Below are 52001 nucleotides of genomic sequence, written 5' to 3'. Positions count from 1 at the left end.
GAATGCCCTTTTTATTGTCTGGTTCGTTGCTTTTGAAAGATTGGTCTAAATAGGTGGCCATTACCACGCCATCATCCGTAGCAATACCAAATAGGGCAATAAAACCTACCCAAACGGCGACACTTAAATTGATGGTTTTCATATTGAACAAGTCCCGCAGATTTTCGCCGAAAAAGCTGAAGTTGAAAAACCAATCTTGCCCATACAACCAAATCATTATGAAACCACCTGCAAAGGCTACGGCAATGGCGGTAAACACCATAAGCGATGTAGAAACCGACCTGAACTGGAAATACAAAATCAAGAATATGACGAGTAAACAAAGTGGCACCACGACTGATAAGGTTTTTTCTGCTCGCAACTGATTTTCATACGTTCCCGTAAAGCGATAGCTCACGCCTTGTGGTACGATTAGTGAACCGTTATCAATATTTTCTTGGATTAAGGCTTGGGCATTTTCTACTACATCCACTTCGGCAAAGCCGTCGAGCTTGTCAAACAGCACGTAGCCAATTAGAAAAGTGTCTTCGCTCTTAATAACTTGTGGACCTTGTTCGTAGCGTATATCTACCAATTCGCCCAGCGGTACAGGACTTCCTTTTTCAACGGGAACATAGATATTACGCAAGTCGTCTGGATTTGCCCGTAATTCTCTTGGATAGCGGACACGCACGGCGTAGCGTTCACGGCCTTCCACGGTTTGCGTTAGTGGCATACCGCCCACGGCCACTTGAAGGATTTCCTGCACGTCCATAATGGATATGCCATATCGAGCCAATTGGTCTCGCTTAATATCGATGAGCAAGTAGGGTTTGCCCACGATACGGTCTGCAAAGACAGCTTGTTCTTTAACGCCTTCGGCTTGTTTCAAGATGTCTTCCAGTTGCAGTCCAAAATTTTCTATGGACTTTAAATCCGGACCTTTTACCTTGATGCCCATAGGCGCACGCATTCCCGTTTGTAGCATTACCAAACGTGTTTCGATGGGTTGCAACTTGGGTGCAGATGTCACGCCTGGTAGTTTGGTTACTCGAACTATCTCGTTCCAAATATCATCTGGACTCTCGATGTCTGGTCGCCAGTTTCGGTAATACTCGCCGTTTTCATCTTCAATCAACTCTTCGCATGTAGCGGTAGTCTTGAGCGATGCTTTGTCATAATTGACATCTTCGTCTATCTCATTATTTGGGTTAATAATAAATTTGTCGTTCTTCAGTACAAACAATCCATCGTCATTGACCTTATAGCGTTGTCTCTCGCCTGAACTATTCCGCATATATTCAGATTTATACTGAATGACATTCTCATACATCGAGAGTGGTGCTGGGTCGAGTGCGCTTTCCGTTCGTCCTGCTTTTCCTACTACGGTTTCAATTTCAGGGATGCTCGCCACCGCCATATCGAGCTGTTGCAACACACGCTTGTTTTCTTCCACACCAGCGTGTGGTAAGGATGTAGGCATCAGCAGGAAAGAGCCTTCATTCAGCGCTGGCATAAACTCTTTGCCCGTATTTCGCATAATAATGATACCCAACGTGAGCACCGTAGCCGGAACGATTAAGAATAGATATCGGTTCTGAAGTGCCCATCGCAAAATACGCTCATAGTATATCCTGAAAATCGAGAACACACCAAGCAGTCCAAAACAGATAATGGAAACAAATAACAAGTTCATCACAATACTTCGGTCAAAGCCTAACGGTCGCCAGTAGGTAGCGAGCAAGAATACGATGGCAACCGATGAAATGATGATATCCAGTAGATTTTTACGCTTTCGCGAAAGCGTACCACGCATCTTTAAAAATGATGTGATAGCAAAGGCGATAAGAATTAGTCCTAACCAATAACCGTAAACAATGGCGATAATTCCCAATAAAACAAGCAAGCCATTAATGGCATACTGTGTACGTTCTCGCACACTCGTCTTGCGGAACAGGAATGCCGCGATGGGTGGAATGAGAAATAACGCAATGATGAGTGATGCCGTGAGTGCCATTGTTTTGGTAAAAGCAAGTGGGCGGAACAGTTTTCCTTCGGCACCTATCATCGTAAATACGGGCAGGAAACTGATAATGGTCGTCAGGACAGCTGTTAGGATAGCACCAGAAACTTCGGCAGTTGCGTTGTAGATGATTTCGTTTGTGGTGTATTCCTTACCGTTTTCATTAAGCCGCAACTTTTCATCTTCCAAGTGCCGAATCATATTCTCGGCGAGTATCACGCCCACGTCCACCATAGTTCCGATGGCAATGGCGATACCAGAAAGTGCGACGATGTTTGCATCTACATTAAAGAGCTTCATCGTGATAAAAACCATCAAAACTGCTACGGGTAATAGTCCTGAAATAAGGATGGATGCACGCAGATTAAAAACCATTATAATAATGACCAAAATGGTAATCAGGATTTCCAAAGTCAGGGCTTCATTGAGCGTGCCTAACGTTTCCTGTATGAGTTCAGTACGGTCATAAAACGGTACGATGGTTACTTGTGAAGTGCGACCATCTTTCAATGTTTTTGTGGGAAGTCCAGCGCTTATTTCAGCAATTTGTGCCTTAACATTGTTAATGACTTCCAGCGGATTTGCACCGTAGCGAGCAACTACGACACCACCTACGACTTCGGCACCTTCCTTGTCGAGAATTCCACGTCTGGTAGCAGGTCCCAAATGAACATTTGCCACGTCCTTGATACGAATAGAAGTAAAGTTTTCTGAATCAACCACGGCATTTTCGATATCTGCGATAGATTTTACATAACCCAATCCGCGCACGAGATATTCAGCTTGATTGATTTCGAGGGTTTGTGCGCCTATGTCCTGATTGCTCTGCTTTACAGCCTTGACCACATCGCCCATACTTACATTGTACTGGCGCATTTTTTCTGGGTCAATATCCACTTGGTATTCCTGAACATACCCACCTATGGAAGCCACTTCAGAAACACCGCTTGCAGATGATAACCCATATTTCACATAGTAATCCTGAATACTACGCAATTCCTGTAAATCCCAACCGCCAGTAACGTTGCCATCTTTATCACGACCTTCCAGCGTGTACCAAAATATCTGTCCAAGACCTGTGGCATCTGGCCCTAATGATGGATTGACACCATCAGGTAATAGGTTTGCAGGAAGTGAGTTCAGTTTTTCAAGTATGCGACTGCGTGACCAGTAGAACTCGATGTCTTCTTCAAAAATGATATAGATGCTTGAAAATCCAAACATAGAAGAACTACGGATGGTTTTCACGCCTGGAATACCGAGAAGCGAAGTGGTAAGAGGATATGTGATTTGGTCTTCAATGTCCTGTGGCGAGCGCCCTTGCCACTTGGTAAAAACAATTTGCTGGTTCTCGCCAATATCAGGTATGGCATCAACGGCAACTGGGTCTGTAGGTAAAAAGCCCGTTTCCCAATTAAAGGGTGCGTTGACCACGCCCCAACCCACGAATAGGGCAAGTAGTAGAACGGCAACAAGTTTGTTTTCTATGAGAAATTTAATGCTCTTATTCAGCATAGCATTTGATTATTAGATAATTGGAATTACGTGTTGCAGAATATGGCAAACACGAGTTTTAGCCCACTACAGCATAGCTATTGGGCTTCATTCAAAAAATCTAACAAATCAAATTAAGAAAGTCTGGTGCAGCACTTGCACATCCCGTTTGACAAAGGGTCGCGGGTAATCTTCAAAAGGAACTTCTTCAGATTCGGTTCCTTCAAATAGGTTTATATAAGAGTATGTAAAAGCAGCGATGAACGTTTGCTGCTCAAAAGAAAGCGTGTCAAAAGATATTTTAAGGTCGTCTTTGCCTTCCTTTACAATTTGCTCGTCAGAACAACAAGATTTCTCAGTCATTTTAGGATTCTCACAACTTTTAACTGGTTGTGCTTTTTCCATTCCACAACCTTCAGCTTTTGAGAATAAACTAAAATCGACCAAATTGTCCCCACAATAATGCATATCCACAGTAAATGACATTGTAGAGAACATCACTACAAAAGCCATCGAAATAGATAATATTTTATGGAAAACCTCTTTCATCGTTGCAAAATTACAAAATTTTGGAATTAACCGCATTACTTTAAGTTAAGTTTAAGGCAATCAATCGATGAAAAGTTTTATAAGGGAATGTTTTATGTCGCAAAAAAACCTTGAAAAACAAAAGCTGTTGTTATATGTGTAACCCTCCCTTTTGTCGGGCTATTTATTGGACGATTTTTTGATCTATTATAGTTCGAATGCAAGAATCTCCTGCTCAAACTCCGACTTTCGTTCCTCCAAGGTATTCTGCAATTGTGTGGTCACCAAATTGATGAGATTGCTGTTGGTTGTCTTGAATTCCAATCCATGGGAATCCCTGATGTAAAATGAACTGGAACCGTCCTGGTTGTAGTTGAACTTGGTGAGTTCTCCAAGGGTCTGGTTCAGGCGTTCCCTGTTGGTCGCCAAGCCTCTCAACTTTTCAAACTTCTGGATCCGGCTGTCGATGCTGATTTTGGGAACCACCACCGGTGCCTTGGCTTCTTTGGTCTTTTCAGTACCATTGGCGTTACCAGTAGCCTCCTTGGTCAGTTGGTCTTTGACATCCTTGTTGGATGCTTTTTGTCTTGTTACCGTTTTCTTGGTTCCGGTCTCTTTTGTTTTTGTTTCCATGTTAAATGAATTTTTAATTAAACAATATTTGAGCATGTAACAAGTGGTAGACAAAATTTTGGAGCGGCAAGGAAACGGAATAAAAAGGGACAAAGGAGCGGCTTTATGCCGTCCCTTGTCCGACAAACTTTTGCGGGCTTAGCTTTCGATGATATTGGTTAAGCTATTAAATTTTATCTTATGATCCGCAGGTTGGCCCCAGGTTTCTGGCCATTCACTACTTCCTTTTCGGGACTTTTTTCGAGAACCGCTTTCAACTGGGCCATATCCTTGCTGATCTTTTTCTCCACCACCCTTGCATATTTTTGGGTGGTCGATAGTTTGGTGTGCCCCAATAGCTTGGATACCGTTTCCAAGGGAACATTGTTCATTAGGGTAATAGTGGTCGCAAAAGTGTGCCTGGCCACATGAAAGGTCAGGTGCTTATCGATTTGTGCCTTGGTGGCAATCACCTTTAGGTATTTGTTTACTTTTTGATTGGAATATACAGGCAATAACGTATGGTCATTATCGACATTGGGATGATTGGAATACTTGTCCAATATGGCCTTGGCATGATACAGCAGGGGAATCCTTACAGGTGTCTTGGTCTTTTTCCGTTTGACATTGATCCACTCTTCTCCATCTATTCCTGTTACAATATCACTTCTCTTTAAGAGCTTGACCTCAATATAGCTTAGGCCTGTATAACAGGCAAAAAGAAATATATCCTTTACAATGGCCTTGCCGCTATCCTTGATTTTAGTGGAAATCAAGCGTTGTATTTCGGCCTCTTCCAAAAAATCACTGTCGTAATCCTCGAACTTCATGTTGTACTGGTTGAAGGGGTTTTGGGGGATGCACCTGAACTTGAAGGCTATGCCCACCAATTTCTTGAACCGCTCCATGTGCTTCATGATGCCATTATTGGTCAATGGCTGGGCCTTGTTAATCGGAGGGCAATTTCTAAGGAAGCTCTCGAATTCGACCAAAAATGCATAATCTATAAAGGACAATCTTATGTCCTGTGAGTTGAACTTTTTCTTTACGAACCGTTTTAGGTAGGTTTCCGTGGCCGAGTAGTTCTTGATCGTGCCCTTTGCCAATTTTGGCATTTCATGGGTGCGATGGAATTCGATGATATCCTTTAATGTCCTGACCACCTTGTCCTTTCCAAGGTAGCGCAATTTGATGATCTTTGCGTTGATCACCGCTCCCTCCCCTATTAACTGCCGATGGCACTCCAAGAGTTTGGCGTGAACATCGTCTAGATATCGGTTGATGCTGTTCGCTTCATTGGCACGATGATCGATTTTGCCCAAAATAGGACACCATCGTTCTTCAAAAGTTGATCTATGGACACTGAGGTCGGAATAGCGGCCCTCAAATCTTATACGGGCATAAATGGGAATCCGGCCATCTTTTTTTTTGGCCGTTTTTTTTAGCCAAAAGCTGATACTGAATGAATTAGAGCTATTCATGTGTTTTCGCCTTAAGTGGAACAATCCGTTGAGCGAAAGTCAAATCACACGAAATATCAAATCGGGAAATACAAGATAAGGAATTTCCCCCGACAAAAATAGGACATCATATAGGACATCCTCACCCTTGATTTCAGACCAAAACAAAAAAAACCAGAAAAAATTAATTTTCTGGTTTTCAATTATTTATGGTTTAGTTTGTTGTTAAAAAAACCATGTCTGTCGGGGTGGCAGGATTCGAACCTGCGACCTCCTGCTCCCAAAGCAGGCGCGATAACCGGGCTACGCTACACCCCGAGGCTATCTTAAATTAAAAGAAATTGCGGAGAGAATGGGACTCGAACCCATGCGACACTTGCGCGTCGACAGATTAGCAATCTGCTCCGTTACCACTCCGGCACCTCTCCAATAATCTATTTTCAGGAACGTTCGCTCAAATTGCGGATGCAAATGTAAATTTTACCGTAGAAGCACGCAACTATTTTACTAGGTTTTTTAAAAAAAAATAAACGGTCTGTCATTCAGGATATTCTACCCTTAAATGGTAAATGTTGGTCAGTTTTTGTTTGAAGATTTTCTTGATGATTTCAATCTCCTTAAAGGTGATGTTCGCATTTATGAACTGATTGGCTTTCATTTGTCCTGCAATTATCTTATCTACAAATTCATCAATAATGGTATAGGTGGGATCCTTTAGGCTTTTTGAGGCTGCTTCTACAGAATCTGCCATCATCAATATGGCCGTTTCTTTTGAAAATGGAAGAGGGCCTGGGTATTTAAAATCCTCTTCATTGATATTTATTTCCAAGTCCCTCTCCTTCTTATAGAAATAGTAAACGTATGTAGTTCCATGATGGGATCTAATAAAATCGATAATACGATCAGGTAATTTATTTTTTCTTGCAATCTCTATGCCCTTTATAACATGTCCAATAATAATCTTGGCACTTTCTCTAGGAGTGATTTCGTCATGGGGGTTCACATTGGTAATCTGGTTTTCGGTGAAATAGGTAGGGTTGTTCATTTTACCTATATCGTGGTAGAGCGCCCCTACCCTTACCAACATGGCATTTGCCCCAATTTCATTGGCCGCGGATTCTGCGAGATTGGCTACTTGAAGGGAATGGTTAAACGTACCAGGGGCTTTGTTGGATAATTCTTTTAATAACTTTGAATTGGTATCCGAAAGTTCCAACAAGGAGACATCGGATACTAGACCAAAGACTTTTTCATAAATATAAATCAAGGGCTGTACGAACAAGGTTATCATACCATTGAGTAAGAAAAGCCCTAGTGTATACCATGAGATATTACTGAGGTTGCCTTCGTGTATTATGTGAAATGCCAAATACCCCACTACATAAATAGAAATAATCTGTCCTATAGAAATAAATAGATTGGCCCGTTTATACAATTCAGAAACTGTTAAAATGGTAACAATACCCGTAATAATCTGAAGGAAGATATATTCAAAACTATTGGGTACTACAAACCCTAAAATCAGTACGGTCAGTACATGGGCGAATAGCCCCAATCTCGCATCAAAGAAGGTTTTTAGAATTAAGGGTAGTATACATAACGGCACTACGAACACCAAGGAATCATCATACTTTACAACCATGGTTGTGATAAAAACCATCAGGAGGATATTGAAAAAAATGAAGGTTACTTTTGTATTGTTGCCATAGATGGCTGGTCTGTATTTCTTCAGAAAAAGCAAGAGCATTAAAAGTACCAAGGCCACCAATACGGTATACCCAATAAGTATGATATAATAATTGTGAGCTGTCCATAACTCCGATTCATATTCCGACTTCAAAGACTCTAATACTTTCAGATTTTCGCCTTCTACAACCTCGCCCTTGGCAATAATTAGTTTACCTTCATCTACGGTACCTCGAGTGTAACTAATCTTAGATAAAGCGTCCTCCCGGCTCTTTTGCGTGAGGCTAACATCGTAACTGACATTTGGCTCAATAAGCTCAAAAAACAGGTCTTGAAATTCTTGGTTCAAATGGGGAATATTCTCTTCCTTCAGTTTCTTTTGAATCAAATTCCCAACATCAGAAAGCCTGTAAAACGAGGAAAATTGTTTTTTCGCGGCCGCGTTGTTCTTAACCAAAAAAACAGAACCGCCCCTAATCTGTTTAGCACTACTATCCAGTACACCATTTTGGTAGATGGAATCTAAAAGGGTTTCACCTATTTTTTTTAAAAAATCCTTTTGGGCATTTGTGTAAGCCGAATTACCAAAAATGCTCTGGAAAGAATTATCATATCGCTCGTAAACCCTGCTAACCTGCTGATGGTCGTACCTAAAATATTGTCCGCTTGTCTCTTCTATTTGCTGCTTTTCCTGAGCAATCTCGGAATCGGATTTTTTTATCGAAAAATCAAAAGGTGCATATAAGGTTTCAAATTGCCATGGTTTCCCTTTTTGAAATTCATACTTGAACTTTCCGCCTTTAGGAAAAAAGAAAACAATAAATCCTATGGAAACAAAGTATAGGAAGTACTTGTATATAAGGGATTGTTTTTTGTAAAGGTTGTCCAAACGTTCAATTTTTGCGTAGCTATTCCAAAAATAGAAAATATAAATGTACAATAAGGAATTAGGTCAATAACCAAGGTTTTGGTTTAGAATTTAGTAATTTCGTTTATATAAATTTGAAAATACATGAAATGAGCGATAGGGATCCTTGATACTTATCAAGATGTACCGATAGCTATCAAGATGGCGAAATCAAAGTTTCAAAAACTTTTGAAAACAAAGGATAATGATATGAAAAATTACACCCGCCTGAACGTTACATCATGACAGATCCATTTTTAAAAAGCAATAAAAATATAAGATGAAAGAGGTTGTTATAGTTTCTGCGGTACGAACGCCAATAGGAAGTTTTATGGGTGCCTTGTCCACAATTCCTGCTCCTAAACTTGGTGCCGCCGCGATAAAGGGAGCCCTAGAAAAAATCAATTTAAAGCCGGATATGGTGGAAGAAGTTTTAATGGGAAACGTTGTACAGGCGGGCACGGGACAAGCCCCTGCAAGACAAGCGGCTCTTTATGCAGGAATTCCGGATACCGTACCGTGTACCACGGTGAACAAAGTTTGTTCCTCCGGAATGAAGGCCGTGATGCAGGCAGCCCAAGCCATTGCCCTAGGAGATGCCTCCATCATAGTAGCGGGAGGAATGGAGAATATGAGTTTGATTCCGCATTATGCTTACTTGAGATCACCGGTGAAATTTGGTCCGTCATCCATGGTAGACGGAATGCAAAAAGATGGTTTGGTAGATGCCTATGATCAAAATGCTATGGGCGTATGTGCGGATGCCTGTGCCGTTGAATATAAATTTTCAAGGGAAGACCAAGACGCTTTCGCCGTACAGTCCTACAAAAGGTCTGCAGAAGCTTGGAAAAAAGGCTTTTTCAAAAATGAAGTTGTTCCCGTATCGGTACCTCAGCGACGTGGGGAGCCATTGATCGTTTCCGAAGATGAGGAATACAAGAACGTTTTCTTGGATAAAATCCCAAATTTAAGACCGGCATTCTCCAAGGATGGTACGGTAACGGCCGCGAATGCCTCCACCATCAATGATGGCGCCGCTGCCCTGGTATTGATGAGTGCCGAAAAAGCAAAGGAATTGAACCTAAAACCTTTAGCCTCTATTAAGGGCTATGCCGATGCCGCACAAGAACCAAAATGGTTTACGACCGCTCCTGCCAAAGCTTTGCCAAAGGCTTTGAATAGAGCAGGGTTTACACTTCAAGATGTTGACTTTTTTGAGTTTAACGAAGCTTTCTCAGTAGTAGGTTTGGCGAATATGAAAATATTGGGTCTTACCGATGTAAATGTAAATGTTAATGGTGGTGCCGTTTCTTTGGGACACCCATTAGGATGCTCAGGAGCACGGATTCTTGTAACACTAATACATGTTTTAGAACAAAAAAATGGAAAAATTGGTGCAGCAGCTATTTGCAATGGAGGCGGTGGTGCTTCTTCCATGATTTTGGAGCGAGCCTAAACATCCTAGAAAATAGATGCAATACGGTATTTGCCCACTAAGTGTTATTCCTTTGAGAATATCGCCCGAAGAAGCTTCGGAAATGACGAGCCAAGTACTCTTTGGAGAGCATTTTAAGATATTGGAATCCCGCAAATATTGGTCAAAAATCAGAGTTTCGTCGGACAAATGTGAGGGATGGGTACCAAATAATCAAGTACATTTTATCACCAAAGAGGAATTTATATTAATTGAAGAAAAACAGCCAATTTTTGCTACAGATCTCTTAAGCTTTGCAGAACATCCAAACGGCACACCGATTTCAATAATTTTAGGTTCCTCAATCCCTTTGACCAAGATTCTTAAAGTAACGGTTGAAGGAAATAAGACCGAAGGGAAACAAACAAAAGAGCACATAATCAATACAGCATTAAAATACTTAAATGCGCCGGAATTAAAAGGTGGTAAAACTCCATTTGGTATAGACGCCTCTGGATTTGCACAAATGGTCTATAAAATTAACGGCTACAATTTATTACGCACCGCACAGGAACAGGCGAGACAAGGGGAAGCTTTAAGCTTTATAGAAGAATGTGAACCTGGAGATTTGGCCTTTTTCGATGATTCCTACGGACATATCAATCATGTTGGTATCGTAATGAAAAATAATTTTATCATTCATGTAAACGGTATGGTACGAATAGACAGGATAGACCATACCGGAATTTTTAATTACGATCTTAGAAATTATTCGCATCAACTAAGGGTCTTAAAAAGAATCCTATAAAAAAAGGGTCCTAAAATTATTGGACCCTTTTTATAATTTATGTTGTTTAAAGAATTATTCCCCTAGCAACTTTTTTATTCTCATGAAGTTTTCATTATCGCCCATAGCACCATAGATGTTCTTCAACTGCGTTAATATACCTTGATTGTCTGGGTTTGTTTTTAATGCGGTTTCCAAAATATCGGCTCCCTGAGTGAAGAAATTATCCTTTTTTGTTTTAAGCTCGTCATACTTGGCAATGTCGGCTCTGCTATTACCCAAAGAATTCATTTCGTCAATCAAAGCGTTACCCTGATTAACATAGGTAGTGGAAAGGTTCAAATAGGCGTTAGTGTAACTAGGATTGATTTCAATTGCCTTTTTGTATGACTCTCTAGCCTCCTCAAAATTCCCTTGCTCCATGCTGATTACACCAACGTTGTAATGTAAATCTGCATTATCTGGTGCCAATGCTATCGCTTCAGCCATTAATTCCTTGAATTTATCCTTATCTCCCAATTTAAAATATAGGTTAGCCTCGTTCAATATAAGGTTGACATCTTCTGGGTCATTAGCTCTAGCGGCTTTATATGCCTCTAAAGCTTTGTCATCCTGTCCTAATTGGGTGTAGATTAGTGCAGTATTTTTTACGATTTCAGCTTTTTTGGAAGGTGTTTTCTCATCAACTGGATCTTTATAGGTTCCAGATTTTACCATTAGGTCACGTTGCGTTTTGTCCATAATTTCCTGCTCACCGGTTTCAGTATTGGTGGCCTTATATACGATACCGCTACCATCGTAACCTATTTCTTGAAGCTCATTGTAATATTCCAAAGCTTTTTCATAGTGTCCGCCGTTCACGGCACTGCTTGCAGCATAGTACAAATATGTAGTATCCTTTGGGCTGATTTTATAGCTCATATAAAGCTTATCGGCAGCGGATTCAAACTTTTGTTGTTCGTTATCGGATACTGCGGAGTTTACCAAATCTGCAGATATACTTGCCATATACTGGGTTGCCTCGTTGGAGTATTTACTTTTACCGGATTGTTCTTCTATTTCCAATACCTTTTGGAAGGAATTGGCCGCAGGCTCAAATGCGGAATCATCTCCTTTTTTGGCCAAATCGGCATACACTTTTCCCCTTGTATAATAATATTGGGCCTGCATTTTTTCGTCTGCGCCAGAAATACTACCCATGGCGGCTTCAATAGAGGTTTTAGCAGCTGCCACGTCCCCGTCTTTCAATGCCTTTTCGGCATCCTTTATTTCGTTTTTTTGGGCTAAACCGACCATTGCAATGGACATTGCCGCTATTATTGAAATCTTAGTTTTCATTTTTGATTCTATTAATTATTAATTAGTGTTAAATATCTTTCGGAGCAAATTTAATCAATTCCCATGCCAATTTTACTCAGGGTTCACTTCAATGTCATTAATATCGGTCCCGTCTAAGTCATCTTCTTCCTTCATCACCTTAGCTACGGCCGCGATAGAGTCATTACCTTTTATGTTGATTAATCTCACACCTTGCGTGGCCCTTCCCATAACCCGAAGGTCCTCAACGCTCATTCTTATGGCTATTCCGGATTTATTAATAATCATAAGATCATCGGAATCCGTAACATTCTTGATTGCGACCAAATTACCCGTTTTTTCGGTAATGCTGATGGTTTTTACTCCTTTTCCACCACGGTTTGTAATCCTATAATCCTCGATACTGGACCTTTTGCCATATCCATTTTCGGAAACAACAAGGAGCTCATCCTCAAAATTATGAACGGAAACCATTCCAATTACCTCGTCTTCATCGCTGTCTAGGGTAATACCACGTACACCGGATGCACTACGCCCCATAGGTCTTGTTTTACTTTCCTCGAATCTAATTGCCTTACCAGATTTTAGACCCAAGAAAATTTGGCTGGTACCTGTCGTCAATTTTGCCTCCAAAAGTTCATCGCCCTCCCTAATGGTTATGGCATTGATACCGTTCTGTCTTGGACGGGAGTACTGTTCCAACAGGGTTTTTTTGACGACACCCTTTTTGGTAGCCATTATAACATAATGACTGTTCACATACTCCTCATCCTTTAGATCCTGCGTACAGATAAATGCCTTTACGGTATCATCCTGCTCAATGTTGATTAGGTTTTGTATGGCCCTTCCTTTGGAAGTTCTGCTTCCCTCGGGAATTTCAAATACCCGCATCCAGAAACACTTTCCTTTTTGCGTAAAGAACAACATGTATTGATGGTTGGTCCCCACAAAAAGGTATTCCAAAAAGTCCTCGTTTCTTGTAGATGAGGCCTTTTGACCAACACCGCCCCTATTTTGTGTCTTATATTCCGATAGTGGGGTTCGTTTGATATAACCGGCCCTAGAGATAGTAATGACTACCTGTTCATCGGGTATCATATCCTCCATACTCAAGTCCCCACCGGCAAAATTAATTTCCGAACGGCGTTCATCACCATATTTTTCCTTTACCTCAAGAAGCTCTTCCTTGATGATTTGCATTCTCCGCTCTTTTTTGGCGAGAATATCCTTTAAGTCGGCAATGGTCTTAATGATTTCCTCATATTCAGAACGCAACTTGTCCTGTTCCAGACCTGTCAATTGACGCAACCTCATTTCAACGATTGCCTTGGCCTGAATTTCGGTAAGCTTGAATCGCTCCATCAGGTTTTCACGGGCCTCATCTGCATTGGAGGAAGCACGAATAATAGCGATGACCTCATCGATATTGTCCGATGCAATGATTAACCCTTCCAAGATATGCGCCCGGTCTTCGGCCTTTTTCAGCTCAAATTCGGTACGTCTAACAACAACCTCATGACGATGCTCCACAAAATAGTGAATCATGTCCTTCACGTTCAGCAATTGTGGCCTTCCATTGACCAAAGCAATGTTGTTTACGCTAAAGGAAGTCTGTAAAGCGGTATACTTAAAGAGCGTATTTAGCACAATATTGGGTATCGCGTCCCTTTTCAACATGTAAACGACGCGCATACCTTTTCGGTCAGATTCGTCCCTAATGTTGGAAATCCCCTCTATTTTCTTCTCATTAATAAGGTCGGCCGTCTTTTTGATCATATCCGCCTTGTTCACCTGATACGGAATCTCTGTAACAATGATACATTCACGCCCTTGAACTTCCTCAAAATGAGCCTTCGCCCGCATGACTATTCTACCTCTACCCGTATGAAATGCCTCTTTTACGCCGTCATACCCATAAATTATCCCCCCAGTTGGAAAATCCGGAGCCTTTATATGGGTGATCAACTCATCAACTTCTATATCGTTGTTGTCAATGAAGGCCACCGTTCCGTCCACTACCTCGGCAAGATTGTGCGGGGGCATATTTGTGGCCATACCTACGGCAATACCCGAAGCCCCGTTCACCAATAAATTCGGGATACGCGTAGGCAATACCGTGGGTTCCTGTAAGGAATCATCAAAATTCAATTGATGGTCTACGGTATCCTTATCGATATCCGCCAACATTTCATCAGCAATCTTACGCATACGCGCTTCCGTATATCGCATCGCAGCCGGACTATCTCCATCCACAGACCCAAAGTTACCCTGACCATCGATCAACATATAGCGCAAACTCCAATCCTGGGCCATTCTTACCATGGTGTCGTAAACGGAAGTATCGCCGTGCGGGTGGTATTTACCCAATACCTCACCCACAATACGTGCGGATTTCTTGTGGGCACTTGTACTCCTTACCCCAAGTTCGTGCATTCCAAAAAGTACCCTTCTATGTACTGGTTTTAGACCGTCTCGCACATCTGGCAGTGCCCGTGACACTATGACCGACATTGAGTAATCAATGTAGGCAGATTTCATTTCTTCTTCTATGTTGATAGGAATCAATTTTTCTCCTTCAGCCATGGTAAATTTTTAAATGTTTTTTATTCGTAAAAAAGCATGCCAATATACGGAAAATAGAGGGGTTGAAAGAACTGAACCAAGTATTTATTCAATATTTTATTAACATAAAACCTGGGTGCATTGGTTGATAATTATACCGACATGTAGTTTGATTTGGTTAACTTTTTTCGTCATTTAGAACAACTTTAACGAATATAGGTACGGTATTTGCCCATGATTCATTGATATTTAGTAATTTTATAGTTGATAATTCAATATATGGACGACAATTTTTCACCTAGAGTAAAAGATGTAATTGCCTACAGTAAAGAGGAAGCTTTACGGCTTGGTCATGATTTTATTGGGACAGAGCATTTGATGTTGGGCCTTTTGAGGGATGGCAGTGGAAAAGCAATAAGTATTTTGGATGCCCTGGACGTAGACTTAGATCATTTACGTAGAAAGGTCGAAATACTTAGTCCTTCCAACCCAAATGCAGGGAACGTTCAAAAAGACAAGAAAAATCTTCATTTGACGAGACAGGCGGAAAGAGCATTGAAAACGACCTTTTTGGAGGCAAAACTTTTCCAAAGTTCTTCGATCAATACGGCGCATTTACTGCTTTGCATCCTACGCAATGAAAATGACCCTACGACCAAACTTCTGCACAAGTTGAAAGTGGATTACGATGGAGTCAAGGAACAATTCAAGTTTATGATCACCAGCGATGACGAAATCGTGGATTCACCAACTTCTGAATCCTTCCCAAGTGATTCCGATGAAACCAATGAAGGTAAGGAAAGTACTTTTGGGACCAATTCTGGGAACAAAGGCTCCAAAAAATCCAAAACCCCGGTTTTGGATAATTTTGGAAGGGACCTTACCCTAATGGCCGAAGAAAACAAATTGGACCCCGTTGTTGGTAGGGAAAAGGAAATAGAGCGGGTTTCCCAAATTTTAAGTAGAAGAAAAAAGAACAACCCACTGCTGATCGGTGAACCCGGTGTGGGTAAAAGTGCCATTGCGGAAGGTTTGGCCTTACGCATTATAAACAAAAAAGTATCCCGTATCCTTTACAATAAAAGGGTAGTAACCTTGGATTTGGCTTCCCTCGTGGCTGGTACAAAATATCGTGGTCAATTTGAGGAACGTATGAAGGCAGTAATGAACGAATTGGAGAAGAACGATGACGTTATTTTGTTCATAGACGAAATCCATACTATTGTGGGCGCTGGAGGTGCTACTGGTAGTTTGGACGCCTCCAATATGTTCAAACCTGCCTTGGCAAGGGGCGAGATTCAATGTATAGGGGCCACTACCTTGGATGAATACAGACAGTACATTGAAAAGGATGGTGCCTTAGAGCGTAGGTTCCAGAAGGTTATCGTTGAACCTACCAGCGTTGAGGAAACCATCGAGATATTGCACAATATTAAAGGTAAATACGAAGACCACCATAATGTCAGCTACACGGATGAAGCCATTGAAGCTTGTGTAAAACTGACAAGCAGATATATGACCGATAGATTCCTTCCGGACAAGGCGATTGATGCTTTGGACGAGGCAGGATCTAGGGTACATATCGTAAATATGGACGTACCAAAACAGATTCTTGAACTTGAGAAGAAACTGGAAGATGTGCGGGAACTAAAGAATTCCGTGGTCAAAAAGCAGAAATACGAGGAGGCCGCCAAATTGAGGGACGACGAAAAAAGGCTCGAAAAAGATTTGGCCATAGCCCAGGAAAAATGGGAAGACGAAAGCAAGCTTCACAAAGAGACCGTTACCGAGGACAATGTAGCCGATGTGGTTTCTATGATGAGCGGCATCCCCGTTAATAGAATTGCGCAGACAGAGAGCAACAAATTGGCAGGATTGCCCAAGCTCATAAAAGCTAACGTAATTGGACAGGACGAAGCAGTTGCCAAGGTATCGAAGGCCATTCAAAGAAATAGGGCCGGTCTAAAAGATCCTAACAAACCTATTGGTTCCTTCATATTCTTAGGACAGACAGGTGTTGGAAAAACACAGTTGGCCAAGGTTATGGCGAAAGAACTTTTTGATTCCGAGGATGCCCTTATACGCATCGATATGAGCGAATACATGGAGAAGTTCGCCATATCAAGATTGGTAGGTGCACCTCCGGGATATGTTGGCTACGAAGAAGGTGGCCAATTGACCGAAAAGGTGCGCAGGAAACCCTATTCCGTTATTTTGTTGGACGAGGTCGAAAAAGCCCATCCAGACGTATTCAATATGTTGTTACAAGTGTTGGATGATGGTTACCTTACCGATAGTCTTGGTAGAAAAATCGACTTTAGGAATACCATTATTATCATGACCTCCAACATTGGGGCACGTCAATTAAAGGATTTTGGTCAAGGTGTCGGGTTTGGAACTGCGGCCAAAAAGGAACAAGCGGATTCCCATCAGAAAGGTGTCATTGAAAATGCGCTTAAGAAGGCCTTTGCTCCGGAATTCTTGAACAGAATCGATGACGTTATAGTATTCAATCCTTTGGAAAGGGAGCATATACATCAAATTATCGATATCGAACTTTCCAAATTGTACAAACGTATCAAAGGCATTGGTTACGAATTAGTATTGTCAGAAACCGCGAAGGACTACATAGCCGAAAAAGGCTTTGACAAGCAATACGGGGCAAGACCTTTAAAAAGGGCCATCCAGAAGTATATAGAGGATGCCTTGGCCGAAGAAATTGTCAATTCCAAATTGGAGGAAGGGGATACCATTACTATGGATTTGGATGCGAAAAAGGAGGAGCTTACCATTAAAATCGATAAGCCCCAGGAATCTCCAAAATCCGAATAAGTAAAATACAAATTCCAAAAATATGAAAGGGCATCCTAGTAGGTTGCCCTTTGTTTTTTTAATGCAATACCACAGCCTTCGTAAGAATTAAAACACAACCCTTTACGCCGCTTCGTATTACGTGCGATATTTACGCTTTTAATCTAATAATTTATTCCGTGGAGGATAATCGGTATATTTTCGTTCCAGACACTATAATGAATATAAAATGAAGGTAGGATCTGTGAACAAAAAGATCATCGTGCGCGAGTACAACCTGGAGGTTGGAAAAATTCAGGTTTTTGACGATTATATGGTATCCATTTTTGATGAAGGAGCCACGTTAACTTTAGAGAGGGCATATCAAATCATTGGGATTTCTGAAATCCATTTTAGGGATAAAAACTTCGGCTTTATCAGTCTAAGAAAAAATTCCTATGCCATAGACCCCACGATATACAGCTATTTAAAAGAATTGGAAAACTTGAAGGCATTTGCTATCGTATCCGTAAAGGAAATCGATATGCACAATTTCAAAATCGAAAAACTCTTTTATAAAAAGCCGATGAAGTTTTTCATTGAATACGAAAATGCGCTTAAATGGGTTAAAAGAAGGATCAGTGCCAAGTAAAGGTTTAACTTTCCTTTTCAGGGGTATCCGGACGCTCCTGCTCCGGTACCCTGAACAAATCCAAAAAAGCACTCCCAATGCCTTCTATAATATCCGAAGCAATCAATGCCTGATATCCCGTGTTTTCTACGGATATATCTCCTGATTTTCCATGGATGTAAACCCCAAAAATAGCCGCTTGCAAACTGGAATAGCCTTGTGCGATTAGTCCGGTAATGATACCGGTAAGGGCATCACCACTGCCCGCGGTGGCCATCCCTGGATTTCCAGTAGTATTGATGTACCCCCTACCCTCAAAAAAAGTGATGCTGTGAGCTCCTTTGACTACAAGGACAACTTTTCGCTTATCCGTAAACTGTCTTACCTTTTCCAACTTTTCAAAATCGTCCTTCCACTTCCCCACTAACCGCTCCAATTCCATTGGATGTGGTGTTAAAATGGAATTCTCAGGTATAAAATCCATCAGGTCCTGATTCTTGGAAAGGATGTTCAACGCGTCCGCATCCAAGATAAGTGGTAGTTTATTTGCCTTTAAGAAATGCTCCAATGCCTTTACGGTTTTGTCATGTATTCCCATTCCTATTCCCAAACCAACGACCGTAGGCTTCATGTCGAATTCAATAGCTTCGATCGCCTCTTTGCCATTTGTCAGGACCATCACCTCTGGAATCGCTGTCTGTAAAATTCCGTATCCGCATTCCGGAACGTACGCCGTCACCAAACCGCTGCCCGCTTTCAATGCGGCCCTGCTTGTCAAAATGACCGCGCCCATCTTTCCATAACTACCTCCCACAATGAGGGCATGTCCGTAAGTACCCTTGTGCGAGTATTTTGTCCGAGGCCGATAAAACTGAAGAACCTCGTTCTTAGAAATCAGTTCGAAATCCGTTTTCTCGTTCATCAAGAATTCCGCATCCAGACCAATATCCAAAACCTCCCATTGTTCCACATATATTCCGGTTTCGGGAAGAAAGAAAACCAATTTTGGTACTTGAAAACTTAGCACATAATTGGCCCTTATTACAGCTTCTTTGTCCTCTGGAACACTGTCCGTAAACAACCCGGATGGAATATCCACCGAAAGGATAAACGCCTTGGAAGTATTCAAATGCTGGATTATTTTTGCTACCCAAGCATCGGGCGTTCTGTTCAACCCAATCCCAAAAATGGCATCCACGATAATATCGTTAGGATGAATTTCTGGCATATTACTATCGGCATCCATATAAATGGGCCAAATTTTCCGGTCTTTCAATCGGTCCAAATTTGTCAGGAAATCCTTGGATCGTTTATCGCTATACTTAACAACGTACACAGCAATATCATATCCATGCTCGAACAAGTGCCTGGCAAGCGCAATACCATCGCCCCCGTTATTTCCAATGCCACAAAACAGATGGATCTTTACCGGTGCCCCCTGCATCCTAACGTGCATCCAATTAAAGATTTGGGTAGCGGCCCGCTCCATAAGGGCATCACTTGTTATCTGTTGTTTTTCAATAGTAAATGTATCGGCTTTATAAATTTGGGCGGCGGTAAAAACCTTCATAATAGCTTTGGATTGAATTAAAAAGTAACGATCCCATAAAAAATTGTGGAAACGTTTGAATAGCTAGCCAAATGTACTACTTTTGAGCCTCATCAAAGTAAATATCCCAAAAGGACATAATGCTTGTATCCAATACAATAAAAAACCAATTTCTTACACGTACCGTGTACACCACCCCTATGGGGTAATAATTATACACCTCCGTTATAGTGTTTTTCAACACGATTCCCATAAAGTCAATTTATACATTATTCTAGCATGAAAGTCTTGAAATTTGGCGGCTCTTCCGTAGCCAGCCCAGAAAATATCATAAAAATCAAAAACATCCTTTTGGCCTATAATGATCCAATCATTGTAGTAGTATCCGCCTTTGGAGGAGTGACGGACCAACTACTTCAAGCAGGTGAGTTGGCGGCCAAGGAACAAACCGGATATAAGGATATCCTCAGTGAAATCGAGACCAGACATTTGGGTACCGTTAAGGAACTGATTCCCATAACCGCGCAAAGCAAGGTGCTTAGCAAGGTAAAGTCTGAATTGAACATCCTGGAAACCCTATTGGAAGGTGCTTATTTTATTGGTGAGATTACACCTAAGCTTTCCGATAAAATCGTAAGTTTTGGGGAACTGTTATCGTCGTATATCATCAGCGAGTATTTGGCTTCGGAAGGTCTGGACGCCGTTTACAAGGACAGTCGGGAACTGATCAAAACCTTTAAGCTCGCCGGTAAAAATGTGGTGGACTTTACGTTGACCGATACCAATTGCAAGGAATATTTCAAAAACAACGGGGCTTTCATAACCGTTTGCCCGGGATTCATTGCCACTTCCAAAAATAATGACATAACCACATTGGGCAGGGGCGGTTCCGATTATACCGCAGCCATCTATGCCGCCGCTTTGGAAGCTAATGTTTTGGAGATTTGGACGGATGTGAGCGGCATGTACACGGCCAATCCAAAAATGGTAAAGCAGGCCAAGGCAATCACCCATATTTCCTATGAGGAAGCCATGGAACTTTCGCATTTTGGTGCCAAAGTCCTGTATCCTCCAACGATACAGCCTGTTCTGTCCAAAGGCATTTCGATACATATAAAAAATACCTTCAAGCCCGAAGAAGAAGGCACCCTAATAACCAAATCTAGGAACGAAGGCGGAAAGACCGTACGCGGTATCAGCCACATTGGCAATATGGCGCTACTTTCCTTGGAAGGTCCAGGAATGGTGGGTATACCCGGAATTTCAAAACGATTTTTCGAGGTTTTGTCACAGGCCGATATCAGTGTCGTGCTCATTACCCAAGCCTCTTCAGAGCACTCCATCTGCGTAGGGGTTTCGGCGGATGATGTTGAAAAATCCGTTGAAGTTGTAAACGAGGCGTTTGCCTACGAAATAGAAAGGGGAAAGATCAAGGAAGTGATACCGGAAAAGGGACTGGCCATTGTGGCCCTCGTAGGCGACAACATGAAGAGCCACCAAGGACTCAGTGGAAAAATGTTCAGTACGCTGGGTAAGAACAATGTGAATATTAGGGTGATTGCCCAAGGTGCATCGGAACGTAATATATCCTGTGTCATCAACGAGAAGGATGTAAAAAAAGCACTTAATGCCCTTCACGAGGAGTTTTTCGAGGAAAACGTAAAGCAGCTCAATCTTTTCGTCATGGGTGTTGGAAACGTTGGAGCCAAGTTCCTGAACCAAATAAAATCGCAGGAAAAATATCTAAAAAAGAATTTAAAGCTGAATGTTCGGGTGGTTGGCATATCAAACTCCAAAACCATGCATTTCGATGAAAAAGGAATTCCGTTGGATACGTGGCAAGATACTTTGTCGACCGGACAAAAGGCAGATAAGCAGCTTTTTATCGATAGGGTCAACGACCTCAATCTCCGTAACAGTATTTTTGTGGACAACACGGCGAGTGCGGAAATAGCTGGCACCTACCCAGATTTTTTGAGCAACAGCATATCCGTGGTAACGTGCAACAAAATTGCCTGTTCATCGGAATACAACAATTATGCACGCCTAAAATCCCTTGCTAGGGAATACAACGCGCCTTTCCTGTTCGAGACCAATGTAGGTGCGGGACTACCTATTCTGGACACCTTGAAAAACCTCATTGCTTCAGGAGACAAGGTGCTTAAAATTCAGGCGGTTCTATCAGGTAGCTTAAACTTCGTGTTTAATAATTTCAATGATTCCAACACCTTTCACGACATTGTAAAAAGGGCCCAAGAAGAAGGCTATACGGAACCCGACCCAAAGATAGACCTAAGTGGTATCGATGTGATGCGGAAGATCCTCATCTTGGCTCGCGAAAGTGGTTATGTTTTGGAAATTGGAGACATAAAGAACAATTCCTTCTTGCCCAAAGAAAGTTTGGATACCACCAACAACGATGACTTCTTTACATCCTTGGTAAAATATGAGTCGGACTTTCAGAAAATTTATGCCGATGCCAAAGCGAAAAACTGTAAGCTCAAGTATGTGGCCCAGTTTGAAAATGGCAAAGCCAGCGTAGGACTTCAGGAAATTCCAGAAGTTCATGATTTTTATAACCTGGAAGGAAGTGATAATATTGTTTTGTTCTTTACCGAAAGATACAAGAACCTTCCTCTGATAATCAAGGGAGCAGGAGCAGGTTCAGATGTAACGGCGTCGGGTATTTTTGCGGATATTATTAGAATAGGTAACTTTTAATTATGGACAAAGTAAAGGTATTCTGCCCAGCGACAATCGCCAATATTTCCTGCGGGTTCGATGTTCTTGGCGTTGCCTTGGATTCGGTCGGGGATGAAATGGTCGTCCGAAAGACTCTTAAAAAAGGAGTTTTCATCACCAAGATAGAGGGACAGAATTTACCCTTTGAAACAAAAAATAATGTTGCTGGTGTTGCAGGTCTTGCCTTATTGGAAAAAGCCGATTACGCCGGAGGTTTTGAAATCGAAATACATAAAAAAATAAAACCTGGAAGCGGTATTGGAAGTAGTGCTGCAAGCTCAACGGGAGCGGTCTGGGCCATGAACCATTTATTGGGAAACCCATTTTCAAAAACCGATTTGGTCACCTTCGCCATGGAGGGAGAACGCCTGGCCAGTGACGTAGCCCATGCGGACAATGTAGCTCCGGCCTTGTTTGGCGGTTTTACCCTGGTACGAAGTTATTCCCCTTTGGACATTGTACCCATAAAAGCACCCGAAGAATTGGTGGCAACGGTCATACATCCGCAAATCGAGATAAAGACATCGGACTCCAGAAAGATTTTAAAGACTACACTATCCCTTCAAACCGCTATAAAACAATGGGGAAATGTAGGCGGATTGATTGCCGGTCTGTTGCAAAATGACTATGGGTTGATAGGTCGTTCCTTGGAAGATCATATCGTTGAGCCTATACGCGCTATCTTAATTCCTGGTTTTGATAAAGTGAAAAAAGCATCATTGGAAGCCGGAGCATTAGGCGCCGGTATTTCAGGGTCTGGACCCTCCATTTTTGCATTAAGCAGAGGAACGGAAAATGCGAAAAAGGTGGCCGTTGCCATGAAAGAAGTGTATGAGGAAATAGGTGTGGAGCATGATGTCCATGTATCCAAAATTAATCATTTAGGTGTACGGACAATTTAATTCCAAGGCCTAAAGAAATACAAGTCAGCACATTGAAATTTTACAGTCTAAATAAAAAAGCACCCGTAGTATCCTTTAAGAATGCCGTGATCAATGGCATAGCACCGGACAAAGGACTTTACTTTCCGGAAAACATTGAACAGCTACCCAAAAGTTTCTTTGAAACCATCGAGGACCTTTCAAATCAGGAAATAGCGTTCAATGCCATCCATCAATTCGTTAGCGATGAAATCCCGAATGATGTCCTTCGCGACATTCTAAAGGATACGTTGGATTTTGAGTTTCCTGTCGTTGAAATCGAAGATAACATCGCTACCTTGGAACTTTTTCATGGACCTACAATGGCCTTTAAGGACGTAGGTGCGCGCTTCATGGCGCAATGTTTGGGCTTCTTTTCTACAGACGAAAAAAATGAGGTCACCGTTTTGGTGGCCACCTCTGGAGATACGGGAGGTGCCGTAGCCAATGGATTTTTAGGGGTGAATGGTGTAAAGGTGGTAATCCTTTATCCAAGCGGAAAGGTAAGTGATATCCAGGAACGTCAATTGACCACCTTGGGGCAGAACATTATGGCCTTGGAAGTGGACGGTACTTTTGACGATTGTCAGGCGATGGTCAAAACGGCTTTTCTAGATGAGGCGCTTTTAAGTAAAATGAAACTGACCTCGGCCAACTCAATCAATGTAGCCCGTTGGTTACCGCAATTGTTTTACTTTCTTTTTGCTTACAAACAAGCAAAAAGAAAGGGTATGGAGATTGTCTTTTCAGTACCGTCCGGGAATTTTGGAAATATCTGTGCCGGTATGGTCGCCCAAAAACTGGGCATGCCCGTGAAGCACTTTATTGCAGCGACCAATGTAAACGATACCGTTCCACAGTTCATGAAAACTCAATCCTATAAACCTAAACCTTCTACTGCAACTATTTCGAATGCTATGGACGTTGGCGACCCCAGTAATTTTGTGAGGATACGACATTTGTTTGAGGACGATTTTGAAACCTTAAAAGACCACCTCTCCTCCTACTCCTTTACGGACACCGAGACGAAAAAAGCACTTTTGGATATGTACCAGTCCTGTGGGTACTGCGCGGACCCGCATGGGGCAGTGGGCTATTTAGGACTAAAAAAGTATCAGGAAAAACATCCTAATGCCTTTGGCATCTTCTTGGAAACTGCACACCCCGTGAAATTTTTGGACGTGGTGGAAGAGACCATTGGCAAAAAACTTCCCTTGCCCCCACAAATCCAAAAGGTAATGGACAAAGAGAAAAAATCGATAAAAATTAAGGCCTATTCGGATTTAAGCGAATTCCTTTTGAACCGTTAATCCAGCTTTGGCAATTGAAAATCGTCCAAAGGACTGGGCTGTTTCATCATGGCCTCGATAGCTTCCGTCGTTCGCGGAGCCATAGCCGATAGATTCACCGGACCCTCCTCCGTGATGAGAATGTCGTCCTCGATACGTACCGCGATGCCCCACCACTTTTCATCGCAATCGCTGCCTTCCGGAATATAAATACCGGGCTCTACAGTGATGACGGTATTGGCCTGAAATGGACGGTAGGTACCTTGGTCATGCACATCCAAACCTAAATAGTGGGATGTACCATGCGGAAAATAGGTCCTAGCCTCACTGGCTTCCTTGATGATACCCAACTTCATCAATCCATTCTCCACGACCTTCAAGGCGGCCTTTCCGGGAGCCTGAAATTCGGCGCCCACCACACTGGCCTTTATCCCTGCCTCTTGGGCCTCATATACAATATCGTAAATGGCCTTTTGCTCAGGAGTAAATTTCCCATTGGCGGGAATGGTTCGGGTAACATCGGCCGTGTAGCCATGATATTCCGCTCCCAAATCCATCAAAACCAGATCATTGCCCACCTCCATTTTATTATTTTCAATGTAGTGCAAAATACATCCGTTATTGCCGCCCCCCACGATGGAAGGATAGCCTTCATACTCAGCCCCATATTTCTTATAGACGTACTCATGGACGCCTTGGATTTCCGTTTCGGACATGTTGGGGTGCATCGCTTTCATCACTTCTATTTGACCCACTGCGGAGATTTCTATGGCCTTTTTCAATAATTTCAGTTCCTCCGGGGTCTTGGTTTCCCTGAGCGTGGCCATTATTTCTGAAATCATTTTTGAGTCCAAATTGTTGGAAGCCAACTCTAAATTTACATTTTCCTTTACTTCCAGCCTCTTTGATTCATCGGTGGCATTCACGAAGTCCGTCAGGAATTCATCGTCTTTTAGGTTTTCATAAAATGCTAAATACCTACCCACCGCCTTAACTACGTTTTCTGCATTATTGGGTGTTACCGATTGGATCATTGCGTACAGGTTCTGCTTTACCGGGTCATAATCCGATGGATAATTGGCCTTTAGTTTAAAGGTTTTTATAAGGTCGAACAAATCGGCCTTTCCCCTTTTGTCCCTATAATCATTCTCAAAATCAAAAAAGGAAACGGTATCAAAGGATTTGAAATCGATAGGGACATCGGCAAAATCACTGCCATTGAAAACCTTGTCAAACCCAAGTTGCTCCCGTACCCCTTCCACACCCAAACGCTTTCCGGTCCATTGCTCCTCTTTGGCATTTCGCTCCTGAACATAAATCATTTCATTAAATTCCTGTCCATCGATATCCTTCTGCATATCGGAGAAAATAAGCAATACGGCATTGGGTTCCTTATAACCGGTGAGATAATAAAAATTGGGATCTTGATGGTAGATATAATCCACATCATTGGCCCTGTTTCGCTCGGCATTGGCAAAAAAGACCAAGACACTGTTCGGCGCCATCAATTCCCGGACTTTATCCCTTCTTTCTTTATGGAAATCCGATGACAAATAGTCTTGTGGAAGTTTTTGAGAGTTTACCGTTAATATAGAAAGGATAGCAATCCACAGCACAGATAATTTCATAAGTATTCTTTAAAGTTAAAAAAATAGGAACGAACAAGGTACTATAAAATTTGGGGAAAACATACGATGCCCTTGGAATGCTATCCTATTTAATTCCCTTAAATTTGCCATGCATAATTCAATACGATGAAAAATACAGCCTTAACAAAAACCCATGAGCAATTAGGGGCCAAAATGGTACCTTTTGCAGGATATAACATGCCCGTTTCTTACGAGGGCGTCAATGTGGAACATGAAACGGTTAGAAACGGTGTTGGCGTCTTTGATGTTTCGCACATGGGCGAATTTTTGATCAGCGGGCCCAGCGCGCTAGACTTGATACAAAAGGTGACCTCCAACGATGCCTCCAAATTGACCATAGGTAGAGCGCAATACAGTTGTTTGCCCAATGAGACAGGGGGTATTGTGGACGATTTGATCGTTTACAAAATCAAGGAAGAACAGTATCTTTTGATAGTCAATGCTTCCAATATAGATAAGGATTGGGCACATATTTCGAAGTATAATACCGATTTCAAAGCAGAAATGCGAAATCTCTCCGATGATTATTCGCTGCTGGCCATACAAGGTCCCAAAGCAGTGGAAGCCATGCAATCCCTGACTTCCGTGGACTTGTCACAAATTAAGTTCTACCATTTTGAGGTGGCCGATTTTGCAGGTATCGAGTATGTAATCATCTCGGCAACAGGTTATACAGGTTCAGGTGGTTTTGAGATCTATTGTAAGAACAGTGAGGTGCAACAAGTTTGGGACAAGGTTTTTGAGGCCGGTGCGGATTTTGGAATCAAACCGATCGGTTTGGCCGCTAGGGACACCTTACGATTGGAAATGGGTTACTGCTTGTATGGAAACGATATAAACGATGAAACCTCCCCCATTGAAGCAGGCTTGGGATGGATAACCAAGTTCACCAAGAATTTTGTCAATAGCGAAGCCTTGGAAAAGGTAAAAGAAAAAGGGCCCAAAAGAAAGCTTATTGGTTTTGAGTTGGACGAACGGGGAATACCAAGGCACGACTATGACATTGTGGATGCCGATGGAAATAAAATCGGCATCGTAACCTCTGGAACCATGTCCCCTTCTTTAGGAAAGGGTATCGGCTTGGGGTATGTCCCGACCGAGTTTTCAGCAATTGGAAGTAAAATCCATATACAGATTCGAAAAAATTCGGTACCGGCCACAGTTGTAAAACTACCTTTTTACAAGGGTTAAATGCCAGATTTCAAAAAGATACTACATACCATTTACGAGAAGACAAAGCAGTTGTCCGATACGGGAAGGGTTGCCACCTATATTCCTGAACTGGCCTGTGTACCGGAGGATAAATTTGGGATCTGTTTATTGGATATTGAAAAGGAATCGTATCAAATCGGGGATTTTGACGAGCGTTTTTCTGTGCAGAGTATCTCCAAAGTGCTCACATTGGCCATGGCCATGGGTCTTATTGGTGAAAAAATATGGGACCGGGTTGACGTTGAACCTTCCGGGGATCCCTTCAACCATCTTTCCCTTTTGGAGCAAGAAAACGGCATTCCAAGAAATCCCTTGATCAATGCCGGAGCCATTGTCATCGCCGATATTTTGGTAAGCGAGCTCAAAAACCCTAAAAAGGAATTTTTGGAGTTTGTACATAAAGTCAGTGGCGACACTTCAATCTCTTATGATGAAAAAGTGGCCCATTCAGAAAAAGCGACCGGATTTAAAAATTATGCTGCCGCAAACCTGCTGAAATCCTATGGCAACCTAAAAAACGATGTCATTAAGGTGTTGGATTTCTACTTTTACCAGTGTTCCCTATCCATGTCCTGTTCCCAGCTTTGCAATACGTTCTATCTGTTCATAAACCGGGGCAAGTGCCTAAAGAATTATGATTTTTTAACTGTAAGTCAGGTCAAACGGATAAATGCCATCATGCTTACGTGTGGCTTCTATGATGAGGCCGGTGAATTTGCCTTTGAAGTGGGGCTACCCGGCAAGAGTGGTGTCGGCGGTGGAATTGTGGCATTATTACCAAGAAAATTCTGCGTGGCCGTCTGGTCGCCTGGCCTAAACCCCAAAGGAAATTCTACAAGGGGCATGGCGGCCCTGGAGCGACTGACCACATTATCAGATTTATCAATTTTCTAGTTTGGAGAAAAAGAAGGTCTTAATATTAGGAGGTAGCGGGTTCCTTGGCAACGCCATTTACAAGGAACTATGCAATTACTTTGACACCTATGGCACCTACTTCAATGCACGAAGGTCTTTTGAAAACAACCAACAATTTTTCCAGTTCAATCTGGAGGAGGACGATATTTTCGAGATACTGGATACCGTTAAACCACAGATAATCATCTCCGCGGTACGAGGGAATTTTGCGGCACAAATAACCATGCACCAACATCTGGCGGAGTATATTGGCCAACAAAATTGTAAACTCTATTTTCTATCGTCGGCGAACGTTTTTGATGCATACAGTAAATATCCTTCATATGAAAATGACAAAACACTTTCTGAAAGTATTTATGGCCGATTAAAGATAAAAATAGAGAATATGCTCATGCGTTTGCCCAGGGACAAAATGGCCATTTTGAGGATTCCTATGGTATTTGGAAATGGTTCGCCAAGGGTGCGGGAAATGAAAAATCTCATCCTTAATAATGAACCTGTAGAGGTTTTTCCTAATTTGATATTAAATGTGACCAACGATGACAGGCTAACGCAACAAATTCATTATCTTATCAATAGAAATAAAACGGGAATTTTCCATCTTGGTAGTACGGATTTGGTACACCATGAGGATTTTATAAAGGAAGTTTTGGAACGCGTGGGTACCTTCAACCCGATTATAAAAAGGGTTTATACGACCAATGAGGACAGGTATTTGGCAGTACTTCCAAAATCGAATTTATTGCCCAAAAATTTAAGATTTACCTATCAGGAAATTATAGACCATCATATTATTAAATAATAACACATGGAAAAATTTACGGACAAACAGATTTATGATTATTTAGGCCAGTTGGACGGCTGGGAATATGTGGACGGAGCCATTGAGACCACTTTTGAATTCAAGGATTTTAAGGAAGCGTTTTCCGTCATGACACGAATAGCCTTTGAATGTGAGGCCCAGGGCCATCACCCAGATTGGAGCAATGTGTATAAAACGGTCAATATTCGGTTAAGTACCCATGAAGCTAATGGCGTTACTGAAAAAGACTTTGTGCTGGCAAGGAGCATCGAGGATATTATTGAGAGTGATTAACCGTATACTATCAAAGACCGGTTTTCGGCTTTAACATTTGGGATTTTTGCTAAATTTGCCAGCATTAAAGAAATAGACTATGGGAAGAGCTTTTGAGTTTCGGAAAGCACGTAAAATGAAGCGATGGGCCGCTATGTCCAAGGCCTTTACACGGATCGGGAAAGACATTGTTATGGCCGTTAAGGAAGGGGGTCCGGACCCTGATGCCAATTCCAGGCTACGGGCGGTAATCCAAAATGCGAAAGCGGTCAACATGCCCAAGGACAACATTGAACGGGCCATTAAACGTGCCACTGACAAAAACCAAGGCGATTATAAGGAAGTACTCTTCGAAGGTTACGGTCCACATGGAATTGCTATATTAATTGAAACCGCAACGGATAATAATACCAGAACAGTTGCCAATATCCGAAGCTATTTTAATAAATGTGACGGAAGTTTGGGAACCTCCGGCTCCGTGGAATTTATGTTCGACCATACCTGTAATTTCCGGATTCTTGCAGAAGGTATCGACCCCGAAGAGCTGGAATTGGAAATGATAGATTTTGGTGCCGAAGAAGTCTTTGTGGACGATGACGGTATTTTAATCTACGCTCCCTTTGAAAGCTTTGGTGCGATACAAAAAGAATTGGAAAATAGGGGAATTGAAATCCTATCCTCCGGTTTTGAGCGCATCCCCCAGGTCACAAAACCTTTAAGCGAGGAAGAAGCCGCCGATGTGGAGAAGCTCCTGGAGAAAATTGAGGAAGATGATGACGTCCAGAACGTTTATCATACCATGGAGGAATAATACTAACGCCAGTTAACCAATCAAGAATTTTTTCGGGTGATGAAAATGATTAGGCAATTCCTGATATTAGTAGCAATAGCTTTAGGAATTACTTTCTTTGTTTTCTCACCAAACAATACTAAAGGAGGGAAATCCAAAAAATTTGCATCCGAAGAAATAGCTCCGGTGGCCCAATATCAGAACCCTGCTCCCACGTTACTTTTTAAATCCGGATTTGAAGGCGTTTCGCTAAGTGCACCACAGGAAGGTTACCAGTATTTGACAGGAAAAGACACCGAAACGGGATTTTCCTGGCCGCTATTTATTTTGGGTTCCGACTTTAGTGGCATTCATCGGGTAAATGACGATAATGGTAAAGCGATTTCAAATCGCTTGGAAAGGGCTCAAGGGCCAAACGGAGCTATTACCACCACGCTATATCAGGAAGTATCCTATGACGTTCAGGTGACACAGACCCCGTATCAAATAAATCATATACAACAGAATCCCAAGGAATTGTACATAAGCTACTGGATGAAAACGGACACCGTATCGCTGTTGGGAAATGATGAATGGCGTGCGCTTTGGGAATATAAGACAAAGAACTATGCGGAAAACAACGGTTTTAGAATGATCGCCTACATGGCAAAGGACATTCAGGGAAAACCCTTATGGTTGTTTCAGGGCGACAGAAATCCGCAAATGCCTGTTTGGCAAGTTGAAAACTATAAAATTCCCTTGATTATGGGCAAATGGTTCAAGCTGGAATTTTTTCTGCGTTGGAGCAATGATTCCAACGGATACGCTTCCATGAAGGTCAACGACCAACTTATTGGGGAACAATATGGTCCAACGACCTATAACGCTGACCCCATGGATTTTATAATGCTCACCCAGGTTTACGGAAATTCGCACCCCATGTACCAATGGGTGGACGACCTGCAAATTTGGGATGGCGTCCCTACCCCCTAATCCCTAATATAAATTGCGAGTCAGGCTAAAAGGTCATTTGACGGATATATAGGCAATCAAAAAGAAACGATTGATTTTAGGTTGATGATATTATTTATATTTGAAAAAAATTGTTACGCTCCGATGTCGTTGATGTTGGAGTATTCCATAGCCCATTATGAAAACATTAGTGCCATATATTTTGGCCTTGCTACTGGTCGCCTCCTGCAATAAGGATGGAGGTACCGATTCACTTCCATCCACACCGCAATTATTGTTCCGTTCCGGTTTTGAGGCGAATACCTATGTGGATGAAGTAAAGGAGGGTTATCAAGTCATAAGGGGCAAGGATGATGAAACAGGATTTACCTGGCCTATCAATATCCTGGGATCGAATTTTGCCGGTATCCATAGAATTGAGGATGATGGTGGTCCTGCCATTCAGAACTTTATGGATACTGTGGTAGGTGTAGACGGTAACCAGACCACTACCCTCTTTCAACGTGTCAATTATGACATTGGTGTAACCCAAACACCGTATCAAATAAATAATGTTCTGGAAAATCCAACAGAACTTTACATGAGCTATTGGATGAAAATCGATGATACCTCATTAAATGGTCCCGATAATTGGCGCGCCATTTGGGAGTATAAGACAAAAAAATACAATACAAGCAGCACAGATGGTTTCCGTATGATCGCGTTTATCACCACGGATGACAACGGAACAGCCCACTGGCTGTTTCAAGGGGATACAAATCCAGCTGAACCAATATGGCAAGAAAGGAACTATCAAGTGCCCATACCTAGGGAAGAATGGTTCAAAGTGGAGTACTATTTAAAATGGAGCGAAGATTCAGATGGTTATGCTTCCATGCGGGTGAACGGAAACTTGGTAGCGGAGCATTACGGTGCTACTACCAACAGAGGCGACAATTTGGATTTTATCATACTTACCCAAGTTTATGGAAATACCCACCCAATGCATCAGTGGATAGACGATGTTGAGATTTGGAGCGGATTGCCCCAATAATCATTGCCTTAGGATTTCATTTTTAAGGAATTACGGTAGGCTGCATCAAAAACAAAGGCTTTTTTGGTTTGATGTAGATGGTGCATGGCCATAAGGCCTTTGTCAAAAGTTGGATGGTAAACTGCCGTCACCGCTTCTTCATATTCCTCTAAGCTCAACTTTTTGATTTGATTGATATTCAGTGCCCTACCATAAATCCCATCCTCATTTCTTTGTGAAGGTCTAAAGGGTACATTGCCCTTTTTGAAAATACCACCCCCGTTGCGCGCTACACGGGCATCAATAATTACCGGGTTTTGGCGATGGGGAACCAACTCCTTCAGATGTAGTGAATCTACCCGATAGATGAATAGTTCACTGTTCATGGGTGACGCCCCGTCCGCCTGTTTATTAATGAAGAGCCACCGTTGATTGTCGGCATCTTTGTAAAAAAGTGGGTCGGCCACAAGTTCCCCTTCAAAAGCGGTGCTGTATAGTTCCCAAGAAATGGGAAAATCGACAGCCCTGTAAAGCTCCAACCTTTTATTCGCCGAGGTTTCCGGCATCAAAAAAATATCCTCTCCTTCCCTGAATATAAAAGGAAAGGAAAGGTGATAATCCATTACCATTACATCTTTGATGTGCTTCAAGGTATTGTCTTCCAAAATTCCACACGAAATTTTTCCTCTTTTTGTATGATAGGAATAGTTTTCAAAAAACACATAATCCCTCCCTTCGTGTTCAAATAGAAAGGGATCGGCCCAGAATTCGTCCTTGGGCATTGGGACCGACTTAAATTTGTCCAACGAAGCGGTTTCAAAATCGCCATAACCTAAAAAAAGTGACCATTTTTCCGGCCGTATTCCAAAAAAAGCATTCCCCAATTTCTCTAATGCCTTGGCCCCTAATCCATAATAAAACCTACCCATATACCTAAAAACATCCGAAAATCCTGGATATTTCATATTTGGAAGTTGGGAATCGGGTTTTAAGGAAATAGTCCGATTGTCATCAGACAGGGCATTTAATTCCTTCAACACCATGGAAACGGCACCCTCTGTTACCGTTCTAGATGTTTCGGACATGGACCATGCCCGGTTAAAATAGCACGTACTTCGTATGTTACAACGATCTTGGTTGTTGTCCGCAATGGTACATAAAGTTGCCCCGATACCCGAATCGCCCTCCAAAACCTCCCAAAACCCGATGGGACCGCGTCTATTTTGTTCGGCATCGGAAAATAGTATATTCCATACGCCGTTTTTGGATGCATCAATATCTTCTTCCGATAGCAAAACATCGGTTAGGTTTACAATAACCTCAAAATCAGGGTTTTTAGGACCATCTTTCCTTAAGGAGGCTACATTGATGGTTGTAATAGAAGGATAGGTACTTTTTAAAAAATCCGATGTAACCGATATTGGTTGCATGGTGTTCAAGAGTTTTTTTTCGAAAACCAAATGAAGATTTAAAAGCGTTCCGGCGAGCGAATTTATAGTGGAATTTGGTGCGGTTTCTCGTTTGAAAGCTTGGTCCAAGTAAAGAAACACCGTTTCAAAGTTTTGGTTTTCCACGACACTCTTGACAAATCGCTGCTGCCAATTGTACATTGGTGCATCTGTAGAATAAACGAATCCAACTTTTTTCACCAAAGTTCCTTATTTAAAAAAGGGTTATATCTGCCTAGGCAAACTCCTTGAATTACACCTATCACTGTTGAAGAAGGCAATTAGCCATTATAGCCATACGCATAGCCATAATTGTACTTCCTATGCTTGAGGTTACCCACGGCGTTCACTACATAGGCCATATTTTTTAGCTTTTTGTTTTTGTGCAATTCCTTTGAAAATTGCAATAGGTTTTTGTCCGTCATACCTGAACGCAACACAAATAAGGTGACATCTGCAAGGTCCGAAATAAGGAAGGTATCCGTAACCAACATTGTAGGTGCGGTATCCATTACAACATAATCGTAACTTCTTTTGGCTTCCTCTAAAAATTCAGCAAAACGCTTATTGGAAAGTAGCGCAGGGGCACTTTCTGGAATAAACCCACTTAGGTAAACGTGGTGATTAAAGTTTTTCTTAAAACCGAATTGGATACCATCCTGAAAATCAAACCAAGCATTTTTTAAATAATCCGAAAGCCCAGGTGAATTCCTATCCAAATCCATATAACTGTGCAACTTTGGATTGCGGAGATCCGCCCCAACCAATAGAACCCTTTTTCCCAAACTGGCATAGGCCAACGATAAGTTAAGGGCGGTCATGGTCTTACCTTCTTCCTTGATCGCGGAAGTCACAAAAACGACTTTTCCACCTTCCTTTTTGGGGACTAGGTAATCTGTATTGGTGCTTAAGATTCGGTACGATTCCGCCAATGCAGAGCCCTCTTGGAATCCGTGCATATTCTTTTTGTACTTAAAAAAGGGAATCTCTATCAATGTGGGTATCTCCGGATTGATTTTTTCGATTTCCTCCCTACCTTGGACTTTGGTATCCATGGAAGATTTGAAAAATATGAAGGTAAAGGGCAAAATGAAACCCAATAGCAGTGAAACTGGATACACCAACACTTTTTTGGGCCAAACGGGTTTAAGTCCACTAACACTGTAGTCGATTACTTTAATCGATGAGGCGGGTGCCGCATAGTCAATGGCCGCTTCCTCCCGCTTTCGCAAGAGCAATAAATAAAGGTTTTCCTTGATATTCTGCTGTCTTTCAATAGATCGAAGAATTCGCTCCTGCTCCGGTATTTGTGAAAATTCAGAACCGGCCCTACTCTTTTCCTCATTGTAGGTGCGCAAGGAAGTTCTCATCTGTGCCTCGTAAACCCCAACTGTCTTAAGGATGTTATCCCTGGCAAAATCCAATCGCTCCGAAAGGTTTTTGAGGTTCGGGTGGTCCTTGCCTACGGAAAGCATTAATTTTTGGCGTTCCCTGGCCAACTCGTTATAATCCTGGACCATAGTGTTCAAAGCCTGGTTCGCTAGACCTATATCCGCCGCCAAAAGGCCGTAGGCCTCATCTGAGTACAACGACTTCTTTAAAATGCCAATCAAAGATAGTTGTGTTTCTAATCGTAATACCTCACTCTCACTAATCGTCCTCTTACTCAAGCTCGCGTTGGCATCGGCCTGTATATAGGAAAGGTCTTCCAATTTCTTAAAGTCCTCCTTGCTCAATTCGATGGAATCCAATTCCGTGGACAAATCCTTGAATCGTTGGTCAATAAGGGATAATGTGTGTTGGGCCACAAGTTGTTTGTCCTCCAAACTGTTGCTATCGAATTTGTAAACGATGGCATCCAAAATTGCTTCTGTACGTTGCGTACTGTTGCCTTTCATGGAAAGTGTTATTACATCGCTTTGTTTTTCAGATGTTCCAATTTTCAATGCCTCTGACAATAACATGGTGGCCTGTCTTTTTGAACGTAGCACTGCTCGGTATACAATATCTTTATGGCTATTTACATGGTCAATATCTCCCAAAATGATCCGAAAGGGCAATTTAAATTCCCGGTCACGTTCTTCCTCATAAGAAACAAGGTAGAAGTTACCATCGGAATCCGTAATATTGAATCCTGCGGATGTCATTTCTATTTCGTAGATCAATGGATTGGAGATTTCCTCATCATCCATAAGCTTTTGCAAAACGAAAGGAGCCGTCCAAATTTGGGAAAACACCAAGTTGTTGGACTGGTAATAATCAATATCCAGTCCCAATTCGTCCACAACCTCACCTAAAAGTCGGTAAGATCTTAAAACCTCTATATGGTTTTCCAGGTTCAACCCAAGGTTTGGGTTGTTTACGACCCTATCATTGGGTATGATTTTGGGTTCCTTGGCATCATCCAAAATTTTGATCTTGGCCTCTGTATAAAAGGTCTTAGGTGCATATTTACTATAGTAGTGCCCCAGCACTAAAAAAATGGCACAACTAACCAAGAACCATGGCCAAAACCGAGTGTATTTCAAAAGTATGTCTTGGATGGAAACGGTTTCGTCCTCCTCCTTAAAATCTAAGATATATGGCCTTTCACTCATAATGTACGTGCAATCTTTTAGATACACTTAATGAAAAAACAGAACTCCAATAAACGCTGCATACCTCTATTTTAGGATACTGTTTGATTATATTGAACCGCAGAATTTTAGTAATTTTTTGCAGGCTTCAACGGACGAAGCTACGGATAATTGCCTGCCGTCTAATTATAATTCGTTCAATCCCAATATATTTTCGATAATACGGGGGGCCGTGGCGCCATCCCAAAGCGGTGGAATACTACCCACCTTCCAATTCCCGGATAGCAATTTTTCCATGGCGGGCCTAATGGCCTTTGGATCAGTACCCAAAAGTTCGTTGGTTCCAATGGTAATCGTTTCAGGTCGTTCCGTATTGTCCCTAAGGGTCATACAAGGAATACCCATCACGGTGGTTTCCTCGGTAATACCACCGGAATCCGTAACAACGGCCATGGCGCGTTCTACCAGGTAATTGAATTCCAAATATCCCATAGGTTCCACCAAATGAAGGCGTTTGTCAGCAATTTTAAGTCTTTCCAAAACTTTCGCCGTTCTAGGATGTACGGGAAATACCAAATCATAGGGTGCAGAATGCAGAATGATCTCATCGATGAGGGTCTTCAAATTCGCTTCCTCGTCTACATTGGCCGGTCTGTGTAAGGTCATGACCATGTAACTTTTATCCTGCAATCCAAGCTCGTCCCAAAAAGCCGGTTTTCTAAAACGGGGGCGCTGCTTTAAAAGCGTATCGATCATTGTATTACCTACATAGAAAATTGTTTCAGGATTTGCCCCACTTGCCAAAAGGTTTTGGTTCGCCAATTCTGAAGTGGTAAAATAGTAATTGGTGATGGCATCGGTCAAAAGCCTGTTGATTTCCTCGGGCATACTCCAATCATTTGATCGTATTCCGGCCTCTACATGGGCCACTTTTGTATGGAGTTTTTGGGCTACTATTGCACAGGCCATGGTAGAGGTGACATCGCCTACAACCAAGACCAAATTCGCGGGGTTTTCCAAGAGTTCCTTTTCAAACTTGAGCATGATCGCTGCCGTCTGTTCCGCTTGCGTACCTCCACCAGCAGCAAGGTTTACGTGGGGTTCCGGAATTTGAAGTTGCTCAAAAAAACTACCGGACATTTTCTCGTCATAGTGTTGACCGGTGTGAATCAGCCTATAATCAATTTTTATGCCTTTGTCCTGGGCCTCCTTCAATGCGTGAATAATTGGTGCAATTTTCATGAAGTTGGGTCTTGCACCTGCAATAATGGTTATTTTTTTCATCTTCAAATTTCTTCGGTTGGATATAGTCTTTTTTAGGCCCTTGTTGACAAAAGGGAGACGCACTCTTGTTCCGCCGCTTCCAATTCCACAGTGGCTACCTTGGCCCAATCTATTTGCCTTATCGCGGTATCCAGGTCCACAAATTCAAAGTCCTGGATCCATCGCTCCAATTTTGACTTGCAATTTTTAAGGCCGACATACGACTTGAATTTTCTGAATGGAGAAAGACCCTGTAGAATGGGCTGTCCATGATCAAAATCCCTTGGGTGGAAATAGGTCATTATGTAATCCGAATTTTTACTGAATTGCTTGATAAACGGATATGGAAATAACCTAAAATATCCTCCACCCGAAAAGATAAGTTGCCGACCCATTACAGGGTGCGTATTAATAGGGAATTCCTTTAGCTCCACACCGTTGTATCTAAGTAGGGAAGGTTTACTTGTCCCGTATTCGGATAGTCCACCATGACCTCTCTTGGCAGCAAACACGGAGGAATCGACCGTGATACCCAATTCATATAAAACCTCAAATGCCCACTTATTGCTTTCAGTAATGGAAAAACCGGGAGCCCTGAATGCGCGGACTTTTTTCCCGGTACAATCCTCCAGAGTCTTTATGGATTTTTCTACGTCCTTTTTAAAAGTCTTTCTATCCTGTTCGTAGGCCAATTGATGTAAATGGGTATGACTACCAATTTCATATCCCTTTGAGGCAATTTCACGCACCACCTCAGGGAATTTTTCTGCTATCCAACCCACAACAAAAAATGTTGCGCTCAGGTTTCCCGTATGTAATATATCATGGATGGTTTCCATATTTTGATGGATCCGCGTTTCAAAATTGGCCCATTCCTTAGGGGTTTTTGTATACGGATTGTCCAAAATATGATACCACTCTTCAATGTCAAAAGTCAGAATATTCATCTAGTAAACGTATTTTGAAATATAGTGCCCAAAAAATACCGAAGATTTTAAAGGCTGTAATTTCCAGATTTTTGTTAGAAATGTCATTTCCTTCAGAGATGCTCCCACAGGCTCCGAATAATTATAATAAATGGGAAGCTCCAAGGGGTTCCATTGTTTTTTAAACCGATGGTTGTTGCTCTCTTTCGTAGACCTACCAAAAGAGAAGTAGTCATACTTTCCGATGGAGTTTTTCATCATTTCCCAACAGATCAGGGCATGTAGATTGTGTTTGTCATAGGCACAATCCGTGGCAGACCAGCAGATTTCATTAAAATTCAGGTAGGACAAGGAAAACCCGGCAGCAATCACTTTGTCACCCTCGTTAATTACGGTAATGCCCGCCTCACCAAATTGATAGTATTCCAAGAGGTTTTTGTAAAAAATCTTACCTATGGTAGGAGACCCAAATTTCAACATCTTTTTACTGTACAAATCATAAAAATCATCCAACAGTTCCAAGCCGCCTACCCTGACCGAAAAATCCAGATTTGAGGCCTTCCGAAGCTTTTGGCGCAGTTTGGATTTGAAGGTCATTATCTGTTCCTTGACCGTAGGTTGTAGTGGTACGACACAACTGATTTTTTTATCGAATACCTCCCCCGTCAATTTTTCAAAAGATCGAACCTCGAACTTTTTGGTAGGGAGCATCTCGGATACTTTATACTTCCTTTTAACAGTATGTTTTAAGAATGGGCCTCCATAGGAAAAATGGGGCATTGAAACCAATTTCCTCCCTATTTGAACGGTTGGAAAAAGCCCTATCACCTCACCATGTTCTTTTACTGCATAGTTAAAGGACTTATACCCAAAGCTTTTCTCCAATATTTCGCCCAAGGATGGGTTATGCGCAATGGTTACCATTTGGTGTTCCTTTTCATGTTCCAAAAAGGAATTCCAAACGTTTGTATCCTGGCACAACTCCAAAACAGCACGTTGATGAACTGTATCATTAGGGTTATTGGTCATTTTATTTTTTTTGGTTTCCATTCGCTGTCAATACACATATTTGGAGATGTATTTCCCAAAAAGAACGGATGTTTTAAATGGCTGGAGCTTCCAGAGCTTCGTTAAAAACGTGAATTCCTTAATTGACTTTCCTACGGAATGGGAGTGGTTAAAAAAGAGTGGCAATTCTATGGGGTTCCATTGTTTTTTAAATCTATGGTTGGTACTATTGACCGTGGACCTTCCCATGGAAAAATAACAGTAACCATTTGCAATGGAGTCCTTGATGATATTCCAGTATAACAAAGAGTTTACATTATACTTGTCATACTTTTTGTCTGAACTTACCCAGCATAGTTCATTAAAATCCTTATAACATAGCGTTAGTCCGGCAGCCGCAACATTCCCATTGGAATATATTGCGGAAATTTGGGCCTTGCCATGTTCATAATCCGACAAGAGGTTCCTAAAAAAATCCTTCCCCAATGGAGGCGAACCTTTTTGGAACATTCTTTTTGAATATATTTTATAGAAATCGTCCAGCAGCTCCAAGCCTCCATGCTTCGTTTGAAAATTTCTCTTTCTCGCTTGTCGTATCTTTCTTCGGGCCGATGAGGATATGTTCATAAACTGTTCTTCCGGACAGTTCTTGAGTTTCACCTTGGACAGGATTTTATTGGCATAAAAATTATCCGTCACCTTCTGTAGCCCCCTTACCTCAAAACTGGTTTCGTTCAAAAGGTTGGAAACCTCCAGATTTTCCTTGGACTTGGAACAAAAAATAGGACCACCATATGAAAAATGGGGCATGGATACCAGTTTTTTACCCACCTTTACAGCGGGAAGGACACCAATGATCTGGTCATCCTTCATGATAAACATATTCTCTTCCTTGTAACCAAAGGTCTTGGCTAAAATGCGTCCCAAGGAAGGGTTGTGGGCAATGGTAACAAGCTGTCGTTCCTTCTCCTCCTCGAGGAAACCGTTCCAAGCTTTAAAATCGGATGCTTTTGCGAGATGTATCATAGCCTGTTCAATATTAAATTCATAAAAAAGGGCAATACCCTAATATCTCTCATTACACGCTTCTTGGGTTCTTTCATGGTCCTGTAAACACCCTCGAGGCCATTTTTGATCCACCATTCCGGTGCCCTGTGAACTTTGCCGGTAAAAACATCAAAACTTCCGCCTAGTCCTTGATAGACGGCAGCATGTAGCTTCGCCATCTCTTCCATCAAAAGCTCCTGTCTGGGGCTGCCCATGGCCACAAAGACCACATCGGGGCGTTTTAAAGCAATCTCTTCCAATAGGTCTTCCTTTTCTTTTTGATCCTTTAGAAAACCGTTACGGTATCCCACTAGGTTCATATTGGGATACCGTGTCTTTAAAAGCTCCACCGTTTTGTTGATAACCGTATCTTCCCCCCCCATGAGGAAAAAACTCTTGCTGTCATGGTATTTGGCCACAATATCCAACCAAAGCTCGCACCCCGGAATCTTTTGCACATTTTTATGTCCTTTTCTGTTGAGGGCCCAAACGGCCCCTACGCCATCAGGATATCCAACGTTTCTGTTGATAATCTCTTTTGAAAGGTCCGTGGCATGATGAATTTTTTCGGCGTTTACGGCAACCAGAATATTTTTGTTCTCAAAAACATATTCAAGTAGTTCTTCGCGTGAATTGGGAACGGCGGTCTTGACCCCGTTCAACATTTCCCAAACCATATTTTTTTTAGTTAGTGTCATTAGAATCGAACCAATAATAAATGCTCAGTAATAGAAAAATTTGTTTCTCCTTATTATAACCCGATGCATGGTCCTGCAAAATTTTAGTTACGGACGAAAGGTTGAATACCTTTGAAAAGGCTGATGAGGGATCTAACAATAACTTTTTCAAAGTTTCCATTTCTTCCCGGAACCACCTATTGGTTGGGGATTGAAAACCTTTCTTCTTTCTATTGATTATCTTCCTTGGCAAAAATTTTTCGGCAAAGGCCTTATGAATCAGCTTACCTTCTCGGTAATTCACTTTTCGTTCCAAAGGAAGTGATTCCATAAAACGGACCAATTCCAGGTCCAGCATGGGAACCCGGCACTCCAAGGCAAAGTTCATCGTTATCTTATCCGTATAGTTCAAAAGGTCGTCAGATAGGTTAAGACGGGTATCCAGGGCCATCATTTTTTCGGCCGGATGGTTACGGGATTTACAGTCCAACGTAGTATAAAAATGACCGATCAATTCTTTACTGAGATTGTCTTCTTTTCCAAGTAATGCCTGTATCTCCTCTTTGTCAAAAATTTCATATACGGAAAGAAAACGCTCCATTTCATTGGCAATCTCCATGGTCTTTGCTCCTCGAATCAACTGATCGTTCTTGGTTCCCAAAAGTTGAAAAGTGGGTTTCAATACGGACCTGATCGGGGATGGTAGATGTTCCCTGATAATTTCCGAACGGTATCGGCTATACCCTCCTAAAGGTTCATCGGCACCTTGTCCAGTCAATACCACCTTTACATGCGCCGAAGTCAACTTGGCCAAGTAGTACATGGGTATCATGGAAGTCGTTGCCAAAGGTTCCTCCACAATGCGGGAACACTCCTTTATCAAGCCTAGAAAATCATGAAACGAAATCTTCTCCACATGATGTTCCAGACCCAAAAGTTCAGCGGTTTCCTTGGCATCGGCTATTTCATCCTCTTCAAACTCCCCTTCAAAACCAATGGTAAACGCCTTCAATTTTCCTTTATAGTGTTTTTTTGCAAGTGCCGCGATTAAGGCGCTGTCTATACCGCCACTCAATAACACGCCCACTTCAACATCGGATAATAACTGTCTTTTTACGGATGCTTCCAGAATATCGCCGTACGCATTCACCAATTCCCTTTTACTTCCTTTTATGGTTTCGGGTAATTGGGAAGCATAAAAATGAGATTCATGAGTGATTTTTGAATCGGAAAAATTCCATGTTATAACATGACCGGAAGGGACTTTTTTAACGTTTTTTAAAAGTGTCCTGGGAGCGGCATTGTATCTTAATCTTAACAAACTGACCAATGCCTGCCCATCGAGTTCGTGTTCATTCAGGAGTGCTTGAATCGGTCTAATTTCGGATGAAAAAACTATTCCGCTCTGATTATAAGAATAATACAAAGGCTTTACACCAAAAGAATCCCTAGCTAAAATCATTTGATTCTTCACCTTATTCGCAAAGGCAAAGGCAAAAATTCCATTAAGGTCCGCAATGCTTTGCTGACCAAAATAGATGAGATAATTTAACAGGGTTTCACTGTCCGAATGCCCATTAAATTCGAAATCCTGGGGTAACCTACGTCTTAATTCTTGATGATTGTAAATTTCACCGTTAAAAATGAGCACGTAATTACCGCATGGGGAAACCATGGGCTGATGCCCTGCGGGACTCAAATCGACTATGGATAACCTGCGATGTCCAAAATGAACATCGTGTTCGCCAATTTGGAACCTTTCGATACCAAAATCATCCGGCCCCCTATGTGCAATCAAATCGAGGATATCCTCCGAAAAGGGAATGTCTACCGATCCTAAAATTCCGCACATACTATTAGTTTGTTAGTGTTTTCAGGCAAAAGTTACCAAGGACAAAGAAAATCCATCGTAATGGCAAAAACATAAAAACACGATTAAACACCACAAGCGATGGACAAACTGAATGGGAACAAAAAATCAAGATTATAAAACATGCAGGGCCCATAGATGAACGACGTTTATTCACTACAAAATGAACATTATCGAGACTGGGAGGTTTTACGTTTGAAAAAGATAGAGTGCCGAAAGCGCATATAAATAGGGCATGTTGGCCCAACGTAAGGTGTTCTTATTTTTTCGGAAATTGAACATATCAATGACCGAATAAATAGCATCCCCTTTACAAAATTTCAAGTCTATGGAAGCTGCCAATTTTTTGGCAAAATCAAGATCTCGCAATAACACGGCCAAATGTAAAAACTCCGCGTTATCGTACAGATCGTATTTTATAATGGAGGGTTTATTGCTAAGGCTGAACCTTTTGAAAAGTTCGGCATCGGCTTCGTAAAAATGAAGTTTTAAATAATCATAGCCCATGTTTATGGTTTTCTCCACATCGTTTAATGGTATTATTTGATGCGTTTTATGGATATTCTTGAGCACGAAACAGCTATGGAAACAGTCTATAAAGGAATCTTCATCCTCGGGCGAATACAACCATGAACCATCGTTTCGCTGCCTGTTTTGAATAAAGTTGTACAACTTGCCAATTTTTTCCTTGATAGCGTCGTCTTTATCGGGCAAATAGCCTAAAAAAATGGCATAGGCATACATGGTATAGGAAACCGCATTGGTGACCAGTCTGTCCTTGGACGGGCCGTAGGAAGTGGCCATTTCAGTTTCATCTTCATAAAGAACCTTTATATCGTTTTCATAAAATTCAAATATGCTTTTTATGTGCCGGATATAGCTTGTATCCTTGGTTAATTTTACATAGGTATGTATTGCTTCCAGGGCATAGGGCGTGTGGGTACTGAACGGCGTGTTCTCATTGTAGTCCAATCCCTCGCCGGCGGCCCATTTAAAGCCCAACCCCCAACAGAGTCCGGCATATCCTTTACAGGTGTTCTCAAGTAGCCAGTCCAAATGCAATTTGGCGCCTTGCAACAATTCTTCTTTATTTTCTCTTTTATAGAGATTCAAAAGAGTAAGGGCTGCCATAGCCCTTGCCGTTGGGTATTCCCTTTTTTTGTAGCCAAGGCGGGTATTGTTATTTAGGAAATGGTCAAAAAGTGTTACACCGGCCGCGGGGAGTATTCCCAAATACTTGTTTTTATTGAACAGGGACTTTACTTGAATACCTAAATCGGTCATCCATATATCATATGGGTCGAAACATGACAGATCATCCTTCATGCAAACCGACGCTATCCTCTTCAATTTTTTATCTTCATTCATAGGATCATGATGGAATTATGGGCGTTCGATAATGCTGTTAAAGGATTCGGCCAATCGATGGGCCACCTTGTCCGCTGTAAGATTATTGAGGGCATACCCATGATTATAAGTACCGATAGTGACCCTCCTTTCGGTATCTGAAATCAAATCTTGTAGCCGATGGACCATATCCTCCTTCTTCTTCAAATCCACAAAATAGCCCATCTCCTTATCCTTGAAAAAGTGTTTAAGACCACCCACTGGCGTTGTAATTACGGGCATTCCAAAGGCCATGGCTTCCAAAACCGATGTAGGCAGCCCCTCCGTGTAACTGGGCAGGCAATACACATGGGATTTCATCAATAAGTCCTTTTTTTTATCCCCTGCCACATGTCCTAGCATTACGATATCAACATCATTCTTGGTTTCCTTGGCTACCAACTCCATTTCCTCTCCGTCCCCGGCAATAAAAAGTTCGATGTTGGGGAACGACAACTTGAGCTTTCTGTAGGCATCGATCGTTTCGTAAATTCCTTTCTCCCTTACCAATCTGGACATAAACAGGATTCGAAGGTTTCCTGAATTTCCAATATGTTCAATTTTGTCCTTGATAGAAAAACCGGTAATCAGCCCACTCTCAATGGTTGTGGTCGCTATGGATATTTTGCCGGTATAGCCCCATTCCCTGAGTTTGGTTTCAAAATCCCTGGAGAGGACGAATATCTGTTCGGCTTTAGCGAATGAACCCTTGAAAAAACCTATATAGCTTTTAGTTACCTTCTTTTCAAAATCTAGGTCCCAGCCATGAAAAAAGACCACGAACTTCCTGTTACCCATGGCCAATTGTTTTGCAAACAGTCCGTCCCTAAAGAAACTACGGGCGCCTAAGGAAGGGTTGAGTACCACCAAATCCACTTTCTTAAGGGAACTCATAAGCTTCCATTGATCTAAAAATGGGCCTAAGGGATTTTTGCCGTGCCCTCCTATTTCCAAAGGTGTAACTTTCAAATCCTTTTTTATCTGGAACTCGGGCAAGAGGGCATTCCAAAAGGAACTTACCCCTCCCGGAGTTTTAAGATTTGGTACGGTCACAAGAATCTTTGCCATGGGCGATCACTAACTTTTAAGGGATTTATTGCGTAATGGCAGGTGTATATGATTTTTCCATATTCCTCTTTTTTCTTAGAACAGTCACTTTTTTGAACATCATGTCCTCAAACTCCAATTTTACATAGACAAGTACCATAAAGACATCCAGCTCAAACCACATTCCACCTTGGGTCAGCATCAAGGACAGATACAAAAAATATACGGACAATGCCAAGCGATACGAAGGCCTATTCTTTCTTTTCCAGATAAATTTAAAGAGTGAAATAAGGTATCCGAAGAAAAAAACGATGCCAAGGACTCCATTCTGGCCCAATTGGGTAAAAAACTCATTATGGGCGTACACCCGTATCCCTGTAGCATCCTTGATCTTGTCCACCAAGGCATCGAAACCAAAACCAAAGAGCATTTCAAAAAGGTTTCCACTGTACCATAATTCTACCGCCGTTTGCCAAAAGATGAGTCGGCCAGAGCCTGCTGCGGTTTGTTTGCCGTTCCTTATGTCAAAAATTCGGTTGTAAAATGTCTCATTGGTTTCCAAGAGATAGAAAAATCCAGCGGCCAATACTGCAACAGTAAGGGTAGCCGTAGCAATTTGCTTTATGGAGAATTTTTTCGGAAGAAATAAGAATACGAGCCCAATGGCCAACATGGCATATCCCGTTCTAACAAAGGTCAAGTAAACCAGATAAATACCAAATGCGACGATGGCGTAATTCAATTTTGTATACTTGATGATAGTAGATTTTGCCTTTAGAAAGGCGATCATTATCAAAACTGCGGTTGTGGTGGTTATGGCGGCACCGTGCGTATTTTGGAACATTCCTGAAAAGGTGCCGAAGCTTTCATAGTCTACCGTATCCTTTGCCTTGGTTTCCAAAATGCCCAAAATAAAGGGGATCCCGGATAAAATCACAAACTGGGCAAAACCTAAAAGTATCTTGTCCAAATTCCTTAGGTCCTTTATTTTGATCATTGCATACTCGAACATGAGCGGGAACATCATGTATCGGACAAAATCGATGATACTGGCAAAATAGCTTACGGAAAAGTTTGCCGTCACAAGGTTTTTTCCGGCCCTGGCGTAGGACCATTTTAAGAAATTTGGTTTTCGCCGATTACGAATAATCAAAACCTGCCAAACCAAAAATAGAAAAAGGGGAATCTTCCAGAATTGGGAAAACGTTGTGGGTCCCACCGGCACGGGCCCTAAATAGATCAGAACGAACAAAACCCCATAAAGTGCCAGTTTTTTAATATCGCTCATTCCAATTGTAATTAGTTGTGCCTATTGCTTATTTCTTACCCAAAAACCCCGAAATGAGTTGTATCAGACCTAGGCGTTTATCCAATTCCACAAAGGAAAAATATCCGGACAAAAGGATAAGAAGGACGCCCAAGATATACATCCAAAGTGTATTCAACATAGTAATACCGACCAAGCACAGCACTCCCAAGATGAATTGCAAACCAAAAATCTTGGAGAATCCCTTTTGGAAGGAAAATCGATATTTTCTGCTGGCAATAAAATAAACCTGTCCTAGGTATACCACGTACGAGACCAAAAAGGAAATTCCCAAACCTTCCAGCCCCCAATAATGATAACCTAGGATGTTGAATAGCAAGAGATAGAGATTGGAAACCAGCTCGTTCCAAAAGAACAGTTTACTCTTTCCCTTTGCGATAAATATAAAGCCTATAACCCATGCCGGAACCTTAAAGAAGAGTCCTAAAAAGGCCCAGTAAATCATCACATTGGCGGCCAAGAATTCCGAAGAATAAAGAATGATAATCACCCAATCGATAAACACCATTAACCCCACCAATACCGGTGCCAAAATCAATAAGGCTATTTCGGTTTGTTGGTTAATTAGTTCATTTGCCTTTGTATTATTTGAGGCCACGGAAGCAAGCCTAGGGTAATAGTCAGTTTCCATCGCTGTGAAAAGCAATCCAACATACGTAGTTATCAGGGCAATTCCTGCATTGTAAAGCCCTACTTCCTCCACGCCTCCGGAATAATTGATAAAAACCCTTAAAATATAGGATTCGCCCAATACCATAATTCCGCTGAGACTCAACATAAAACCCATGGTCATCATGCCCTTTCCTTCCGCTTTCAATTCTTTGAAAGGTAAAGGAACCCGTTCTTTTTTAATGCTTTTACCAAAATAAAGTGCGACCAGAAATGTTGCTAGAGCGGTTATCACCAATCCTGGCACTATCCCTTCCAGACCCAAATAGTAGTAAAAAGGTATCGACAATAAAAGGCCAATGGCAGAACCGATCATATTGGCTTTTGCCAAGTCCTTAAGTTTCCGTAATCCTTGTAAAATCACAAAATGGCCACTGGCCAATTGCTTTAGAAGTACGGTTATGGACAACCAGATAAAGGCGATGGTATATTCTGTATTTCCAAAGGCCACTTCACTCAGCCACTTCGCCCCAAAAAGGGTTATCAAGGATCCTGCAACTCCTGTTAGCCAAATTAATCGGTTAAGTACACTTATCGTTTTGGCCAAGCGATAGTCATCATTGGAATCTTTCGCCGTGGCAATGTCCTTTACGCCACTGATTCCAAGGCCAAAATTAGTCAATGAACTGATTAACAGTATAGTGGTATTTAGCAATCCCAAAATACCAACGCCAGCAGGGCCTAGTAGCACCGCCATAATTTTGGATCGTAAAATAGAAATTAGGATATTAAAAACCTGTACCCCACCAAAAATGGAGGTAGCCTTCATAATCTGCCGATAACTGCTTCCTTTTTGCTTATCTACTTTGGTAAGTTCTAGGGATTTTTCCAACGCTTGCTTTTTTAATTGACCGGCTCACGGAGCAATTTCTATATGGTTTATAGATTATACCCTTCTATTAAAGGACACTGTCTTTATCCAATGCCTTGTTCTTTCTATTCCTCAATTTTCCTTTTAAGGTATTAAAGGTCTTGGTTCTGTCCTTAATAAATTCCTTCCCATTGTATTGACCATTTGACTTAGTGGACATTCCGTTTAAATTGGATTTGAAAGTTTTGTTTTGGTCCGATGCAGCCAAATCCTTTAAAGAAGTAACTTCATGGCTAGCACTTCCATTCATTAATCCCGACCCAGTATTGGAAGCATTGGAAAGGGCATCATTTTTAACCCCAAAAACTTTTAAAAATGGAAGTAAATAAATAAATGCACCAAACAACACCGCTGCTACCAAATGTACATGAACATTCAACTGCATCGTTAGGAATGCAAAGGCGATGACCAATGAATTAGCGATTACCAGGGTAAACGTGGACTTTTTATGGGACAATCCTATGCGTAAGAGCTGATGATGGATATGGTTGGAATCGGCACTAAAGGGGCTCCTTCCCTCGCGAATCCGTATTGCAAAGACCCGCAAAAGGTCAAACAGCGGATACGAAAAGATGGCTAACAAAATGACAGGCGAATTTGTAAAGCTATTGGTTGTCCCTATTTCCATATTTAGGTTTAGAAAATAAATACCTTGATATGCCAAAAGAAACCCGGTTAACAGAGATCCACAATCCCCCATGAAAATCTTTTTGTCCCTGGATAGATTATACTTTAAAAATCCCAAGACCGATCCCACGAATATGGTAGCCACCAAAGACATCAAATAATTGCCTTTGATGGAAAAAAGTATGCCGAACGTAATACTTCCAAGTATAGAAAGTGAACCCGCAAGACCATCAATACCATCCACCAGGTTGAAGGCGTTGATGACCAACATGAAAACAAAAATGGAAAATAATACGGAAGCTATGTAAGGCAATTCGTTTAAACCAAAAATACCCCCAAAATGCAATATCCTAATATCCGTAAGCACCACAACGTTTAAGACGGCAATCAACTGACCGATCAATTTCTTTTTAGGCGCCATTCCGGTCAAGTCATCCTTAATTCCCAAAAAGACCAAAATTATGGATGAGCCCATGATTGCAAGTAGTTTTGCTAAATCTGTAGGAACAAGGTCGGTCAAAATGCCAAACACGATGATTGAAAGGGAAAAGGCCAAAAATATACCCAATCCACCTAAGTTTGGGGTTTTGGAAACGTGCATTTTTCGATGATCGGGATCATCCATCAAACCCTTTAATTTCGATACATTTATTATTACTGGATATAGATAAATGCTCGAAGACAAAAAGAAAGCGGCAAAACCGGCAATCAAGGAAAGGTAAACGTAATTGGATAAAAAGTCTATCATATTGTTGGGCATTCCTTTCTAATTTTCGTAACCATAATGAACATGTACTTTCTCATTGGCACTTACTCCCTACATGGGCGTACCATTTTGCATAAATCCCTCTCTAAAGAGGTCATTCCAATAAGAGTTCAAGGTGGAAAGAAGTTGGGTCAGTTTGGTTTTCAAATTTTTTTGTGGGATAAAAGTATAGGGAAAGCAGTTGGTTCAGAACAATAATCGTTATCATGCCGTGTTCATCGGCAATCCGCTTAACGCCCATTTTTAAAGGGATGGTCGACAAGAGGTATTGTAATCTTCATCTTACAAACCTAAGTTGAAAACTAGTGATATGGGCTGTTCTGCCACTATTTTAGGAAGTGCCGAAATGAAAAAAGCCCTTTAGAATTAATTCTAAAGGGCTTTTGGTCAAGTATTGATTTAATTACCTCTTAATGAATTTTTTTATCATATTGTTTGAACTGCTTCCGTTAGCCCTTATAATATAGACACCTGATTCTAAACTCCTAACGTCAATTTGTTGTAAGTTCCAAGAATTACCAGGAACACTTTTGACCAACTTACCAGAAATATCATAAAGGTCAAATCTGATTATACCAGACGCCTTTGGAACCTCCAAGTTTAATATTTCAACCGTGGGATTAGGCCAGACCTCCATTTGCAAAGTACGTGCCGTTGTTACTAGATATGGATTCTCCATTCCAAAGGTTGGTGCCTCCAAATTTCCACTAAATGAGCTAAACGTATACGGATTTGCATCTATATCATAAGCCATTCCATCAGTATGGTCATTAATAGCATACCAAGCATCCGTATTACTATCCCTAAAAACTAGCATAGGTTCACCCCCGGTAAATTTAAAGTCATCACCTCCCAATTGAGTGCCGTACAAAAAGTTTTCATCGCCTGATACATCAGGAATACCTATCGCATCCAAAACATTACCAAGATTTGAAATATCTCCATCCAATTGGCCATCGTTATCACTATCAAAATCATCAATACCATCTTGATAGTTATCTGTAAGGATTACTGTAAAGCTTGGATTCTCAACATCTGGAATCGAAACCGTTAAAAGTCCATTTGCATCAAAAGTCCCCGAAATTTGCTCCACATCATTGACCCCTCCAGAGGCATTTCCAGAATCAGAATCCAAGATGACTATCCATCCCGTAAAAGCTTGTCCAGCAGGACCTTTTAGTTCGATTAATTGTGTAGACGGATCCGTCCCAGATGGGTTTGGTTGAATTTCATTGATTAGAACAATCACGGGAACCGGTTCCAAAACCTCTACATCATCAGTTGCAGAATTTGAGCAACCATTTTCGTTCTCGTACGTATAAGTTAGTGTGTGATTACCTATTCCCGCAACCGTTGGGTCAAAATCATAGGTGCCATCTCCATTATCGGTTACTCCAGATCCACTATAAGTACCTCCCTCAGGGCTACCTCCAGAAAGGTTGTATTGAATTCCAGCATCGATACTTATTTCCCCAAAGGCAAGGAATTCGACCATGGGTAAAACAACATCCTCATCAATATCACCATCACCGTCATTGTCGACACCATCGCATTCTTCAACATCGCATCTATCCGGAGTACCATCTCCATCGGAATCTAGGTTATCGTCATATCCTGGACATTTGTCCAAACAATCCGGTACACCATCTTGGTCAGAATCCATTGATACTCCATTAGCGTCGACATTATCTGGGCAGGACGAATCGATTTCGTCATCATTGCAATCGACAATGCCGTCACCATCGGTGTCAACGGTGTCATCGCAGTCATCCATACAATCGGGAGTACCGTCTCCATCAGAATCTAGGTTGTCATCGTAACCGGGACATTTATCCAAACAATCTGGTACACCGTCCTGATCAGTATCCAAAGTATTATCACAATCATCGAAACAATCGGCAATACCATCACCATCAGCATCAAATCCTTCGTCAACTTTACCATCGCCGTCATTATCCTTGCCGTCACATTCCTCCACATCACATGCGTCTGGAATGCCATCGCCATCTTTATCCAAAGAATCGTCCCCATTTGGGCAAACATCAAAACAATCCGCAACACCATCATTATCGGAATCAAAACCTTCGTCTAATTCGCCGTCGCCATCATTGTCGATTCCATCACATACTTCGATTGCATTCGGTTCCGATATGGTAACACTGCACTGCGAAGTAGCGCCCGTGGCGTCCGTTATCGTTA

Annotated in this window: 37 protein-coding genes and 2 tRNA genes; 14 read left to right on the top strand and 25 right to left on the bottom strand. The window is 41.7% G+C overall.

The features are described from left to right. The 7 genes from PP181_RS17270 to PP181_RS17240 form a co-directional block, all read right to left on the bottom strand. Positions 1-3517, bottom strand: a 3517-nt coding sequence (locus tag PP181_RS17270) for an efflux RND transporter permease subunit (protein WP_272638005.1), incomplete at its 3' end; no start/stop codon positions are given. Positions 3518-3625: 108 nt separating this feature from the next. Next, a complete protein-coding gene (locus tag PP181_RS17265; protein ID WP_127139828.1) occupies positions 3626-4045 on the bottom strand; it encodes an HYC_CC_PP family protein in 420 nt (139 codons plus the stop codon). A 186-nt stretch (positions 4046-4231) separates the two neighbouring features. After that, the gene (locus PP181_RS17260) at positions 4232-4657 is read right to left on the bottom strand and encodes a hypothetical protein (RefSeq protein WP_127139827.1); all 426 of its coding nucleotides are present in this window, start codon (positions 4655-4657) and stop codon (positions 4232-4234) included. Positions 4658-4830: 173 nt separating this feature from the next. Continuing rightward, entirely contained in the window at positions 4831-6117 is a 1287-nt protein-coding gene (locus tag PP181_RS17255) for a site-specific integrase (protein WP_272638004.1), read from the bottom strand. A 222-nt stretch (positions 6118-6339) separates the two neighbouring features. Then, positions 6340-6414 (bottom strand) — tRNA-Pro (locus PP181_RS17250). 26 nt (positions 6415-6440) lie between these two features. Further along, positions 6441-6524, bottom strand: a tRNA-Ser gene (locus tag PP181_RS17245). 110 nt (positions 6525-6634) lie between these two features. Next, a complete protein-coding gene (locus PP181_RS17240; protein WP_272638003.1) occupies positions 6635-8671 on the bottom strand; it encodes an HD family phosphohydrolase in 2037 nt (678 codons plus the stop codon). Between the two features lie 298 nt (positions 8672-8969). On the opposite strand from PP181_RS17240, the gene PP181_RS17235 reads away from it, so the two are divergent. Continuing rightward, complete coding sequence (locus tag PP181_RS17235; protein WP_272638002.1) at positions 8970-10145, top strand: acetyl-CoA C-acyltransferase; 1176 nt, start codon at positions 8970-8972, stop codon at positions 10143-10145. Positions 10146-10161: 16 nt separating this feature from the next. Further along, entirely contained in the window at positions 10162-10911 is a 750-nt protein-coding gene (locus tag PP181_RS17230; protein WP_272638001.1) for a C40 family peptidase, read from the top strand. Between the two features lie 54 nt (positions 10912-10965). On the opposite strand, the gene PP181_RS17225 is transcribed toward PP181_RS17230, so the two are convergent. Both PP181_RS17225 and gyrA read right to left on the bottom strand, forming a co-directional pair. Continuing rightward, on the bottom strand, positions 10966-12228 hold the full coding sequence (locus PP181_RS17225) for a tetratricopeptide repeat protein (RefSeq protein WP_272638000.1): 1263 nt from the start codon (positions 12226-12228) through the stop codon (positions 10966-10968). Positions 12229-12300: 72 nt separating this feature from the next. Then, complete coding sequence (gene gyrA, locus PP181_RS17220) at positions 12301-14790, bottom strand: DNA gyrase subunit A (protein WP_138258628.1); 2490 nt, start codon at positions 14788-14790, stop codon at positions 12301-12303. 258 nt (positions 14791-15048) lie between these two features. Between gyrA and PP181_RS17215 the strand changes: the two genes are divergently transcribed. Both PP181_RS17215 and PP181_RS17210 read left to right on the top strand, forming a co-directional pair. After that, positions 15049-17601 carry an ATP-dependent Clp protease ATP-binding subunit gene (locus PP181_RS17215; RefSeq protein WP_154918725.1) on the top strand — a complete coding sequence of 851 codons (2553 nt, stop codon included), beginning with the start codon at positions 15049-15051 and terminating at the stop codon, positions 17599-17601. 208 nt (positions 17602-17809) lie between these two features. Then, complete coding sequence (locus PP181_RS17210) at positions 17810-18211, top strand: STAS/SEC14 domain-containing protein (RefSeq protein ID WP_125222690.1); 402 nt, start codon at positions 17810-17812, stop codon at positions 18209-18211. Positions 18212-18215: 4 nt separating this feature from the next. On the opposite strand, the gene PP181_RS17205 is transcribed toward PP181_RS17210, so the two are convergent. Continuing rightward, positions 18216-19760: an NAD(P)H-hydrate dehydratase gene (locus PP181_RS17205; protein ID WP_272637999.1), complete on the bottom strand. Its 1545-nt coding sequence runs from the start codon at positions 19758-19760 to the stop codon at positions 18216-18218. A 258-nt stretch (positions 19761-20018) separates the two neighbouring features. On the opposite strand from PP181_RS17205, the gene thrA reads away from it, so the two are divergent. Genes thrA through thrC form a run of 3 tightly spaced genes read left to right on the top strand, consistent with a single transcriptional unit; the run spans position 20019 to position 24711 of the window. After that, a complete protein-coding gene (thrA, locus tag PP181_RS17200) occupies positions 20019-22460 on the top strand; it encodes a bifunctional aspartate kinase/homoserine dehydrogenase I (RefSeq protein ID WP_272637998.1) in 2442 nt (813 codons plus the stop codon). Between the two features lie 2 nt (positions 22461-22462). Further along, positions 22463-23383 (top strand): homoserine kinase, encoded by a 921-nt coding sequence (locus tag PP181_RS17195; protein WP_272637997.1) that lies wholly within the window; start codon positions 22463-22465, stop codon positions 23381-23383. Between the two features lie 32 nt (positions 23384-23415). Beyond that, the gene (thrC, locus tag PP181_RS17190; protein ID WP_272637996.1) at positions 23416-24711 is read left to right on the top strand and encodes a threonine synthase; all 1296 of its coding nucleotides are present in this window, start codon (positions 23416-23418) and stop codon (positions 24709-24711) included. Here the strand turns inward: thrC and PP181_RS17185 are convergent. Continuing rightward, entirely contained in the window at positions 24708-26318 is a 1611-nt protein-coding gene (locus PP181_RS17185) for an aminopeptidase P N-terminal domain-containing protein (protein WP_272637995.1), read from the bottom strand. The genes thrC and PP181_RS17185 overlap by 4 nt on opposite strands. A gap of 126 nt (positions 26319-26444) precedes the next feature. Here PP181_RS17185 and gcvT point away from each other — a divergent pair, with 126 nt between their 5' ends. The 7 genes from gcvT (at position 26445) to PP181_RS17150 (ending at position 32315) form a co-directional block, all read left to right on the top strand. Next, on the top strand, positions 26445-27530 hold the full coding sequence (gene gcvT, locus PP181_RS17180) for a glycine cleavage system aminomethyltransferase GcvT (protein ID WP_272637994.1): 1086 nt from the start codon (positions 26445-26447) through the stop codon (positions 27528-27530). Continuing rightward, positions 27531-28445 (top strand): glutaminase, encoded by a 915-nt coding sequence (locus tag PP181_RS17175; RefSeq protein ID WP_272637993.1) that lies wholly within the window; start codon positions 27531-27533, stop codon positions 28443-28445. Position 28446: 1 nt separating this feature from the next. Next, positions 28447-29268 (top strand): sugar nucleotide-binding protein, encoded by an 822-nt coding sequence (locus tag PP181_RS17170; RefSeq protein ID WP_272637992.1) that lies wholly within the window; start codon positions 28447-28449, stop codon positions 29266-29268. A 6-nt stretch (positions 29269-29274) separates the two neighbouring features. After that, a complete protein-coding gene (locus PP181_RS17165; RefSeq protein ID WP_138258637.1) occupies positions 29275-29562 on the top strand; it encodes a 4a-hydroxytetrahydrobiopterin dehydratase in 288 nt (95 codons plus the stop codon). 79 nt (positions 29563-29641) lie between these two features. Next, positions 29642-30352, top strand: coding sequence for a YebC/PmpR family DNA-binding transcriptional regulator (locus PP181_RS17160; protein ID WP_272637991.1), 711 nt, complete (start codon positions 29642-29644; stop codon positions 30350-30352). 39 nt (positions 30353-30391) lie between these two features. After that, entirely contained in the window at positions 30392-31303 is a 912-nt protein-coding gene (locus tag PP181_RS17155) for a hypothetical protein (RefSeq protein ID WP_272637990.1), read from the top strand. Between the two features lie 157 nt (positions 31304-31460). Next, on the top strand, positions 31461-32315 hold the full coding sequence (locus PP181_RS17150) for a hypothetical protein (RefSeq protein WP_154918688.1): 855 nt from the start codon (positions 31461-31463) through the stop codon (positions 32313-32315). 8 nt (positions 32316-32323) lie between these two features. On the opposite strand, the gene PP181_RS17145 is transcribed toward PP181_RS17150, so the two are convergent. The 14 genes from PP181_RS17145 to PP181_RS17080 all read right to left on the bottom strand — a co-directional run. Then, complete coding sequence (locus PP181_RS17145) at positions 32324-33943, bottom strand: glucosamine inositolphosphorylceramide transferase family protein (RefSeq protein ID WP_154918687.1); 1620 nt, start codon at positions 33941-33943, stop codon at positions 32324-32326. A gap of 80 nt (positions 33944-34023) precedes the next feature. Further along, the gene (locus PP181_RS17140) at positions 34024-36339 is read right to left on the bottom strand and encodes a GumC family protein (RefSeq protein ID WP_154918686.1); all 2316 of its coding nucleotides are present in this window, start codon (positions 36337-36339) and stop codon (positions 34024-34026) included. Positions 36340-36504: 165 nt separating this feature from the next. Beyond that, positions 36505-37602, bottom strand: a complete 1098-nt coding sequence (gene wecB, locus PP181_RS17135) for a non-hydrolyzing UDP-N-acetylglucosamine 2-epimerase (protein ID WP_154918685.1) — start codon at positions 37600-37602, stop codon at positions 36505-36507. 32 nt (positions 37603-37634) lie between these two features. Continuing rightward, entirely contained in the window at positions 37635-38528 is an 894-nt protein-coding gene (locus PP181_RS17130) for a polysaccharide deacetylase family protein (RefSeq protein WP_154918684.1), read from the bottom strand. Continuing rightward, positions 38529-39536, bottom strand: coding sequence for a GNAT family N-acetyltransferase (locus PP181_RS17125; RefSeq protein ID WP_154918683.1), 1008 nt, complete (start codon positions 39534-39536; stop codon positions 38529-38531). It lies immediately after the preceding gene. A gap of 27 nt (positions 39537-39563) precedes the next feature. After that, positions 39564-40541, bottom strand: coding sequence for a GNAT family N-acetyltransferase (locus tag PP181_RS17120; protein WP_154918682.1), 978 nt, complete (start codon positions 40539-40541; stop codon positions 39564-39566). After that, the gene (locus tag PP181_RS17115) at positions 40538-41260 is read right to left on the bottom strand and encodes a WecB/TagA/CpsF family glycosyltransferase (RefSeq protein WP_272637989.1); all 723 of its coding nucleotides are present in this window, start codon (positions 41258-41260) and stop codon (positions 40538-40540) included. Before PP181_RS17115 ends, PP181_RS17120 begins: the two co-directional genes overlap by 4 nt. Beyond that, positions 41247-43091, bottom strand: a complete 1845-nt coding sequence (gene asnB, locus PP181_RS17110; protein WP_272637988.1) for an asparagine synthase (glutamine-hydrolyzing) — start codon at positions 43089-43091, stop codon at positions 41247-41249. The genes PP181_RS17115 and asnB overlap by 14 nt, the downstream gene beginning before the upstream one ends. A 207-nt stretch (positions 43092-43298) precedes the next feature. Then, on the bottom strand, positions 43299-44477 hold the full coding sequence (locus PP181_RS17105; RefSeq protein ID WP_272637987.1) for a hypothetical protein: 1179 nt from the start codon (positions 44475-44477) through the stop codon (positions 43299-43301). A gap of 15 nt (positions 44478-44492) precedes the next feature. Next, positions 44493-45563, bottom strand: coding sequence for a glycosyltransferase family 4 protein (locus PP181_RS17100; RefSeq protein ID WP_272637986.1), 1071 nt, complete (start codon positions 45561-45563; stop codon positions 44493-44495). A 25-nt stretch (positions 45564-45588) separates the two neighbouring features. Beyond that, a complete protein-coding gene (locus PP181_RS17095; protein WP_272637985.1) occupies positions 45589-46830 on the bottom strand; it encodes an O-antigen ligase family protein in 1242 nt (413 codons plus the stop codon). Between the two features lie 28 nt (positions 46831-46858). Continuing rightward, positions 46859-48370 carry an O-antigen translocase gene (locus PP181_RS17090; RefSeq protein WP_272637984.1) on the bottom strand — a complete coding sequence of 504 codons (1512 nt, stop codon included), beginning with the start codon at positions 48368-48370 and terminating at the stop codon, positions 46859-46861. A gap of 67 nt (positions 48371-48437) precedes the next feature. Next, the gene (locus PP181_RS17085; RefSeq protein ID WP_272637983.1) at positions 48438-49796 is read right to left on the bottom strand and encodes an MraY family glycosyltransferase; all 1359 of its coding nucleotides are present in this window, start codon (positions 49794-49796) and stop codon (positions 48438-48440) included. A 409-nt stretch (positions 49797-50205) separates the two neighbouring features. Beyond that, positions 50206-52001: T9SS type A sorting domain-containing protein (locus PP181_RS17080; RefSeq protein ID WP_272637982.1), on the bottom strand; the 1796-nt coding region annotated here is incomplete at its 5' end.

The sequence above is a fragment of the Maribacter sp. PR66 genome, assembly GCF_028464205.1.
Classification (GTDB): Bacteria; Bacteroidota; Bacteroidia; order Flavobacteriales; family Flavobacteriaceae; genus Maribacter; species Maribacter flavus.
Note: the sequence above shows the minus strand (reverse complement) of the source record. Positions and strands in the feature narration are given on the sequence as shown.

Coding starts and splice junctions, on each gene's coding strand:
- PP181_RS17265 (WP_127139828.1), bottom strand. CDS start 4,045: ATGAAAGAGGTTTTCCATAAAATATTATCTATTTCGATGGCTTTTGTA.
- PP181_RS17260 (WP_127139827.1), bottom strand. CDS start 4,657: ATGGAAACAAAAACAAAAGAGACCGGAACCAAGAAAACGGTAACAAGA.
- PP181_RS17255 (WP_272638004.1), bottom strand. CDS start 6,117: ATGAATAGCTCTAATTCATTCAGTATCAGCTTTTGGCTAAAAAAAACG.
- PP181_RS17235 (WP_272638002.1), top strand. CDS start 8,970: ATGAAAGAGGTTGTTATAGTTTCTGCGGTACGAACGCCAATAGGAAGT.
- PP181_RS17230 (WP_272638001.1), top strand. CDS start 10,162: ATGCAATACGGTATTTGCCCACTAAGTGTTATTCCTTTGAGAATATCG.
- PP181_RS17225 (WP_272638000.1), bottom strand. CDS start 12,228: ATGAAAACTAAGATTTCAATAATAGCGGCAATGTCCATTGCAATGGTC.
- gyrA (WP_138258628.1), bottom strand. CDS start 14,790: ATGGCTGAAGGAGAAAAATTGATTCCTATCAACATAGAAGAAGAAATG.
- PP181_RS17215 (WP_154918725.1), top strand. CDS start 15,049: ATGGACGACAATTTTTCACCTAGAGTAAAAGATGTAATTGCCTACAGT.
- PP181_RS17210 (WP_125222690.1), top strand. CDS start 17,810: ATGAAGGTAGGATCTGTGAACAAAAAGATCATCGTGCGCGAGTACAAC.
- PP181_RS17205 (WP_272637999.1), bottom strand. CDS start 19,760: ATGAAGGTTTTTACCGCCGCCCAAATTTATAAAGCCGATACATTTACT.
- thrA (WP_272637998.1), top strand. CDS start 20,019: ATGAAAGTCTTGAAATTTGGCGGCTCTTCCGTAGCCAGCCCAGAAAAT.
- PP181_RS17195 (WP_272637997.1), top strand. CDS start 22,463: ATGGACAAAGTAAAGGTATTCTGCCCAGCGACAATCGCCAATATTTCC.
- PP181_RS17185 (WP_272637995.1), bottom strand. CDS start 26,318: ATGAAATTATCTGTGCTGTGGATTGCTATCCTTTCTATATTAACGGTA.
- gcvT (WP_272637994.1), top strand. CDS start 26,445: ATGAAAAATACAGCCTTAACAAAAACCCATGAGCAATTAGGGGCCAAA.
- PP181_RS17175 (WP_272637993.1), top strand. CDS start 27,531: ATGCCAGATTTCAAAAAGATACTACATACCATTTACGAGAAGACAAAG.
- PP181_RS17165 (WP_138258637.1), top strand. CDS start 29,275: ATGGAAAAATTTACGGACAAACAGATTTATGATTATTTAGGCCAGTTG.
- PP181_RS17160 (WP_272637991.1), top strand. CDS start 29,642: ATGGGAAGAGCTTTTGAGTTTCGGAAAGCACGTAAAATGAAGCGATGG.
- PP181_RS17155 (WP_272637990.1), top strand. CDS start 30,392: ATGAAAATGATTAGGCAATTCCTGATATTAGTAGCAATAGCTTTAGGA.
- PP181_RS17150 (WP_154918688.1), top strand. CDS start 31,461: ATGAAAACATTAGTGCCATATATTTTGGCCTTGCTACTGGTCGCCTCC.
- PP181_RS17140 (WP_154918686.1), bottom strand. CDS start 36,339: ATGAGTGAAAGGCCATATATCTTAGATTTTAAGGAGGAGGACGAAACC.
- wecB (WP_154918685.1), bottom strand. CDS start 37,602: ATGAAAAAAATAACCATTATTGCAGGTGCAAGACCCAACTTCATGAAA.
- PP181_RS17130 (WP_154918684.1), bottom strand. CDS start 38,528: ATGAATATTCTGACTTTTGACATTGAAGAGTGGTATCATATTTTGGAC.
- PP181_RS17125 (WP_154918683.1), bottom strand. CDS start 39,536: ATGACCAATAACCCTAATGATACAGTTCATCAACGTGCTGTTTTGGAG.
- PP181_RS17120 (WP_154918682.1), bottom strand. CDS start 40,541: ATGATACATCTCGCAAAAGCATCCGATTTTAAAGCTTGGAACGGTTTC.
- PP181_RS17115 (WP_272637989.1), bottom strand. CDS start 41,260: ATGACACTAACTAAAAAAAATATGGTTTGGGAAATGTTGAACGGGGTC.
- asnB (WP_272637988.1), bottom strand. CDS start 43,091: ATGTGCGGAATTTTAGGATCGGTAGACATTCCCTTTTCGGAGGATATC.
- PP181_RS17105 (WP_272637987.1), bottom strand. CDS start 44,477: ATGAATGAAGATAAAAAATTGAAGAGGATAGCGTCGGTTTGCATGAAG.
- PP181_RS17100 (WP_272637986.1), bottom strand. CDS start 45,563: ATGGCAAAGATTCTTGTGACCGTACCAAATCTTAAAACTCCGGGAGGG.
- PP181_RS17095 (WP_272637985.1), bottom strand. CDS start 46,830: ATGAGCGATATTAAAAAACTGGCACTTTATGGGGTTTTGTTCGTTCTG.
- PP181_RS17085 (WP_272637983.1), bottom strand. CDS start 49,796: ATGCCCAACAATATGATAGACTTTTTATCCAATTACGTTTACCTTTCC.